The following is a 45,943-nucleotide window of genomic DNA, read 5'->3' on the forward strand; positions in this document are numbered from 1 at the left end:
CGGCGGGAGGCGTCGGCGTAGGGGGAGCCGTCGGTGGTCAGGAGCCGGCTGACGTACGTGCCGAGTGCGCTGCGGAGCGTGGCCGGGCCGGTCGTGCTGAGGTCGGTGCAGCCGTTGTGGGCCTGGGCGAGGTCGATCAGTGCGCGGAACCGCGGGTCGTCGCGGGTGCCGACCAGCAGTCGCAGCCGGTTCCCCGGCGTCCGTGCGTGCTGCGCGAGGGGGATCAGGACGGTGGTGGTGAGGTCTTCGGGCAGGATCGCTTCGTCGAGGGCGTCGACGATCACGGTGACCGGAGGTCCGTCGGCCGGCAGCAAGTGCAGCAGGAAGTCGGCGGGTTCCTTGATCGGGTCCGGCGGCTCCGCGTCCGGCTCGGCGGGGTGGCCACCGGATACCCGCGGTGGATCGGCCGGGCCGCGGATGTGGCGCAACTGGCGGGCGAGGGAGTCCACGATCTGCTCGCGCGCGAGCCGGCGGGCGTGGACCACCGCGATCCGCTCGTTCCTCCCCGGTGCCCGCTCGCCGAGCGCCCGCCAGAGCAGCTCGGTGTGTTCGCGCAGCAACGGGTGGGCGGCACAGACGAGGATGCCCAGCAGCGCGGACTTGCCCGCACCGGGTTTGCCGGTGACGACGCGCAGGCCGGGTGCGGGCGTGGTCCCGTCGAGCCAGGGGGTGAGTTCGCCGAGTTCCTCCTCGCGGCCCGCGAAGTAGCCCTTCTCCCAGCCCCGGCCGACGGGCTCGGCGCCCCCGGCGCGGCGCATGAAGTGCCCGGGGTCCATCCCCGCCCAGTCCGTGAGCCGGGCGATCTCCGGTGGCAGACCGGCGACGGGGTTTCCGTCCTCCCGGTAGGCGGGGTTGGGGAAGAACGGCAGATGGGAGAGGTCCGCGTGGGAGGGTACGAGGCTCGTGCCGATCCGCTGTTCCAGGCCGTCGGCCCGCTGCCACAGGCCGTCCACCGCGTGGCCGATCTCCCGCCAGACGGCGGGCGCCGGGATGTACCGGACGGACGGATCGAAGCGGATCTCGCCCGATCGGTACTTGGCCAGTACGCTCACCAGCGCCCGGCTGAGCCGGAAGTCGTACGCCCGGTCCGTGGGGCCGGTGGCGGCCAGGACCCAGGCCCGGCGCGCGGCCGGGTCCATCTGTCCGTGCCACGACAGGACGGCCGGCTGCCCCGCGTGGCAGACGTCCAGGATGAACAGTGTCATCGGCCGGTGGTCCGGTCGGTCGTCCTCGATCAGCTCGATCCACCGGCTCACCGGCGGCTTCATGGGTCTGCCCGCACCGTCCAGGAGGTACAGCTGCCCGCTGCCGTGGCGGGCGAGTTCGCCGTGCCCGGCGAAATGCACGACCAGCACGTCGGCGTGCGCGCTTTCCAGCGCTGCCTCGACCAGCGCCGCGAAGTTCCGGCCCGGGGCGGTCACCTCGACCACTGTGTAGCCGAGACCGGTGAAGGCCCGCGCGACCTGCGAGGCGTGTTCGGGGGCGTTCTCGAGTGGGTCCAGCTCGGGCCTCGGCGAGTCACCGTCCTCGGTGCGCTCGAGGGGCTGGCCGAACGACAGCACCAGATGCCGCGGCCGCAGCGCGTCCCCCGAGCCGTCCGCCGCTTCGTCCGCCACGTCTCCCGCCCTGCCCACGCTCTCCCCGGCACCACCGAAGATAGAGACTCCGTGACCTCTGTGTCAGGGCAACGGGGAGATCACCTGGCCGGGGTCGTACCGCGCAAGTCGCGTACGCCGGATGCCTGGCGGGGGGGGCACCGCGACATCGCTTGAGGCGTCGCTGCCGTCGGGGAAGGCGAACCCGCCGCCGACGGCGGTGGCCTGGTGGAGAATGCGGACGGGAGCCCGGCCCAACGACAGCCCCGCGTGCGAGGCTTTCGTGCGTCACAGGATCATCACAGACCACCCAGAGCAACCCCAGCACGGCGAAGCTGACCCGATGCGCACACACCACGCCATCACCGTCCTCGCCGCCGCCGGGATCCTCACCCTCACCGGCTGCTCCAGCGACACCAAGGCACCGGCCGCCGCAAGTCCGGCGCCAAACGCCACGAAAGCCGCGCCGTCCGCAGACCCGAACGCGCCCGCCTCGGCCGCCGCTGCCGCCGGCACCCCGCCCAGCCCTGCGCCTGCCCAGCGCGCCACGTACCTCGCGGCGCTCAACGCGATCGACCCCGAGATCGTCGACGGCAAGGACGACAAAGCCGTCTCACGCGGGCTCAGCCAGTGTCAGGCTATGAAGGACGAGAAGGACATCACCAAGCGCGTCAGCCAGGTCGAACAGCGGTTCATCGGGCCGACTCACCCCAACGGGTTCGGGACCACCAAGAGCGCGGGCATCCTCGTGGCCGTGGAAGCGAACCTCTGCCCCACCTACTGACCACCGGGACCACCCGGGGCAGGCTCCCAGGCGGCCCGCGGAGGAGAGCGGATCACCGGGGATCTCACACGTCGGAGAGCCGATCCGTCCAGTCGACGCCTAGCGTATGCGCGAGCCGCTCCATCGCCTCGGCGGTGCGCCCGTAGGCGACGAGTTCGAAGTCGCCGTAACCGCTGTTGAGCCCGACGATCACGTCAAGGCCACCGAAGTACTCGGTGTGGGCTCCGAGTTCGCGCCACGGCAGGAAGCCCATCGGCCGGAGCGAGGCCCGGACACGGTCCGCCACACCGGGGCCGGCCTGCCCTCCTCGTCCAGCCCGGAGACCAGGACCTGCGGGTCCGCGAGGCCGGCGCGTGCAGCGGCGTAACCCCACTCGTTTCATCCGCAGAAGACGTCCTCGGCCACGGACGCGCCCTTATTCCACCCGTCCGAGAACGCCTTGTTGGCCGAGGCCGGAGCCTTGGCATCGCAGTTGGCGCGTACGGCGTCCCAGCCCGCGATGAGGCCCGCCTTGTAGGTCGTGCCCGGGGTGGTGGTCGGCTTCGTTCCTCCCGTGCACACGGTGGTGCGGCCGCCTTGGGTGACCGCGTACCTGTCGTCGGGCTTGTTCCCGATCTGGAAGGCTCCGGCGTCCGGGACGTTGAAGGAGGTCGTGCCTCCGCGCGGCGAGGACAGTTCGGCCCGCCCCTGCGCGAACCCCTGGCCCGCGACGGTGACCCGGTCCGCCGAGTCGGCGGCGGACACGGTGCAGGTCGCAGCGGGTGCGGCGGAGGGCTGGGCGGCGTACGCCGCCGTCGGCGACGCGGCGAGCGCCGCAACGCCCAGCGCGATCAGGGCAGCGGAGGTGCGTGCGTGTCGGCGCATGGTTGCACTCCTCGGCAGGGGTCCTGGGGGAACGGCTCGTGGCCCGTGGCGTCCGGTACGGCTTCGCGTTGACCGGCAGCAGTCAGTCCATCGTCTCCGACCGGGTCCGGGGTGTCGACCGCACGGACTACGAGGGGCCTGTTTGCAGAGTCCCGAGGGATGGGTCAGCCTGGGAAGACGGAGGCTCGTGCCCGTTGCCTGGTGCCTGGCGCCGGTGGCGCCGCGGCGGGGCGGGGGCGGGGCAGGGCCGGACGAGACCTGCGGGAGGATCCACGGCCGCGCTCGGTGACCTCGTCGGGATCCGACGCGAGGACCGTGCAGGTTCTCGGGCAAGAGCTGGACTGACATACGAGCGCAGCCGCCGCGCCGGAACGATTCTCCTGCCGCCTCAGTCCTCGTCCGTGGCGACGACGACCACGGCACGCCCACTGCCGATTCCCACCATGGCCGCGTCAAAGGTGGCCTCGGTGACCGGTGTCCACGTGACGTTGCCGAGGGCCGCCTCCCGGTAGGCGGCATGGCCGTTGGCACGCCAGTCGGCGTCCGGCCCCAACAACTCCGCCAGCCCAACCGCGATGGCCTCGGCCAGGCGGCGCATCGCCCCGTCGGTGCCACCGCCCCGGTAGGCGAGGGGGCGGACCAGCGTGGCCGCCGTCCAGGACGGCACCTCGTCCGCAGGAATCCGCCTCGCCAGCGCGGCTTCCATCCGGTCCGGGGTGCGCGGGCCGCCGTGCCCGTGGTCGCAATCGCCGCAGTCCGGAGCGAGCAGTCCCGTGGGCGCCAGGACGTCCCAGCACAGCTGTCCGTGGCTGCGGCCGTCGTCGGGACCGAGGTGGACGATCCGGCCCGCGTACTCGCCCCACTCCGCCAGCCACATGCCGAGGTCGGCATCAGACCCCAGATCGTATGCCGGGGGCTTGTCGAACGACAGATTCACGGTTCTCCCTCGGTCAGGTCGTCTCTTCCCGATCTTGCCTGACCCGCGCCGCCCGTGACTTGACCGGCAGGATCTGGAGAGACGACGACCTATCGGCCGGCGGTCGGGTCGGGCAGCGGCCTGCCTTCGCACGAGGCGTCCTCGGCCGGCATCCGGCCCTCGACGAGGAAGCCCTCGACGTACGCGTCCACGCAGGGGTTGTGCGACTGGTAGACGCCGTGGTCGCCGCCGCCGACGGTGATCAGCCGGGAGCCGGCCGTCCCCCGGTGGGCCCGCAGCGCGCCCTCGTGGTAAGTGGCCGGATCGTGGAGCGAGTTGAGCATCATGATCGGCGGCAGCCCCCGCCCGGTGACCTGCACCCGGGGCGCCCGGGAGCGCGGCCAGGCGGCGCAGACCGAGGCGAACGTCAGCTCACGGGCTCCGGCCATCGGGTACGCGGCGCCGTCGGCCGCGCTCCGGCTGACCCAGTACGCGCTGTCGTGGTTCCACGGGGTGTCCTGGCAGATGACGGAGAAGAAGTCCGCCGCGAACTGCGCCCCCAGCGGGTGCTTCAGCTTCTCGGCCAGGGCCTCGCGTGCGGCCGGCGGAGCCGCCTGCGGCTGCTCCAGGACACCGAGCAGCATCGCCAGGTCGGGGAAGCGGTCGCCGCTGTAGATGAGGGAGGTGGCGGCGGCGTCGAGGTGGTTCGGGGTGACCACCGTCCCCTCCAGGTCCAGGGGGTGATCGCCCAGTGTGCTGCGCAGCCGCTCGTACGAGGCCTTGGCCTCCTCGGCGGTCCGGCCCCGGTGGTACGTCGCGTCGTTCTCGGCGAGCCAGGGCAGGAAGTCCTGTTCGAACCGACGCTGGAAGCTCATCGGCTGGCCCGTCAGGAATTGCTGCCAACTGCCCGTGAAGCCGATGTTGCTGTCGAGCACCACCCGGTCGACCCGGCGCGGGAACTCGGTCGCGTAGTAGGCGCCGAGGAAGGTGGCGTACGAGGGGCCGTAGTAGGACACCTTCGACTCGCCGAGCAGCGCCCGGAACAGGTCCATGTCGTGCACGGCCTGGTCGGTGGTGATGTACGGGAGCAGGTCGCCCGACCGCCGCTCGCAGTCCCGTACGAAGTTCCGCGCCCGGTCCACGGTGGCGTCCACGGCCCGGGGAGAGCGGTCACGCAGGTCGCCGCTGGTGAACAGGGCGTCCACCGCGTCCTGGTCGGAGCAGATCACCTGCGTACTGGCCCCGACCCCGCGCTGGTCGAAGCCGACGACGTCGTACGAGGCCGCCAGCTTGGGCGAGTACGCCGCCAGCCCCGCCGGCCGGCCCAGCCCCGAGGCGCCCGGCCCGCCGGCCGCCATCATCAGCACGCCCCGCCGTGCGGCGGGGTCCGCGGCCCGGTGCCGGGACACCGCGACGGTCAGGTCCGCCCCCGTGCCCGGGTGGTACCAGTCGCGCGGCACCGTCATGGAGGCGCACTCCAGCGCGCCGGACTGGCACGGCTGCCAGTCGAGGCGCTGCTGCGCGTACCGCGCGGGCACGGCCGGCGCGCCGCCCTTGGTACCGGCGGCGGTAGCCGGCGACGCGGGCAGGGCGGCGAGCGCGAGCAGCCCGCACGCGGCGGCCGTGGCCCACCGCGCGGGCTTCTTGAAGAGGTGCATGTGGATGGTTCCCCCGGTCGGATCGATTCGGTACGCCCCGATCCTCCGAGAACTCGGCCCGCCGGACGATCCCCCCACTGCCCGCATCCGGGGTGGTGCCAGCACCACCCCCGGCTGCGGTGACCGCCTGGCGGTCGGGCCTGCTCGATGCTCATCAGCACGCCGTCGGGCCCGTCAATCGGGATCTCGGCCGGCGCGACGGCCGACCGCGAAGCACCGCACCGCCGACACCTGAGCAGCCTTTCGACCGGGGGTGGGTGGTACGCGTGCGCCGGAGATGGCAGGCCTGACGACGGTGGATCGCCCCTTCTCGTACCCCCTCACGCTGCGCAATGGGCGATGGCCCGACCGTCGTTGGGGGTGCCGCGGTCATCGTTGGCGGGGTGGTACATCAGAACGTGCCAGGTGTCGTCGGGGGTATTCGTGCCGATCCGGTTCGAGGCGGTGGGGACGAGCCCGTCGCCCAGAAGGTGACCGCCGGAGATCGCCTTCTGGCCGGGAGGACAGACGGCGAAGCTCGAACGACTCTCACCCGGAGGCACCGTGACGATCTCTCCCAAAGCCGGGGTCGTGTCGGCGGTCCCGGCCGGCCCCGTCTCGCCCTGCCGGTCCTGCTCGTTCCAGGTGACGGTGATCTCGCGGGAGCGGCATCGCGCGCCCCCTCGAAGTCGATGACGCGGAGGCCGCCCGTCGTTCCGGCATTGGTTTTGCCCGCTCCCCCGGCTCGGGGGCGCGGCGGGGCTGCGGATGCCCGCCGAGTCGGCGCCGTACGCCACGACCAGTCGCCAACCGCAAGGCGAAGGGCACCGGAAGCGGGCGGCCCGGCGGCCACCGCCGGGCCGCTGTTTCCGGTGCCCGATCGGGCCCCGGGCCGCACGACGCGCCACCTGCCGGCACGCCCGGACGGCCCTACGGGAAGGCGTCGTCGGAATCGTCGTGCCAGGAGGTGTCGTCCTCCCAGCCGTCGTCGTGGCCGTCGTCGTGGCCGTCGTCGTAGCCGTCGTCCTCCGGCCCGTGCAGGCCGTCGTCCCGGTTCTCCCAGTGCGGCTCTTCCTCCCCCGCCTCCGGCAGGAGCGCGAGCGCCGCCCCCGGCACGCTGTCGTGTCCGTCCGCCCCGGCGGCGTCGGTGGGATGGCCGTCGTCGCCGAGGGGGTGGTCGGACGCGTCCCACGGCGTCCGCGTCACCGCCCACACGGCGATGCCCGCGCCGGCCGCCGGGATGGCCCCGGCGGCCACCGTCCGGGCCCAGCCCGTACGGTGTTCCGCCGGGGCCGCCCCGCCGTGACCCGGCCCGGGGTACGGCGGTATGAGACCACGCTCGGCCCCGGCGCGCGGGGCGTGGACCCAGCCGCGCGCCCGGAACCCCTTCCCCGGGACGGTGACCAGCAGGGGCGAGAACTGGTCGGCGGACGGTTCCCCGTACTGCTGGGTGAGCACGTCCCGGTAGAGGTCGTCGGTGACGGCGAGCGCCAGGTCGCTGTCCTGGCGTCCACCGAGGACCTCGCGCAGTTGGCGGGAGTCCAGGACCCGGCAGGCGTGGACCACCGCGTCCCCGACGAAGCCCGTCGCCGCGTCGTGCACCAGCCCCTGGGCCACCGATGCGCGCAGCCGGATCCGGCCACCAGGCCCGGGCCGGCGGTTGAGCTGGTGCAGCGCGCTGCGCAGTGCCCGGATGACGCCGGGGAGGGCATGTCCCTCATCGATACCGGCCGGCATGACGAGGAGTTGGCCGTCGCCCTGGTCCTGTCGGGCGCAGCCGGTGGGGTCCACTCCGGCGGCCCTGCATGCCTGGAAGACCGCCCAGAGCAGCCGGTCCTGCACGTCGAGGGCCGCGGGGTTGGGCCGGCTGCTGTACTTCTCCACGTCCACGACGAGGCACAGCCTGCGCACGGCGGGCGGCGGGCGGCGGGTGCGGGGTGCGGGCCACGGGTCGGCTCCCTTCGGGGATGGGGGAAACGGGCGGGAAGCGGGCGCCGGAACTCCCTCGCCGGAGGGAATCCGCCCGGCCGGCGCCTCCTAACCTCGCGGTACCGCCGACGCGCGGAGGACGGTCGGCCCGCAAAGGGCCGCGCCGTCGGCGGCGCTGTCGGCCGCGTCGTCAGCATCCTCAGCGTCGTCGGCGTCGTCAGCGGGCGATCAGACGTCATCGTGGTCGTCGTCGTAGGAGTCGTAGGAGTCGTGGTCGTCGTGGTCCTCGTGCGTATCGCCGTCGTCGTAGGCGGTGTCGTACTCGTCGTCGTAATCCGGCTCATGGCCGTCCTCGCCGGCCGTGTACGAGGACACCGAGGTGTAGCCGGTGCCGTCGGCGGCCTCGATGACATCGTCCTCGGTCAGCCGCCCGTCGTCCCACGTGTGCGCGTCGCCGGTGCTCATGGGGCCCCTCCCCTGGTCGGTCGCCCACATGATGGCGGCACCCGGCCAGGCCGTCGAGAGGATCGCGAAAACGCTGTGCGGTGGGCCGCGTGATGGGCACAATGGGCGCCTTCCGGGCACCCGGAGCGGGCACCCGGGCAGGGGAACGGGACGTGGAGAACCAGAACGATTTCGACGGGGCGGCCGAGGCGCTGCGCGCCTGCGCCCGGCACGTCGAGCGGGGCGGGGCCGCCGCCGAGACGCTCGCGGAGGAACTGCGGCGGGCCGCGGACCAGTTGGGCGAGCCGATGCGGCTGGCGGTGGCCGGGCAGATCAAACGGGGCAAGTCGACCCTGGTCAACGCCCTGCTCGGCGAGGAGATCACGCTGACGGGCCAGCTCGAACTCACCTACACCGTGGCCGAGTTGTGCTTCGCCGAGCAGCGGGTGGTGACCGTCCACCATCAGGACGGCGGCTCGGAGCAGGTCACCCCGGCCGACTTCCACCGGATGACCAACCGGAGCGAGGACGCGGCGCGGCTGCTGGGGCGGGTGAGCCGGGTCGAATACGGCCTGCCCAACGAACTGCTTCGTTCCTTCCGCCTGGCCGACACCCCCGGGCTGGGCAGTGTGCACGGGCTCGACTCCGAAGGGACCCGCGCCTACCTGAGGATCTCGGCCTTCGACGGGGTCTCCGACCGGGCCGCGCACGAGGAGGCGTTACGGGCGAGCGGCCGGACAGGAGAGAGCGTCCACGAGGACAGCGTGCGGGAGGTGGAGGGGGCCGACGCGGTGCTGTACCTGTTCGACCGGGGCCTGCACGACCGCGACCGGGCAGGGGTCTCGGACTTCCTGGGCGGCGGCGGGCTCGGGCTGACCCCGATGAGCGCCTTCGGCGTACTGAGCCGCTGCGACCAGCAGTGGCCGCCAGGGCCGGACCTGCCCGGCGACAACGACCCGCTGACCTGGGACCCGATGGCCGAGTCGGCCCGCATCGCGGAGGGACTGATGGGCCGGCCCGAGGTGCGGGGGCTGTTCTTCGCAATGGTCCCGGTGGCCGGGCTGCTGGGGTTGGGCGCGCAGACGCTGACCTCCGACGAGCTCGACCACCTGACCGACCTGGCCCGCGTCGAGCCCCGCCGGCTGACCCGCCGGCTCGCGGACGCCGGCCGGTTCGGCTCCGCCGAGCAGGTGCGGGACGTGGACCTGCCGGCCGCCCACCGACTCGCGCTGGTGCAACGGCTCGGCGTCTGGGGCATCCACCTGGCCTGCGGTCTGCTGCGCGACGGGGCGGGCGAGGAGGAACTGCGGGCGCGGCTCGTGGAAGTCAGCGGAGTCCGCGGGCTGCGCGACCTGATCGTCCGCCACTTCGGCAACCGCGCGACCCTGATCAAGCTCGGGCAGGGACTGCAGCGGGCCGGGCGGGAGGTCGCCATCATGCGGCGCGACGCCCTGCGCGGCGGCACACCGCCGCACCGCTCCCTCGGTGAGACCGCCGGCAGGCTGGAGCGGCTGCGGGACCGCACCCCGGGCTTCGCCGAACTGGAAGTACTGGAGGCCCATTACCGGGGCGAGTTGGCCCTCGCGCCGGCCGAGATCGAGCAGTTGCTGCGGATCACCGGGGAGTACGGGACGGACACCGCGGCCCGGCTGGGCCTGCCCGCGGACGCCCCCCGCGAGGCACTGGCCGAGGCCGCCCTGGCCGGTGTGCGGCGGTGGGCGACGCGCGAGGTGGACCCGGGCCTGGACCGGGCCTCGCAACGGGCCGCCGGGTGCGTGCGAAGGGGGTACGAGCACCTGCTCGACCGGGTCGGGGCGGCGTAGCCCCGCACACGGCGACCGGGCGGGGAGTACGCGGACCCACGGGCGGGACCGGCCCGCCGGAGCACCACCGGGCACCGCCTGCACCGTCGGCAGGCCCGGGGTGCGGCCCGGCCGTATGCATCGAGCGGGTGCGTCGAGCAGGTGCACCGAGCGGGGCGGGTCGAGCGATCACGACAAGGGCGCCGCCGAACGCGGCGACACGAGGGGAGGGCATGGCCATGGACACACCCAAGGATCCGCGGGAGCGCACGGAAGGCCGGCTGCCGGGCCGGATCTTCGGGCGGCGGACCGCGTCCCGCCACGAGGAGGGGCTGACGGCCGAGCTGGACCTCCAACGGGCCCGAGCCTCCCTCGCCCGCGAGGAAGCGGACGCGGCCCGGGAGGAACTGGCCGAAGCCACAAGCGAGTTGAGTCGACTGCGGCAACTCGCGACCCAGGCGGCACGGACCGCACGCGAACTGGCCGAACAGCGGGAGGAGTCCCGCAAACTGGCCGTGGACCTGCGCGACCTGCGGGAGGCGGCACTGCGACCGCACCCGGTGCTGGCGGAGCTGATCCGTACCGCCGACCAGCTCGTGGACGTACGGGACGGGACGGAGTCGGGCCGGCTGGAACCGCAGGCGGTCCTGCGCTGGCTGGAGCGCCGGATCCGGACGCTGCTGGCCGAGTCGGAGCTGACCGAGGTACGGGACACCGGACCGGTGGACCCGGCGCGGCACGAGGTCCTGCGCGGCGTGCCCGCCGGACCGGGCGGGCAGTCGGGGTGGATCGTGGCGACGGTCCGGCCGGGCTACCGGTGGCGGGAGCTCATGTTGCGCCCGCAGCAGGTGGTCGCCACCGCTCCGGGCCCCGACGCGGCGGCCGCCCCGGACATCGCCCCCGCTCCCGAGGCGGGCACGGGGGCCGGTAGCCGGGAAGTACAGGTCAGCGAGCCGGGTGACGTCCCGCAAGGGGAACACGCGCGGCGCGACGAACCGCGCGGGGCGACGCAGCGCCCGCAGGGCTGAGCCGTCCCGCGCACCGGCGCGGCACGAAGGGCGGCCGTCGTGGGGGCGGCCGGCGGATCCCCGGGAGACCGGGGCAGGGCAAGGCAAGGGAGAGCACGGCATGTCCGCACTCGTCTACGGAATCGACTTCGGCACGTCCAACTCGTCCATCATGGTGGGCACCGCGGAGGGCGGTCTCGTCCGGGTCACCGACCCCGTCTCCGGGCAGAGCGCCATACCGACCACCGTCGGCCTCGCCCCCGACGGCAGGCTGCTGGTGGGCGCCGCGGCCGACCGCACCAAGGCCCAGCGCCCGGCCGACTACCGCCGGAACTTCAAGCGGGACATCGGCTCGCAGACCGGGCAGCCGCTCGGCGAGCGCGCGTACACCCCCCGCGAGCTGGCGGCCAGGGTCCTCGAGTTCCTCCGCGAGCAGGCCGAGAAGGCGGTGCCCGGCCGCCCCGACCGGGTGGTGATCACGGTCCCGGTGACCTGGGAGCGCTCGCGCCGCGACGAGATCCTGAAGGCAGCCGTCGAGGCGGGCTTCCCCCGCAAGCTGGTCAAGCTGGAGTCCGAACCGGTGGCGGCGGTGCGGGCCACCTTCGCCGACGCCCTCCAAGGGCCGGGCACGGTGCTGGTCTACGACCTCGGCGGTGGCACCTTCGACTGCGCGGTCGCCGAACGGCAGCCCGACGGCAGGTTCGAGGTGCTCGCGAAGGGCGGTACGGAGACCGTGGGCGGGGCCGACTTCACCGACAGCGTGGTGCGGCTGCTGCGCGAACGGTTCACCGGGCCCGTGGCCGAAGTGCTCGACGGCCCTGCGGCTGACGAGGACGTGCTGCGCCGCCGCCACCAGCTCCTCGACACCTGTGAGACGGCCAAGATCCGGCTCTCGCACACCACCCGCCACGAGGCCCTGCTGGCGGAGCTGCGGGAACCGGTGGAACTGACGCTGGAGCGGGCCGATCTGGAGGAACGCGTGCGTCCGGCGCTGCTCGGCACGCTGTCGGTGTGCGAGTCGGTGCTCGCGGAGGCGGGCATGACCTGGGAGGACCTCGACAGGGTGGTACCCGTCGGCGGCGCGAGCCGGATGCCGCTGGTGGGCGCGATGTTGGCCGAACGCTGCGGCGACGTCGCGGCCGTACAGATCGTCGACGAGCCCGAACTGGCGGTCGTGCGCGGGGCCGTGCTCACCGCGCGTCGGCAAATGGAGGCCCGCGAGGCCGCACGGCTGGCGAAGGAGGAGGAGAAGACCCGCAAGGAGGCCGAGGAGCGGGCCAGGGAGGAGGCCGCGGCGGAGCGCAAGCGCCGCGAGCGCAACGAGCGGCTGGAGGCCAAACGCCGCGAGGAGCGGCAGGCCGAGGCCCGCGCCGCGGCCGCGTCCGCCCCGTCCGCCGTGTTCAAGCCACCGACGACATCGTCCTCGTCCTCGATGAGCGAGACCGGGAAGATGGCGCTGATCGGGGCCGGTCTGGGGCTGATCGTCGGAGGCATCGCCGCCGGCATCACCAATGCCCCGTTCCTCATCGTCATCGGCGTGATCGGCGGAGCGATCTACTTCGGCATCAACGCGAACGGCTGAGGGACGGACACCACACCATGTCGAAGACCCTTCTGGACCGGCTGCGCGCCGACGTCCTGGCCTTCCACTCCACCGTCCTCGGCGTGCTCGACGAGGACTCCGCCGCCACCCGCCGCCGCGTGCTCGCCGAGAGCCGCGACCGGCTGGCCTCCGAACAGTTCTTCGTCGTGGTCTGCGGCGAGTTCCGGCGCGGCAAGTCCAGCCTGCTCAACGCCCTGGTCCGGCGCCGCCGGCTCTTCCCCGTCGACGTCGACGTCACCACCTCGGTGGTCGCCACCCTGCGCTGGGGGGAGCGCGAACGTGCGCTGATCTGCCCGCTGCCCGACCCCCACCGCCCCGACGAACGCCCGGATCCCTTCGAGGTCCCGCTGGACGAGGTGCACCGGTACGCCACCGAGCAGGGCAACCCCGGCAACGCCAGGGGTGTGGAGCGGATCGAGATGGAGGCTCCCTTCGCCCCCCTGCGCTCCGGCCTCGTCCTGGTGGACACCCCGGGCGTCGGGAGCCTGAACGCGGCGCACACCGCGGTCACCCACGCCTTCCTGCCCAGGGCCGACGCGGTGCTGTTCGTCGGGGCGGCCATCGAACCGCTGGCCACCGTCGAGCTGGACTTCCTGCGGTACGCGCTGGAGCAGTGCCCGGTCATCGTCACCGCCGTCACGATGATCGACAAGGTGGTCCTGGCGGCCCCGGTGGTCGCCGAGGCCCGCGAACGGATCGCCGCCGTCTCCGGGGCGGCGCCGCAGGAACTGGTCGTCGTCCCGGTCTCCGCGTACCGGCTGTGGGAGGCCGAGGAGGACGAGGACCCGGACCTGCTGGCCGAGTCCGGCTTCCCCGAACTGGAGGCAGCCCTGTGGAACGGGCTCGCCGACACCTGCGGCACCTCCGCCCTGCACCGGGCGCTGGACCGCCTCGACGATGCCCTCGGGGAAGCCTGTGCCCCCCTCGCGAACGAGGAGGCCGCATTGGAGAGCGGCGAGCGGCTGGCCGCGGTGGAGGGGCAGATGAAGGAGGCCCAGGAGAAGGTGGCCCAACTGCGCTCCGGGCAGGGCCGGTGGCGGCGCGACCTCCAGGACGAGCTGGAGCGCGAGACCCGGCCGGTGAGGGCGCGACTCACCTCCGACATCGACGCGGCACGGGACGCCTTCCGTCGGGCGTGCGAACAGCCACGGGCCCTCGGCGACCCGGACGCGCTGCTCCAGGAGGCCACGACCGCACTCGTCGACGCCGCCGACCGGGCCCACCGGGACCTCGAACGGGTCGCCTCGAAGGTGGCCGACCACTACGCCGCACTGACGTCGGTGTCGCTGACGGCGCAGGCGGCCGATTCCGCGTACCGCCCGGACCGGATGGACCTCGGCGACCTGAAGGAAGGTGTCGACGGGCCGAAGGAGGGCGACGGCTGGCGCCGGTTCCGGGCGATCTGGTCGGGCGGCAGGGCAGCGGGCGGGCTCGGTTCCACCTCCGGGGCGGTGATCGGGACGATGGTGGCGCCGGTGATCGGCACCATCGTCGGATCGATCGTCGGGGGCCTGCTCGGCCAGATCGCCGGCTGGTTCGGTGGTGGCAGGCAGGCCCAGGCGGATCTGGAGGCCCGCCGGAACAAGGAGTACGCGACCCGGCTCAAGGAGCGTGTGCTCCCGATGCTGGAGTCGAGCCGCCGTCGGGTCGAGCAGGACTTCTCGCACCAGGTGAAGGACTGCTCACGAGCGCTCGCCGCGGCACTCGAGGACCAGCTCGGCGCCCGGTCCGAGGCGCTCCGGGCCACGCTCCAACGGCTCGAGAAGACCCGGGCGGCCACGGCCAGGGAGCGTGCGGAGCGTCTACCGCTGGTACGCCGCCGGCTGGCCGAGCTGGAACGGATCGGCGGGGAGTGCCGGGAGCTGCGCGAGCGGGTGGAGCGGCTGCGGGGTCCCGCACCCTCCGCCGGCGTGGCGGCCGCGGGGGCCGACGGGGCGAAGGGGGGCGCGTGAGCCCCGGCCGGTCCCGGACGTCCCGCGGCGCCCCCTCGGCGGGGGCGCCGCGGGGCGCGCCCGCTTCGGCGGGGCGCGGCAGGAGCGGGGGCAGCGGCGGCGAGCAGCCCCGCTGGGCGGCGGGCAGCCTGCTGGACACCCTGGACGGCGAGGACCGGGACGTCCTGCTGCGGCTCGGCACCCGGCGCACGTACGAGGACCAGGAGACGCTGATCCTGGAAGGCGCGCCGGGAGACTCGGTGTTCGTCCTCCTCGACGGGGTGGTCGTCGTCACCGGGGTCACGGACCGGCTCGCGACGGCCCTGTTGGCGATCCGCCCGGCCGGCGAACTCGTCGGGGAGATGGCCGTCTTGGACGGCAGCGCCCGGACCGCGACGGTCACCGCGGCCGGACCGGTCACGGCCCTGCGGATCTCGCCGACCTCCTTCATCGGCGTCCTGCACGGCCACCCCGCCGCGCAGTTGCAAGTCCTGCGCAGCGTGGTGCGCAAGCTGCGGACCGCGACCCGGCGACGGGTGGAGACCAAGGGCTGCGACGCCCGCCGCCGCCTCGCCCGCATCCTCGACGAGCTGGCGAAGGAGTACGGGGTGCGGCGGCCGGACGGCACGGTGCTGCTGGAACTCACGCTCAGCCAGCGGTCCCTGGGGGGTCTGGCCACCGTCGGCGCCTCCACCGTGGAGCGCCTGCTGGCCTCGCTGCGCCGGGAGGGGGTCCTGGAGACGGGCTACCGCCGCCTCCTCGTCCTCGACCCGGCCCGACTGAGCGCACTGTGCGCCTACGACCCGCCGGACGACTCCGCCCGTGAATGAGCGGCACGAGAACGCGAGTGTGATCAGAGAGTGGGTTCCATCGAGCGCAGCCGGTCGGCGACGTCGTACACGCTCAGGCGCAGCGCACGGATGTCGTTGATCAGGTCGCGCCACGGTTCGAAGGCGGTGTCCACGTCCTTGGCGGAGGCCCGGATGTAGGCGACGGCAACGCCGTAGCCGAAGTACTCGTTCCTCGCGGGCAGCGGCCGGGTGAGCACGATCTGCTCCAGCAGAGCTGCTGCACGCCAGTACGCGTCCGGTTCCCCGGATCCCCAGGCCGGTGTGTTCACTCGGTGACGGGCGACCGCCGCGACGAGCCCGGAGTAGTCCAGGACTCCGAGCTCTTTGCCGAGGAGTTCCTCCTGGCGGTCCAGGAGCCAGCGGATGTCGATGTGCAGTTCCAAGGGTCACGCCGCCCGGCGAGCGGTCGTGGTTGAGGGCAGGCCGCCGAATTCGCGGTCGAACTGCTCCGCGATGCCCGGCCGGCCAACGGCTTCACGGAATGCGGCGGTCGCGCGGCCCAAGGCAAGCTGGTTCTCCTGCTCCACGGCCAGATCGGCCAGGTACGCGCGCACGCTCTTGCCGTGAGCCGCGGCCACGGCGGCGAAGCGGTCGCGGGTCTCTGTGTCGATCTTCACGGTTGTGTCTGCCATGCCCCGAGTATGCATCGGCGCATACCTTCTTGAATACCGTTTCGGAGGTCGGATCGCGTGCAGACGCACGGCCGACGGTGACCGGCGAGTCCGTGCCGGCAGCTTCGTCGGGAAGCAGGAACGGATGACACCGGTGACCAGCGCGCCTGGCCCGACCTCACCTGGAAACGGGCACCAGATCGCGGCCCCTCCCCTCAGGCGGACGTCGGGGATGCGGAGGCGCTCCGGGGGGCGGACATGCGGTCCACCATCCGTACGACCATGCGGCGGCTTGCGAGCCGTCCACCGAAGGCCATGACCCGGTTCATGGCTCCGGAGATCACGCTCGGCGGCGGGTTCTTGCGGTCCAGCGCCTTCAGAGCGGTGCGCACGACGTCCTCGGAGGTCTGCATCCGCGTTCCGCCGGCGGCGTCCTCCGTGCCGATCACGTCGAAGAACTCCGTCTTCGTCGCTCCGGGCGACAGCGCCAGGACGCGCAGCCCGGTGCCGTGGGACTCCTGCCAGAGGGCCTCGGTGAAACTGAGTACGAAGGCCTTGCAGGCTCCGTAGACCGCCATGTTCGGGACGGGCTGGTAACCGGCCATGCTGGCGACGTTGACCAGTACGCCCTCGCCACGGGTGCGCAGCGGGCCGATGAAGGCGCGGCTGATGTCGACGACGGCCATGACGTCGAGGCCCACCTCCCGGCGGAGCCGCTGCGGGTCCTCCTCGTGGAAGCGGCCGTAGGTGCCGAAGCCGGCGTTGTTGATGACGCTGGATACCGTGATCCCGCGCCGGTCGACTTCGGCGGCCAGCAGATCACCGGCCCCGTCGACGGACAGGTCCATCGCGATCGACTCCACCGCGACGCCGTGCGCTGCGGACAGCTGCCCGGCGAGCGCCTTCAGGCGGTCCTCTCGTCGGGCGACGAGCACGAGGTCGGATCCTCGCACGGCGAGCTGGCGCGCGAACTCGGCGCCCAGGCCCGAGCTGGCACCGGTGATGAGGGTGGTCCGGCCTCGGTAATCGACCGCGTTCACAGTGGCTCCTGCCCGTGGGGTGACATCGTCGGCCATCACTGTATGACCATCTGGCAGTCACTGCCAATGGGGCAGTCGAGGCCACAAGGGCAGCCCGCCTATATGCTGACCGGATGGGGACCATCGCAACGCAGCCGAGCCTGTGGGACCGCTCCCGGCAGGCCGTGGTCACGAGCATCTTCGAAACGGCCATGCGTCTCTTCGCCGAGCAGGGTTACGACGCCACGACGATCGCGCAGATCGCCAAGGAGGCGGGCATCTCCCAGCGGTCGCTCTTCCGGTACTTCGGCACCAAGGAGGACATCGTTTGCGGAGAACAGGAGGAGCTCGGCGAACTGCTGCGCGCGACGGTGGAGGCCCAGCCCGCCACGGCCACCCCGTGGGAGGCCCTACGAGCCGGTTTCGAGGCGCTCATGGACGCCCACGGAGACGCCGGGCAACTGCTGGAGATCACCACGCTGATCTTCGACACTCCGTCACTGCGCGCCCGCTACACCCAAAAACGGCTGCGCTGGCAGGAAATGGTTCTGCCGGCCGTCTCGGCGCGCATGGCCTCAGGAGAGGGCCTGATCCCCGAGGTCCGCGCGGCAGCAGTCGTCGCGACCGTCTTCGCCTGTGTGGACGCGGCTACCGAAGCCTGGGTCCGTAACGGCGGCAACGCCGACCTGGCCACCCTCTACGACGAGGCACTGGCCGCCGTCCGGGGCTGACCGTACGCGAACGAACGCCAGGCCCTCCTCGGGATCGCCGAGGACGGCGCGACGACCACCGCCGCCTACGAGCCCACCCCGTAACCGCACGACGGCCGCCCCCGACGAGTGCGTCGCGGGCGCCCGGGAACTTGAGCCTGACGCCCAGCTTCCACGTCGAAGTGATGCAGAAACGATGCGACTTTCGTCGGGATGTCGAACCGGTTCAAGCTCGAAGGGACGGGTCGCACGTGCTGGAGTGCAGCGGGAATCCTTGACCCGGCTCCGGACCCGCCAACCCTTCCCATGGTTGGAGGCGTCATGTCCATCCATCACATCCAGCCGGGCGAGACACCCCCGGGTGAGGGGTCCATCGCGGAAGCCCACCAGGAACGCGCTGATGGTGGTCTGTGGGAGCATCCCCGCCTGATGCTCGTCCCCATCGTGATCGGGGCGCTCATGGTGGCCGCGTTCTTCATCGCCCGGATCGCCGGCTGGTGACCTCCTTTTCGCAATTGGGGTTCTGGCCTTGACCGTTGCGCCATCGACCACCAGGGCCCGTTCGTCGGGCTGCGCGACGAACGAGGCCGCCGCCCGCGGGCTCGTGCCGGCAGTCCGTGGTACGGGGTGGCCGCGGTGACCACCACGCACTGGCTGTTCGGCGACCAGCTCGGCCCCCGTTTCCTGCGCCCGGCGCCGTGCCAATCGCGAACCACCAGCCAAGGCAACCTGGGCCTGCTCGACCCCGCCGAGTGCGTGGCCGCGGCCGTGGCCGCTCGGCGCGAAGGCCGGGCACCGATCAACAGCGTCGAGGGCTTCGTCCAACGAATCGCCGGCCGGCGCGAGTACGTGTGGCAGCTGTACTGGTACTTCGGCGACGGCTGGCGCCACGGCAACGTTCTGGGCCATCACAGGCCACTGCCCGACTGGAGCCTGGCCCTGCAACGGGGTTGGGACCCGCAGGAGGTGACCGACTGGTTCCACCGCTGCGGTGGCCCAGGCCGACAACGGCAGAGGCGCGCGAGGGGCCGGACGGGCGGCGGTCGCGCCGCAGGGGTGTCGCACCCGTTTCCGGGCGAGAAGCGGAACACAGTGAACGAGCGGGCCGGGCCGCGTCAACGCGACGCTTCAGAAAGGTGATCGCATGTCTTCCTCAAGTCTGGACACGACGGACGTGCTGGTCGTCGGCGCCGGAGTCGCCGGGCTGGCGTGCGCCCGGGATCTGGCCGCGGCCGGGATGAGCGTACGGGTGGTGGAGGCGGGCGACGCGGTCGGCGGCCGGATGCGTTCGGACCGGATCGAAGGTTTCGTCGTGGACCGCGGGTTCCAGGTGTTCAACACCGCCTACCCCCAGGTCCGGCGCAGGTTCGATTTGAAGGCACTCCGACTGCGTCCTTTCACACCGGGCTTCCTCGTCCACACACCGGCCGGCAGGCTCGGCTTCAGTGATCCCACGCGCCGGCCGCGCACGATGCCCGAACTGCTGTCGGGTCGCCTCGCCAGGCCGCGTGACCTTGCCGCACTCGCCCTGCTGTCCGGCCGTGACATGCTGCTGCCTCCCGGCCGGCTCAAACGGCGCCCGGACACAACCGTCCGCACCGCGCTCACCGACGCGGGGATCTCCGAAGAGTTCGTCGAACGGTTCTTCCGACCCTTCGTCTCGGGCGTCTTCCTGGAGGACGAGCTGGAAACATCCGCCCGGGTGTTCCACCTGGTCTGGCGGAGCATGCTGCGCGGAACCATCTGCCTGCCGGCCGAGGGCATCGGGGCGGTCTCGCAGGCCCTCGCGGATGGCCTGCCCGAGGGCGCCGTGCGCCTGGAGACCCCGGTGGCAGAACTCACGGACGCCGGCGTGCTGACCACCGCGGGAGTGGAGATCCCCACCCGGGCCGTCGTGGTCGCCACCAACCCGGGGCCCGCCTCGGCACTACTGCCCGAGGTCACCCTGCCCGACTACCGGACCCTGACGACCTACTACCACGTCGCCCCGCGGTCACCCCTGGGACAGCCCACGCTGCTCGTGGACACCCACCGCCGCTTCCTGAACACCTGCGTCCTCAGCGACGTCGCGCCCTCCTACACCCCGGACGGCCAAGTCCTCGTCGCCACATCGGTCCTCGGCCGGGACCGGCAAGCCCGCGAGCGCGAGCTCCGGAAGGCGCTCGAAGAGGCGTACGGCACGGACACGGACGGCTGGGACCTCCTCACCGTCCACACCGTCGAGGACGCGTTGCCCGCGATGACACCTCCGCATCCGCTGACCCGCACCACGCGGGTGGCGCCGGGCCGGTACGTCTGCGGCGACCACCGTGCCACCGGTTCCGTCCAGGGTGCGCTGGCCTCGGGCGCGCGGGCCGCCCGTGAAGTACTGGGCGACCTTCGACGCTGAGGCCGGCCGCAGCCCGGCTGCAGGGCATCGGGAACCGGCGGAACCCGGTCCGGGCCGACACGTCCGATCGGCTCGATGCCGAGCCACGGCAGAAGCCCGGCGCGGGGCGACTCAGAGCCGGCACTACCGCCGCCGACGCACCGCGGAGCGGTGCCCGAGCCTTGTCGGGGGCTTTCGCGCATGCGCGCCCGCGGCCACCCGAGTAGATTCGGGACGGGACGTAATCAAGCAGGGAGATCTCCCGCATGGTTGCCACGATGCACGCCGTACGAGCCCACGAGCGCGGCGGCCCCGAGCAGTTCGTCTACGAATCGGCCCCGCGCCCCGAACCTGCGGCCGGTGAGGTCCTCGTCGCCGTGTGCGCCGCCTCGATCACCGCCGGCGAACTCGACTGGGACGCGACCTGGACCGACCGGCTCGACGGAACGGGGCACAACCGTACGCCGACCGTTCCCTCGCACGAGTTCTCGGGCATCGTGGCCGCGCTCGGCAGCGACGTCACCGATCTCGAAGCCGGCGACGAGGTCTTCGGACTGATCCCGTTCACGCGCGACGGTGCGGCCGCCGAGTACGTCACCGTGCCCGCGCACGTGCTCGCCGCGAAACCGGACACCCTGGACCACGACAGGGCCGCGGCCGTCCCGCTCGCCGCGCTCACCGCCTGGCAGGCCCTCGTCGCCCATGCCGCGCTGCAGCCGGGGCAGCACGTACTGATCCACGGTGGCGCGGGGGGCGTCGGCACCTTCGCGGTGCAGATCGCCAGGGCGCTCGGCGCACGAGTGACGGCCACCGCCTCTGCGCATGACAGGGGCCTGGTGAACGGCCTCGGTGCCCAGCGGGTCATCGACTACCGCGGCGAACGCTTCGAGGACCTGGTGCGCGACGCCGACGTGGTGCTCGACCTCGTCGGCGGCGAGACACTGCGCCGCTCGTGGGCGTCGGTGCTGCGCGGCGGCATCGTAGTCAGCATCGTCGAGCCGCCGGATCCGGATCAAGCCGCCGCCCACGGCGCACGAGCGGCGTTCTTCATCGTCGAGCCCGACCGGCCGGGCCTTGTGGCCATCGCGGAACTCATCGACAGCGGCAAGCTGAGACCGATCGTGGACCGGGTCGTACCCTTCACCGAGACCCGAGCCGCGTACGAGGCGCTCGTGACGGAGCACCCTCGCGGCAAGGTCGTCCTGCACGTCGACCACGGGGCGGCGGAACACGAGAGCCGACCCGCCACCACGTCGTCAGGAACCCGCCGTCGATTGTGACGTCGGAGCCTGCGCGCACCTTCCAGCCGATCTCGTCGACGTGCTCGTCTCACCTGAGGCGCTTGCCCTCGACCTGCTTGAGGGTCTTAGCGTCGGCGCCCATGGCATCCCTCGAAACCGCCCGGCCCGCCTCGGCACGCCCGGCCCTTCCTCGGAAGTACCTCCTCTGGCTCGTCGGCACCCGTGCCTCGCTGCTCGGTGACGCAGTCCTGTACTTCGCGCTCGGCTGGGCGGCCAGTGCCCACGGCGGCGGAACGGCCGCCCTGGTCCTCACCGCCATCACCCTTCCGCGCACCTTGCTGCTCTTGCTGGGTGGTGCCGTCTGTGACCGGTACGGCGCCCGCCCGGTGATGATCGCCGGAGATGCCGTGATGCTCACGCTCACGCTCACGCTCGTACTGGCCCTGGTACGCCCAGGCCCAGCAGCATCACCCTGGCTCCTGGTCACGGTCGCCGTCGTCATCGGCACGGTCGACGCGTGCTATCTGCCGGCCACCGGGGCCATGCCGCGCCAACTCGTGGGGAAGGAACAGCTCCCCCGTGCGCTGGCCATGCAACAGGCCGGTGGTCAGATCGCCTCGTTGCTCGGAGCTCCGATGGGATCCGTGCTCGTCGCGGCCGCCGGACTGACCGGCGCGGCCGTGGCCGACGCGGGCACCTTCGCGATCGTCCTCCTGGTGCTCATCCGTCTGCGGCCTGACTTCGACGTTGAACGGTCCCCTCGCGGGGAGGGTCTCGTGGCGGGAACGGTCGGCGGGGTGCGGATCGCCGCGGGACATCCGGTCTTGCGGCCCGCGTTGCTGCTGACGGCGGCTGCCGCGTGCTTCCTTCTGCCGGTGGTGTCCCTGCTGAGCCCGCTCCTGGCGCGGGAGCACGGCTGGAGTTCGGAAGTGACCGGTCTGATCGCCGGTGGCCAGAGCCTGGGAATGCTCGCTGTGGCGCTGGTGGTCTCGCGGCGCGGCACCATGAGCCGGATCGGCAGGGGTGCGGCGTTGGGGTTGTGCGTGTCGGTGCCGGGAATCACCGCAATGGCCCTGGCAGGGACGACTGCCGTGGTCGTGGCCGGAGGAATCGTCGTCGGTGCGGGTTCCGGGTTGTTCGCCTGCCACATCGGTCCGCTGGTGCTGCCCTGTATCCCGGACACCCACCTGGCCAGGATGCAGGCGTTGCTGGTGCTTGTGCAGAGTCTGGCGCTGGTGGTGGGCAACAACGTGCTCGGCGCGCTCGCGGACGCCCGGGGCGCCACGGTCGCTGTGGCGGTGTGCGCGGCAGGCGCCTTCGTGGCGGGGATCGCGGGGCTCCTTTCGAAGCCGATGCGTCGCCTGCATCGGAAGAGCAGTGGGGTTGTTCCTCTGGTCGCGGACTCCACCGTCAGCCGCCGCTCTTGATGACCGCCCGGTGCACCGCCCCGGCCACCGGTCGAGACACCCCGGGACGGTGCCCGCGCCTGCCGTGAGGGCGGCGGGCAGGGGGCGGGTGTTGCCCACCCATGGACGGCATGTGGCGGCGGCGCCCTGCTTGGTCAGGGCGGGTCCAGTCCCGGGTAGTAGCCCTGCTGGTACGGCGACAGACTGCCGGCGTGCAGCTCGCCTTCGCCCCGGCAGATGGGGCAAACCCTCCTCGTGCCGCATTCGCTGCACCGGCTCCTGTGGTGAGACCGGCCGAGCACCCAGCCGCGGCCACCGCATTCGGGACACCAGCCGAGGCCGTCGCATTCGTAGCAGAGGACGTACCCAGGGGTGATGGCCTCCGGCGTTCGCACCGGCTCCGGCCACTGGACCGGTTGTGGCGGATCCAGCGCCAGTGCCAGTGCCAGTGCCGGCGTCTGCCCGCTGAACGCCACGGCGGGTGTGTCCTCGCTCGTGAGAATGCGGATGCGGTTGCCATCCCGGTGGGCGACGACCACCGTCCAGCGGATCCCGTCGTCCTGCTCTTGTGACGTGGTGACATCCCAACCGGCGGTGCGAAGAAGGGACATGGCACGTGAAGCCGTCTCAGCGGCCGTTGCGTTCTCGGGACGATTGCCTTGATACACCGTCGCATAGTGGTAGCGCAGCGGCTCGCGCGGGTCGGCGACCTCGGGTTCGTCCAGGGTCAACCGACGGAGATGGACCCGAACCGTCAAGTCCGTAATCAACGAGACCAGTTGCCGGCGCAGCGACCGGCCCAGCCTGTCCAGCTCGTCGTGCGCTTGAGAAGTCATATCCGTGTCCGGCCCCTTGGCCCCGGAACGTATCACAGGGCCGCCTTTGTGACCGGGGTCGTGCTCGTGGTCGTCTCCAACCGGCGGCTGTCGGAGGATCCGCCGCACAGGGCCTTCCGGTCTCCCCACCACACGTCCGTCTGCCCCGCCACCCACCGTCCGATTGAGCCCGCCAGACGGCGCCCGCAAGCACGCGCTGCCCGAAACGTCCGCACACGGCGGCGGCCGACACCCGGGCCGCCGTCACCGGTTCGCCACCGGGTGGCCGAAGCCGGACCCATCCGCCTCCGCGGCAACGTCTGGCAGCGGCGTGTGCGTCAGGTGCACGGGCAGCAGGCTCGTCGAGGAGGTCCCTTCCGGCCGGTCAGTCCTTCGTGGCGGCTTGCCAGGTCATCCCCCAGCCGTATTCGAGATCCGCGGCCTGCTGATTGAAGACACCGGGCGCCGGTACGAGATATTTCGCCTCCCGCCGCACGATGAGCTCCCCGCCCACGTTCTCGATCAGCGCGATCGCGGCGACCGGCGAAGGGACGGTGCACTCGTCCAGGCGCACCTCGATCGGCGGCCCGGCGGGTGGGTACAGCGTGGCGACCCCGTGCAGGCCCGCGAAGCTGGTCGCCCCCTGGTAGACGACCACGAACACCAGGATGCGCTTGATCTCGGACGCGTGATCAAGATTGATCAAGAGGTTCTCGCCGGCCTCACTCGCGCCGGTCCGGTCGTCGTGGTCCAGTTGGACGTACGGCGGCATGTCGAACGCGCCGAACTGGTTGTTGATCGGGTGAACGGTCCCCTTCTCCCCGTTCTGCAGCTCCCACAGACAGGAGAGGTCGAGATCGACGTCCTCCAGCCGGACGGCGTCCCGTCCTTTGTTCATCCAGCCACGCGGCGGCTTGGCGACGGCCCACGAGAGGTTGATCCGCATGCCTCCTGAGGTCGCTCCCTGCTTGGTGAGCGAAACCGCGGGGGCCGCCTTCGTCAACGTGATCTTCGACAGCCGCACCGGCTGGGCCGGCACGGACGGCGGATGTTGCGGCCCGGTGGGCAGCGGCGGATTCGGCGACTGCGGGACCGGCGGAGGCGAGGCGGGCTCGTCGACGGTGATGCCGAAATCGGTGGCCAGACCTGCCAGGCCGGAAGCGTATCCCTGGCCCACCGCCCGGAACTTCCAACCGCCGTTGCGCCGGTACAGCTCCCCCAGCATGAACGCGGCCTCCGACGTCGCGTCGGTGGGGTCGAAGCGAGCCCTCTCGGCGCCACTCTCCACATCAAGCACGCGCACGAACAGGCCGGACACCTGACCGAACGTCCCGTCGCAGGAAGCCGCGATCAACACCCGCTCAATCCCCTGCTCCACTGCGGACAGGGCCACTCCGATCGTCTCGAACACGGCGCCGCCGTCCTGGCGCCGGCCCTCGTGCCGAACCGCGCCACTGGGATGCACGGGCTGGTTGTAGAACACGAAGTCGTCGTCCGACCGGACCTTGCCGGCCGCCGTCAACAACAGCACCGACACGTCGACATCAGGGGCTCCGGGACCGGCTCGCCAGCCCAGCTCCACCCGTACTCCGGTACTTGCCACCGGTACATTGGCACCCTTTTGCAAGGACATGCGGCCACCCTTCCGCAGCTGCCTTCACTCCCGTTCCGCAGCGTACGAGGTTTTCGCCTGCTCCCCGGCCGAAGCCTTGGATTGCTCGCCTTCGACGAGGAGTTGGAGGAGGGATCCGGCCCCCGGTACGGGGCCGTGGCGAAGCATCCCCCCGGTCGGCTCAGCAGTCGTAGCGGTGGGTGTATGGGATACCCGGGCAGGTGCGGCAGACGAAGAAGTACATGCCGCCGCAGTCGCCCAGGTCCATACCGTGCCCGAAGGAATGGAGAACGGCAGGGTCCGCCTCGGCCTGCCAGGACGGAACCGTGCTCCAGTCGCGGCGGGGGTCACGGTCGTCCTGCGGGAGCCAACGGCCCATGACCGGTTCCGTCGCGGTGATGCTGAGCAGGTGTTCCATGTGGGTGTCGCAGCCCCCGCAGACGGGCCAGTCGGGTCTCTGGGTCCAGCCCGGGTAGCCGCCGACTTTGCTCTGCTGCGTGGTGGCAAGGGCGAAGTAGTCGAAGCCCCGTTCGTCCTCCAGGGCCTCGAACCGCTCCCCCAGCAGTTCGGCCGGCCCCTCCGGAAGATCCCAGTTCGGGTACTCCGTGGCAGGTGTGGGCGACACCGTGCACGGTCGGGGCAGGTAGTCCTCCTCCGCTGTGTGCGGGCGGGGCGGTTCCCCCGCGACGGCCGCGGCGGACGTCAGTGTCGTGCTGCGCCAGTGGAGGCGGGGCCCGGCCCCGCACTGGTCGTCTTCGTGCACGAGCGGACACCAAAGGATCTGGAGCAGGTCGGTGCCGGCGGGGAAGACGAGGCCTGGCACGTCGCGTGCGTATAGCTGGGCCACCGCTACCATCGCGACCGGCTCGGGCTCGACGGGTGCGCTGAGCGGCTTGTAGTGGTCCGGTTCGGTGCACACGGGCCAGGGCTCATCGGCCGGCCACAGCAGCGGCCCGCCGATGGAGCTGTCGCCGCTTCCCGGCTGCCCGGCCCGGGGGTAAAGGAGGGTGACCTCGCGGGCCGTACCGGTCAGTTCGGGAAAGACCGCCTCGATGTCGAAGGGGAGCGGCGACAGCGTCCTGGGCGCCGCCGCACGGGCCCGGCCGACGGCGCCCTGCGGCGTGGGCCCTGATGGCACGGCATCTCCCCCTGCTGGTCGTCGTATGCCGCTGACCATAGCCCTCGCCCCTGACGGCCGGCACGTCACATCCCCACCCCCACTGCCCCGCATCAGTCCAGTCGGCGACGGCCATGCCTCGCGACTTCCCGTCGCGCCACCCGCGGGCACAACCTGCCACGCAGGATTCGGCCCGCCGCACACCGAGACCGCGCCGCGGAGTCCGGGCCCGCCGTATCCTCACCCACCCGGTACTCGTACGACCCATCCGAGAAAGTCATCACGTCATGGTTCCGAAGTCCTGCGGATGAAGGCCCGCGGGATTGCGTCAGGCGCAGTTCAGCGCCTCGGACAGTCAGCACTGCCAGTCGTCCCACCTGTCACTGAGGACGTTGGCGCCGGCCGGCGGTCCGTCGTACGGCAGTGCGCCGCGGACGGGATTACCAGATGGTGGAGAAGCCGAGGCGCAGACGCTCCTGGTCGTTCGCGACGTTGAGCGCGCCGTTGCGGACGCTGGTGGCTTCCTCGGCCGTCAGCCCGCGGCCGAAGACGCGGATGTCGTCGAGACCGCCCTGGAAGAGTTCGGCGACCCCGACCGGCTGGTTGGGGAAGTCGGGGCGGGCGCCGACGTGGACGGAGAACTCGTTGGAGGGCGAGATGTCACCGGCTGGGGCGGCCGCGGTGAACTCCTGACCACCGTCGACGGACAGCACCAGCCGGCCGTTCTGCCGCTTGAAGACGGCGTGGTGCCAGTTGTTGTCGTTGTACGAAGACGTGGTCTTCACCTCCGCGTACGAAGTGCCGGTGCTGATGGCCGCACGCAGCTGGTTCTTGCCCGGCTCGGCCTTGAGCCAGAACTGCTGGACCTTGTCACCCATGCCATAGCCCCAGATGATGGGCAGCCCGCCCGCCGTGGCCGAGTGCTTGAACCACGCCGTGACCGTGAAGTCGTCCCGGCCCAGGCGCAGCGAAGGCGAGCAGTTGACGATGCGCAGGTAGTCGTCCTGGCCGTCGAAGCCCATGGCTTTGCCCGCGCCGCGGTCGGTCAGCTGCGCCCCGCCGTGGATGACGGCGTCGTTGCCGTAGTTGTTGGGACCGGTGTCCTTCGTGCGCGGCAGGCGCAGTTCCTTCTGCGACGCGTCCATCTGCGTCTCGGTGAAGGAGGTGAAGCTCACGTTGCCGTGCGGGATGTTGTCGGCGTTCTCGTACAGGATGCCGATGGTGCCGCCGGCCGACAGCGTCATGTCGGAGTAACCGGCCCGGCCGGGTGCGACCACCGTTCCGACGGTCTGCCAGGTCTTGCCCTCGTCGTACGACGAACGCACGGCCAGTTCCCGCCGGTCTTCCAGGGTGTTCGGACCCAGGCGGGCGGGTGCCGAGAACAGGAGCCGGTCGCGGGCGCCTCCCATGTCCTTGGCGCTCATGCGCAGCAGCGAACCGAAGACGGGCGGAGCGTCGACATTGGCGACGGGCGCGAAGGGCGCGGCGAAAGTGGCGCCGCCGTCCGCGCTGGTGGCCGCCAGGCGGTGCTCGTTGGTGCCGCACCTGGCCGAACTCCGCGCGTTCACGTACAGGCCGCCGTCAGTGGTCTCCGCGACCGACAGCTCGCCGGGGTACGCCTCACTGGTGGCGACGTCGGAACGCGCGCCCAGTGCCCAGGTCGCGCCGCCGTCATCGCTGTAGTAGAGCTGGCCGCCGGCCTTCCCGTCCGTCGTCGTGTGGTCACCCGGCACGACGAGCCGACCGTGGTGGGGGCCACGGCTGAGCTGGATGCCGTGGCCGGGCCCGGTGGACACCCACACCCAGTCCGCGGGCTTCAACTGCGTGAGCTCGCCGCTGTTCTGCCAACTGCCCCCCTCGTCGAGACTCTGCGCCACGCGCAGGCTCCGCCGGCCGCGGTCGAGAGTGCCGTCGGCGTTCTGGCTCCAGTCGCTGGTCGAGTACATCAGGGAGACGCGGCCGGTCACCGCGTCGACGACGGGTGATGCGTTGCCGTGCGCGTCGTTGTCGTTCGCACCGGCGACGACCTTCAGCGGTCCCCAGGTCCGTCCGCCGTCCGTCGACTTCTTCATCACGATGTCGTTGTGCCCGATGTCGCTGCACGTGTCGACCCGGCCTTCAGCGAAGGCGAGGAGCGCACCGGAGCGCGTGGTGACGAGCGAGGGAATCCTGAAGCAGTAGTAGCCCTCGCCACGGGCCGCGAATGGCGTGGAGGTCTCCGACCCCGGAACAGGGGACGACAACGCCGAGGCCGGGGTGGACGGAATCACGGCTGTGGCACACACAACGGCCAGCCCCAGGGAAGCGGCCGTCCAGGCCGCCGGAACCAGACGACGAGATCTGAGGCGTGGCTGACGGGCAAATGACATGAAACGTTTCTCCTACGTATGCGGAAGCCGACGCGCAGCGGTTCCCGCCGGACCGACTTCACCGTGGCTCCCGTCCGTGACGGGGGCGGGTGACGCGGCGCGGGTGACGCGGCACGGCACGCCGAAGGTGGGCGTGTTCGGCTGAGTGGGGAAGTCCGGGCGGGCACGGCCGCTGGTGGCGGGTCAGGCCTGCTGGTCACCGTGGCTCGCGCCGGAGGTGACCGTGGGGGGACACCGGGTGCAGACCGGGAGACCAGCGCCTCGGCGCGGTCCCGGCGGGGACCCGCCGGCCGTCCAGGAGGCGGCGGGTGCACGGACGCAGAGTCCTGCGGCCGCTGGGAACGATAACCCCCGCGACCGGAAGTCCGCACCATTCGTTTTTCGCCATATGGATTCCGGCCGTGCGGTGGCATGAATCCGGCGCATCCGGGGTGCGTGAAATGCATGGCCTCTGTGCACGCTTCGCACACTGGAGGCCGGACCCCGCGTGATGTAATCAAACGCCGCCATGGCACCCCCCATGACTTGTTCATGCAGGGGGCCGGCTCGGGAATTCGAAAGGGTGTCGACCGGCTTGTCCCGGATCGACTTCGTCAACTGTCATGGAGGGTGTCCTGCATGTCGCGCGTATGGGGGTCTGGTTCATCGGCTTCGCCATGGATGTTCTGGCATGGGCCGCCCGGTTCGCGAGGCCGCGACACGGGGCCGCGGCCCAGGCCGCACCTTGGCGGCGCAAACTCGCGGCAAGCGCCTGCCGGCGGTACTCGGTGGGCGTGATGCCGTAGGTCTGCCGGAACAATCGGCCGAAGGCGGCAGCGTGGCCGAAGCCCCAACGGGCGGCAACAGCCCCGACGGCATGATGACGAAGATCGGGGTTGGCGAGGTCCGCGCAACACCGCTCGAGACGACGGCGTCGGATGGATGCCGCGACGCTCTCCTCCTGCCCTTGAAACAGTGTGTACAGGCTGCGCAGCGAGAGATTGTGATGGGTGGCGATCGCGCGTGGCGTCAACTCCGCGTCACCGAGGTTCCGCCCGATGAACGAGTTGATCTGTGCCAACAGGGTCTGTGTTCGCGTCTCTTCGGGGAGGTCCTCCGGGGCATTGGCATGTTGTGCGAGACATGCTGCCGCCAGGCTCAGCGCCGATTCTCCAAGACCGTGCAGGTCTTGCGTCCGGCATTGAGGACCGTGGGCCACCAGGGTGGTGAGGAGTTGGGCCAGGATCGCCCCCGCCCCCGTACTGGCGGAGATGCGGTGTGCGAGGAGAGGCTCCACGTGGTCGGCCCGCAAGGGCAGTGCGGCCTTGGGTACTTGCAAAACGATCGCTTGAACCAGGTCGCCATCGCTCAGACCGCCCGCCTCGAAGGGGCGCGAGGTGTCCCACAGCACCATGTCTCCGGCTATCGGCCCTGAGTCGTTCCCGTTCTGCGAGAGCCACATCCGTTCTCCGGCGATCAGCCCCAGCTGGTACTGCTCCGGATCCCTCTGCCTGATGAGCGCATGCGTGCGCCGCGACCGATGAGCCGAGAAAGTGAACTGGGATACCTGCACGGTGCCGAGGTCCAGCCCCATGGCGTTTCCCCTGAAGACTGCCCCGTGGTCAAAGCTGAGGGACGTGGGCATCAACGAGCTCGAGATCAGGTCCGTGTACCACTCAAGCCTGTCGGCCACTGACAGCCCGTCAGTCGAAGCACTCCACATCACGAACGGATCCTCCTCTTCTCAGCACCAAATGATCTGCATGGGCCGACGGTGGGTGGGATGTGGCCACCAGGAGGACCCCGGGCGGCCAACGGCAGGAGCACGGCTTTCAGCTGGGAACGAGCACGTACCAGTCGGCCGGCTCGCGCACGCCAAGGCCTTGTACGACCACCCCGACGAAAGGTGGTGGACCCCGTCCAACCACTGGGCCCAGGACCGTTCCCGGGCCGAGTGCGCGGACTACGACCTGTGGGCCACCAAGCTCGCCGGCCCGGCCCCCGCGGAGGCCGGCAGCCGCTCGAAGTCCACAAGCCTGGAGGCAGAAGGGGCCGACCGGCCGAATCCACTCACGAAATTACACTCCTGGTTGAGCCCGCCAGGGCATTGCCACTGTCGGACGAAACATTGCAGGGTGGGCTCCTCGAGAGATATCCACTTTCGGCGGGGCAGCGAGCGCGTTATCGGATAGCGCAAGCGCGACGAGATGGGTTCATCCGGAGACGCGGGCGTTCCTCAGTGTTTGCGAGGGTGTCTCACCGTAGGTTGCCCGGTAATAGCCGGTGAACCTGCCCAGATGCGTGAAACCCCACCTCAAGGCCACATCGGTGACGTTGCCCGGTGCCCGACCTTCGGCCACGGCCACCAGGTCGCGGCGTACAAAGGTCAGTCGAACACTGCGCAGATATGCCAGTGGAGTGGTGTTCAGATGGCGCCGGAACCCCTCGCGCAGGCTCTGCACGCTGACATCGGCCGCTCGCGCCATGTCGGCCGGCGATATCGGCTCGTGGGCGTGCTCGGCGCAGAAGTCCCTGGCGCGGCGTACGGCGCGGGGCATGGCAACGACACCGCGGCCGCATCCGACGTCGCTGAACGCGTGGGACTGCGCGTCCAGCAGCCCGTCCACCAGCAGTCTCTCGAAGTGCCCCAGAGCCAGCGGCGAACGGGCCGCCAGTCCGGAATCGACGAACTCCGCGAACTGTCTCACCAGCCCCAACCACCCCCGTACCGCATCCGCCCGCTTGTCCAAGGCGGGATCGAACGACAGCGGCTTGTCCGGCAGCTCGCCGAGTCTGACGGAGACGGCCTGGTCCGCCACCTCCCGCGGGATGAGCAGGATGCGGTTGAGGCTCTCCTGGCTCAACCGCATCGACACCGCCTGGCCCGGTCCCGCGATACTGAGAGGAGAGGGAAGCCTCTTTCCGTCCAGGGTGACGACACCGGCCCCGGCGAGCGGGATGTTGACGGTGTAGAAGTCCAGAGGTTCGGCGGGCGTGACATCGAGCTCAGTGCCGTACCCGAGCTCGTACAGCGCCACCGACCCCTCGTGTACACACTCGAAACGGCCCTCAAGGCAGGAGTCGTTGCGAACGTCCATCCGGTGCGGCGCGAACCGCGTGGTGATCAGCTCGTGCAACTCCTCGACATCGCTGCCCCGGAAGAGAACCTCCCGCCCCCCTCCACACCCACCCGCCTCATGGTCCGCACTCGTACCGAGGTTGAACACGCGCATCTCCACACGTCAGCCCGCTTTCCCGAGTCGATCCTGGCATGCCCCCGGCGAGCCCGTGAAACCCGCACGGGGCCGCACCGAACGTGGCGAGCCGGGTCTGGGGTTCCTCGTCGAGCTGGTTCCAGACCCGCCGCCGGGTCCGGTCCGGGCCGGCGGCAGCGCCTAGGATCTGCGCATGGCGACAAGGCTTGTGCAGATCAACATGAAGGCCCATGACGACTCCGTGCTCGGTCGGTTCTGGGCGGAGGCCCTCGGTTGGGGTGTCGACAGCGAGGCACCCGGGGTGACCAACCTCGAACCCGTGGACTTCGCCTACCCCGACCCCGCGGCCGTCTGCATCGACATCGTCGCCGGCCCGGAACCCAAAACGGTCAAGAACCGGGTGCACCTTGATCTGGCCACCACCTCGTCCGCCCATCAGGCGGAGTTGGTCGCGCGCCTGAAGGGCCTCGGCGCGACGCTCGCCGACGTGGGCCAGGGCGACGTCCCCTGGACGGTGATGGCCGACCCGGCGGGAAACGAGTTCTGCGTCCTGGAGCCCCGCTCCGTCTACCGGGACACCGGACCGATCGCCGCGATCGTGGTCGACTGCACCGACCCACGAGAGATGGCCCGGTTCTGGGGCGAGGCCATGGACTGGACGCTGCACGAGGTCACCGACGACCACGCGACCATGCGCTCCGCCAAGGGCGTCGGCCCCTACCTGGAGTTCCTCCGCACCCCCGACACCAAGAGCGTCTGGAATCGCGTCCACCTCGACGTCTGCCCCTATCCCGGCGACGACTTGGCCGCAGAGGCGGACCGACTGCGCGCCCTGGGCGCCACCGACCCTGGTATCGACCAGTCCGCGATCTCCTGGACGGTTCTGGCCGACCCGGAAGGCAACGAGTTCTGCCTCCTCACCCCTCGCTGAACCTTGAGTCACGGCTCCAGCCGTTTGCGGGTCAGCGGCGAATGCCTCGTGGCGTCAGTGCATCCCCGTCTGCGCGGAGTGGGAGAACCTGGCGGGGAAAGTGCCGTTGGCCGTGAGCTGACGTACTGGGTGATGCTGCGATTGTGATCGAACGGAATGACCTGGTACCCATCGTCAGCTCGTCAGCTTGCGGCACCCTGCCGAACTCGCGACCGGGCAGTCCGGCCCCGGCAGCTCCCACGGCACAGGCCGGAGGGGGCGGGGCCGGCCTCAGGCCCCCTTCACGAACTCCACGATGTCCTGGTTCAACTGCTCGGCATGAGTGAGGAAGCCGCCTCTACGGCAAAGCGACAGACCGGGCTGGGGACCGGCTGCACCCGCGGCTGACCGGTGGACCTGGCTGTTGATCGCTGCCACTGCCCAGCTGAAGCTCGCTCGCCCACTGGTCACCGACCTCCGCAGGCCCTGGGAGAAGTTCGACGGGGGTTCAGAAACCTGTGGCCGAATACCACCTCGCCGGCACGTGCTCCAAAACCTCCCCGGCCAGGACCCGGACGACCGCTCGGTTCGAAGAACCAACACCCAGCCACCCGTAACGACATGGGACGGGTCCTCGCTACCGGCGAGGGATACAGTCGACCCGCCCACCGCAAGAAGAGAACAAAACCCCCGCCGCACTGGCTGAACGACAAGAACGGCAGACTGGGGCCCATGGACTCAGGACTTGCCGCACTGCTGGGCGCCGCCGTCGGCTCCGCCACCACCCTCGGGGCCGCGATCGTGAACAGCCGTGCGCAAGCACGGTCCCAGCACGCCCAATGGAGCCGCCAGCACCGCCGCGACGCATACGCCGCCTACCTCAGCGCGCTCCATGACCGCGACATAGCCATGGATGCCATCCTCGACGCACTGCGTTCAGACCAACCCCATCTGCCCAGCCTTGACGAGAAGATAGACCGCTTCATCACCCTGGCCCGCGAGGTTCACCGCGCCGGCGAAATCGTCATCCTTGAAGGGCCGGCATCCGTCGCGGAAGTCGCGGAACGGGTCACCCGTGCCTCCAGCGATCTCTCACACGTCATGCGGCGGATGGCCGAGCACGCCCACGCGGAAGACACCACCCGGAAAGCGGAAGACACCGCCCTCGCCACCGAACGAGAGCGCATCCTCTACCAAGCCGTCAAGGACTTCCGCCTCGCGGCCCGGAGCACTCTTGGCAAGACCAACTGACCCAGGGACGCTCCGCCCAGACCACCCTGACCGCAGAAGACCGAGGCGTTTGTTCATCCTGAAACGTTGAACGTCAAGATGAGCGCCTGTTCCACATCCCGATCGCCGAAAACGGCCCGCCAGGCGAACCGGCGGACCGTCACGAAAGATCGAGGTTACTTGTAGAGGGCGGTCAGGCGGCTGGTGAGTGTGTAATCCCCGGAGCCGGGAATCGCGTAGATCACGGACGCCAGCCAGGCCGTGTCTCCGGAGCTGGGCCTGAGGCTGCAGAAGTTCTGGTAGCCGTTTTCAGCCGGGTTGGTTATCTCGCAGCTCCAGTGGTAATTCCCTGCGGCGAGATAGATGGTTCTCGTTGCGGTTCCATAGTTCGATCCGGACGAATCGCGGGTGGTCGTCACCTGCCATTCGTACGTGTCACCGTTGAGCACGATGTCTCGGTCGATGCCGGCTGAAGCCATCCCGCCCGAATTCCACTTGAGGAGCCAGATGGTCCGGGACATCGTGGCTGTTCCTGCGTGAGCCGGCCCGCCGGCGAGGAACACCATGGCGATTCCTGCTGCGATCATCCCCACAATGCGTGTGGTCGCCGTCCGCTTGGACACCTCATCCTCCTAAGAGTGTCGACGATCGAGCGGACTTTATGATCTTGTTTCGTTTCGGTCAAGTCCCTGTCATGATGCGGTCAACCTCGCTTCGGTGGATATGGTTTCGAGGTGATTCGTCCGCACTTTGTGCGTGGCAAGCGCGGTGACGTCCGCCCGGACCGGCTTGAAGTGCCAGGGCTGAGCTTGTCGTTTATGGCCCGGTGTCGAACGAGGGCCGAACGTGTTCGGAGTTTCCCGATTCACCTGCTGTGTGAGGGGTCGCGGGCCGATCCTGTGCTGAGTGACGACGCGGTACGGAGGCCGGGATCGTGGGACTGGTTGAGCACGACGAGGGCGACCCGGAGGTATTGGTCGCGCTGGACGCGGGCTACGACGCTCCCCGCATCGCCCACCTCCTGAACGATCTGCCGATCGAGGTGCTGGGCCGACTCCGCTCGGACCGACTGATGCACAAGCCCGTCCCGGTTCCGTGGATCTGCCCACCGCAGGCTTGGGACCGGCTCCACCCGCGCCTGACCCGGTGAGCAGCTTGGATCGGCCACGAGGGGCCGTTGCCGAAGCAAACCCTCGGCTGGACGCGGCCGAAGCTGCGGGACTCCCGCGACGCCGACCGCTGGACCTGGCTCGTACTGGCCGCACACGCTCAACTCCGCCTTGCCCGCCCTCTCGCACGGGATCCGCACCGCCCGTGGGCGAGGGCGGCGGAACCGAACAGACTCACCCCTGCGCGGGTCCCGCCGCGGGTTCAGGAACCTGCGCACGAAGTCCGGCACGCCGGCCGGTGCACCGAAACCCACCCGCCCCGGTCCCGGCCGCCCGCTCGGCTCGAAGAACCAGCGACCCGCCACCCGCTGCGACGTCGGACGCGTCCTCGCCATTGATCCCGGCCACACGGACCAGAACACGAGGGACGTACTGTGATGCCGTGAAGAGACTGCGTTGGTGGCCCTTGATCAGCTTGTGGGTTGCGTGGTGGGCGGCCATTACCGCCGCCTTTTGGCTCTTGGGAAAGGTTTTCGACCAACCGGCGGGCCTCGCAGGGTGTGCGGCGAGTGCTGTGCTGGTGATCGTCGTAGGCGAAGCCGGTGACCGACTGCGGCGGCGCTTCTTTCCCCGCCGGGAGATGGGCTGACGGTTCTGCTGGTCAGCGCCCGCCGTGCCTGCCGTGCCCGCCCCGCCCGCGCGTCCAGCGCCGGAGGCTAGACGGATTCCGTCGCAGCCCCGGCGGGCCGGGCTTGCGTGCGCCGGGGTGGGGCGTTGCGGGGCAGCGGTTCCCGGCCGGTGAACCCCTTCACCGCGCCCGGAGCCTTCACCAGCCGGCCGACCTCCCACTGCGCGGCGGTCGGCCTGTGCCTGCTGCGCCGTTTTCGACTGTTCCCGTGCTGGGTCACGTGTAGTAGGTGTCCAACGAGGCGATCCATTGAGCCGACAACGGCAGGACGGTCAGCTGGACGACCGTGGTGGTCCAGCACCGCCCGAGGATCGCGGCGGAGGCGCTCCACCAGGCCGTCGTACGTAGCAGATCCACCGCCCCGGCCTGGTAGCCCTGTCCGCCGGGATCCATCATTCCGGGGTATCCCATCCACTCCTCGGTGAAGATTCCATCCGCGCCGAACACCACGACCCCCGACACCAACCACACGTCGGCCAGTAGTGCCGTCACAGCGATTGTCCTGTCGAAGCGGAGGTACGCGGGGGCTGGGAGCAACAGCCGGACGAGCGGATGCCCGTGTACCCGTGCCCACTCCTGCCCACGACTTCGCCACAGCACCGAGCAGGCGTACCCAAGCCCGGCAAGAGCCGTGGCCCAGCCAATCATGAAGAACAGCCCGAAGAACAAGATCACAATGCCCATGCCCCACGAGATGCCCCCAGCCCCTGGGCGGTTCCCTCCGCCCAGGCCCGGCGCGAACAGGACCGAAGCTCGTCGACACCGTCCTGCATGGGCGATCCGGTTCCGGCTGGTCCGCTGCGGCTCTTGCACCAGTCCTGCCGGGAGACCGTGGTGCCATCGTCGCCCTTCTTCGTGCAGACGGTCGCGATGGCCGGCGCGTATGTGCGGTCGCCGAGGAACATGGACGGTGTAACAGGACTTGCCGCTCAGGCTGTCAGGGACAGGGCAAGCGAGCTGGCCCTCACCGTCGGTCCTCGCCGTGCACAGCACGTCCGGGCGGCCGGCGAACTCGTGCCGGCGTCGACCACGGACACGCTGCCGTTGCCGGAGCTGGTGGGGTAAACCCAGGCGCAATGGGGGTGACCGCCACGCCTCCGGGGTTCTGCCCCATCGAGACGGCGCCGACGGTGCCGTTGGCGACATGGGCGAAGGTGCCTGCCGCAGCGGTGGGCGGCAGAGGCGGGGTCGGGTTCGCGGCGACGATCGCGGCGGCCGCGTCCGCCATCATGGCCAGACCCGCCAGCCGGCACCGGGCCGGTGTCCACCGCGAAGCCCCGCCGGTCAGGCGTGTTCCGGACCGCGCTTCCCACCCTTTCGACGGCCTCCTGCTTCGCACGACACCGACGCGGCACCCCGTCACGGCGGCCGTCGCCGCGTCAGGGCCCTGCCCCGTCGTCCATGCCCCGGGGATCGCCGCGGCCGACGCCGGGCGTGCCGACGGGCCGCACCCGTCCGGCTCTCCGGGGACGAGAACCATCCGGACGAGCCGAACACCCCGTACGGCCCCGTCACAGCCGGTTCCCGAACTGCCACCTCGACGTCCGGGTCGGCAGCGAAGCCGGCCAGTCAGATCAAACCTCCTGCCGGGGGGCCTCCGCGCGCGCCCGGAGCGAAGTCGATGTCGGTGTAGAAGTCTCAGGCTTCGAGCAGGGGCAAGTCGTCCTCGACGCCGGTCAGAAGGTGCAGGGCCCGGTGTTCGGCGCCGGCCTGGGAGGCGCCCGCGCCCAGCAGGCCCTGCTCCTGTGCGCGGCCCAGCGCGGCAGCGAGTTCCGCGCAGCGCTCGCACCCGGGGACCCAGCCCGGAATGAGGTGCGGGTGGCGGTTGGCCAGGTGCCGGGCGAGGCCGGTCGCCGTCCGGGCGCCGCCGCCCGGGCCCGTGTGTGATGCGTCCGATCGCGTCGTATCGCGCTGGGTCCGCAGCAGACGCGAACACTCCGGGCAGGAATCCAGGACGAGGTTCATGGCAGGCACGGTAACCGCCACAGGTGACCCGTACCCGTTGAGCGGGGCGGATGCCGTACCGGCTTGGGCCACTGGGGCGACGGCAGGAGCCGCCGCCCCTCACCATGCCACGGCAGTTGCGACACCTGCCCACGCCTGTCAGGTACTCCCCCGGCACACCGAGGGATCGACCCAGGGCCCTCGCGGACGGCGGCGTAGCCGAACGCGGCCTTCCAGACCGATGCACATCGCCTGGTGCGCTACCCGCCGGAGGCCGCACTGCCCGCGATGTCATGCCTCCGGGGCCGGATGGAGCCAGCCGCGGGTCGCCGCCTGCACACCGGCCTGGAACCGGGTGTCCGCGTCCAGGTCGCCGAGCAGCCGGGTGATGCGGCGGCGGGCGGTGTGCACGTGGACGCCCAGCCGCCGCGCGATCGACTCGTCCTTCAGGCCGGAAGCGAGCATCCCCAGCAGCTCCCGCTGGGCCTGGGTCAGCGGGCTGTCCGCATTGCCGACCGGGGTTGCGCGCCCCCACAGGGATTCGAACAGCGGCAGGACGGCCTGGCGCAGCAGGGAGTCGCCGAACACCAGGGCCGGTTCGATCGCGCCGGCGGAGCGGGGCACCGACAGGAGGCAGGTCTGCCGGTCGACCAGGAGCAGACTCGTGGGAAGCCGCCGCCCGATCCTGGCCTGGAGGCCGAGTCCGGTGAGGAGGGCAAGCGCCTGCGCTTTGCCGGGGAAGTCCATGGCGCTGCGGTCCGTGATGGTCTGTACGGTGACGCCGCGCGTCAGGAGTGAGCGGATGTGGCGGCAGCCGGCCGCACCGAACTCCCGCAGGCCCGGCTTCTCCTGGCCTGACGGGATCCGGTCCAGGATGAGCACCTCGTACTTCGCCGCGCCGAGCAGGGTGTCCACCCTGGCGGCGACCGCCTCGGTGCCGGCGAGGGTCTCGATCTCCGGCGGGGTCTGCGCGCCCGCGTCCGTCGGGGTCTGCGCGCCCGCGTCCGGTGGGCCGGGGCGCGGTTCGTCCGGGTAGCGGTCGACGTACGCGCGCAGTGAGGTCAGTACGGCGGATTCCCGGCGCAGGAGTGCCTCGCGGTGGCGGATCAGCCTGCCCAGTTCGGTGGCGGGGTCCGCTGCGCCGACGGGCGCGGACCCCGTGCGTAAGGGGTACACGGCCGGGTCCTGCCGTGCGGGGTGAGCGCCGGGCAGCTCGTCCGGGCCGGATCGCGGGGGACGGGCGGGGCCCGGGTCGTACGGGTCGGTGTCGATCATCCGGGGATTGTCATGTCCTTCACAGAGCGCACACAAGTGGGCATGACCACTTCTGGGCGGGCCCCGGCTCTGGCGCGGAGCGGTCAGCAGCGTTTGCATGGCGGCTGCTTACCGCACGTTCCGAGCATCCACCGATGAGGAGACCCGTTGCGCGAGTTCAATGCACCCCCGACGGCGTCGGCTGCGGCCGCGAAAAGGATATGGCGCAAACACCTCGGCTCCGGCGGCGCCCTCGCCGTCGTGCTGGCCACCGCGATGGCACTGCAGGCCTCCCCGGCCTGGGCAGTCGACCCCGGCGGGCCGGCGAACGCCTTACCGGGCCGCGACACGGCCACCCCGGTCCTCGTCGAGGGCATACGCGAGCCCGTCGACGCCAAGGCCGCCCCGGCCGACGCGGCACGGCAGCACCTGACCGCGAACAAGAGCCGCTACAAGATCCCCCGGGCAGCCACCGACCTCGCCCCCGTCGCGACCACCACCGCCGGCGCTTCGGGCGAGACGGTCCGGCTCCAGCAGAAGCACCGGGGCGTCGACGTGCTGGGCGGCCAGTACGTCGTACGCATGGAGAAGAAGAACGACGAGCGGGTGGTCACCGGGACCTCGGGGCACTACTTCACCGCCCTCACCACCGACGTCACCCCGAGCGTCGGCGAGGACCTCGCCGTCCGGCGCGCGGTCGCGGCCACGGCCCGCCGGCTCGGCGAGGGCCTCGACAAGAGTCAGGCACCGCGCTCCGAGGCCGCCCCCTCCCCCGCCTCCGGGTTGACCGGCGAGGCCAAGGGCCTGGTCGTGCTGCCCAAGGGTTCCGGCGTCCTCGCCTACCGCGTCACCGTGCGCGGCACCGCACCCGACGGCAAGGAACCGGTCCTGTACGAGGTGTACGTCGACGCGCACTCGGGCTACCCGGCCCTGCAGTACAGCGCGCTGAAGACGATGGCGGCTCCGGGCGCCCCGCAGGCGGGGCAAACGCCCGACGGGGCGACGACGGCCGCACCGCCGGAGACCGCCCCGGGCCTGTTCCCCGAGACCGGGTCCGGTGTCCGCCTGGGCGGCGCCCAGACCAGGCTGGACATCGCCTACGACCAGGCCGCCGGGCTCTTCGTGCTGGCGGACGCGGGCCGGATGCAGGCGTCCAGCAAGGGTCTGCTGACGACCTGGGACGCCCGCGGCCGGTCGGTATCGGAGGCCGCGGGCCGGTGGCCCGCGGGACTGAAGATGTTCTCCTCGCCGAAGGCCGAGTTCGGCAGCGCCGCCACGGAATCCGGTGCCGTGGACGCGCACTGGAACGCGGGCCAGGTCTACGACTACTACAAGAAGAACCACGGGCGCGACAGCCTCGACGGCAGCGGCACGGCGGTCAACTCGCTGGTCGGCGTGACCTATTACGGTCTGCCGTACGCCAACGCCTTCTGGGACGGCACCAAGATGGTGTACGGAAGCGGGAACTCGGTGTACAAGCCGATGTCCGCCGACACCGACGTGGTCGGCCACGAGATGACGCACGGCGTCATCGAGCACTCGGCCGGACTCGTCTACGCGGGCCAGTCCGGCGCCCTGAACGAGGCACTGGCCGACTACTTCGGCAACGCGATCGACGTCACGGCAAGCGGAACGGCGATGAGCGACCCCACCGCGGGCCTCATCGGCGAGGACCTGTGCCGCAGCAAGGCGCCCGCCGACTGCGCCTTGCGCAACCTCAACGACGGTGCCACCACGTCCAAGAACTTCCTGGGCGTGTCCTTCGCCACCGACAACGGCGGCGTGCACCTGAACTCGACGATCTTCTCGGGCGCCCTGTGGGACATCCGCGAGGACCTCGGCGGCGCGCTGGCCGACAGGATCGTCTACAAGGCCGTGACCGAGTACATGACGCCGATCGACGGGTTCACCGAGGCCCGCGACGCGGTCCTCGCCGCGGCCAGGGCGCTTGGCGTGAGCTCCGCCCAGCAGAACACCGTCAAGCGGTCCTTCAACGCCCACGGCATCGTCCCCGGCTGGGAGCAGGCCCTGGGCGTGGACACCGACACCCTGTTCGGCGGACTCAACACCACCGATTCGGGCGTCGGGGCCGGCGGTGGCTGGTGGGCGGCCTCGAAGTCCAACGAAGACGGCTCCGAGCCCTACACCGTCTACGCCGGTCGGCTGGACGGCGAAGGCTCCGCCAAGGTGGTCAGCCCCAACGACGGCAGGTACCACACCGCCCCGGCGACGGACGGCAAGACGGTGGTCTGGACGGCCTACGGGCCCACGTCGGTCGACATCCTCTCCCGCCCGGTCGCGGGCGGCCCGGTCAAGACCCTGTACAGCTCCGCGACGGGGATCGCGGGCCTGCGCGTGGAGAAGAACGTGGTCGTGTTCGAGGAGTACGGCTTCTTCGGCGACCGGCACGTCGCCTACCTGCGCCCCGGTGACAAGGCTCCGGTCTTCGTCGACGGACGCACGTGGGACACCCTCACCGGTCTGCCCTCCATCAGCGGCGACAGGATCGCCTACGCCAAGCTCTACCCGCAGGGCGGCACCTACCGGCTCGGCGTGGAGATCGTGGACCTCGCCACCGGCAAGCGGACCATGACCGAGCAGATCGGCGACCCGACGAGCCTGGGCCAGACCGGCGTCAACGGCAAGAACGTGTTCTGGCTGAGCGACACCGACGGGGGCGACGACGGCCAGATGACGATCGTGAGCGCCGCCCTGGACGGCACCGGCGCGTACGCCGTCAGCAGCGAGCGGAAGCCGGGCGCGCTCATCGCCTCCGACCTCACGGTCTCGCAGGACGCGCTGACGGTCGTGGGCAGCACGCCCGACTCCCAGTACCGCAACGAGTCGCTGCCCAAGCTGTGGCAGCTGTCCACCGACGGCTCCCGCCGGGAGCGGGTCTCCTGCAACCGCGGTGAGCAGAGCCACCCGGCCGCGGGCAGCGGCCGCCAGGTCGCCTGGCTCGACGCGACCACCGGCTCGACCGACCTGGTCACCCGGGAACGGCCGGCCGGCACCTGCTGACCGACCACGCTGACGGGCGGGGCCGGCTACACACTGTCGCCGGCCTCGCACCGCCGCGCAGGGCGCGGACCGCCCTTCGCAGCCGGAGCGGCAAGTCCGTCAAAGCCACGGGCGCGGCCTCACATGACTTCGTGTCGCTCCCAGCGCGCCAGTATCTCGGCCACTCGCGGGTACCGCTCGAGGAGCTCGGCATCGTTCAGGTCCATGTCGGCCACCCCCACGACTGTGGCGGAGCCGGTCAGCGGCGTGAGCTCTCTGGTGCGGTGCTCATCGGTCACGGGACCTCCAGCGTTCGTTCGGCTGAGGCGCCCACGATCCGCGTGGCAAGTGCCTGCGTCAACCCTGGGGAGGGAATCGTTCCAGGAGCGACGCAGAACCTTCACGCGCCCGGTGACCAGATCCGCACCGTGCCGAAGCGCGAGCACACGCGCACCGTCGGCCGCGGGCGGCTCCCCGTCGTACCCGGGGCGGCCGGCAGGCGCGCTCGGCACGGGTTTCACTGGAAGGTGGCGTAGGAGACGCTGAAGCAGGACCGCGCGCCCCGGGAGGCCCCGTGAACACGTACGTGCCACCCCGCTTCGACCCCACCCGCGTTCCCCACCTCCTCGGGACCTTCGCGCCCGTGTCCCAGGAGGTCGACGTCGTGGACCTGGAGGTGACGGGCGAGCTCCCGGACGCCCTGGACGGCCTCTACCTGCGCAACGGACCCAATCCACGCTTCACCCCGATCGGCTCCTACCTGTACCCGATCGACGGCGACGGAATGCTGCACGGCGTGTGGATCTCGGGCGGCCGGGCCCGCTACCGGAACCGGTTCGTACGCACCCCCGCGCTGGAGGCCGAGGAACGCGCCGGGCGCGCGCTGTGGGGCGGGCTGGAGTCGATGATCATGCCGACCGCCGACGAGGTCGGACCGGAGCTCGCCGCGACCTTTCGGGACATGCCCGACATCAACGTGGTCAGACACGCCGGCCGGCTGCTGGCCCTCGCCGAGTCGGCCTGTCCCTTCCGCGTCGACAGCGGACTGGCGACACTCGGCCGCGAGGACTTCGGTGGCGTTCTGCCCGCGGGGATCACCGCCCACCCCAAGATCGATCCCGTCACGGGCGAGATGGTCGTCTTCTGCTACGGCCTGGAGCCGCCCTACCTGACCTGGTCGGTCATCGACCGCGGCGGCGCGGTCAGCCGCGGGCCCACCCCCGTCGACGGGGTGGACCGTCCGATGATGATCCACGACATGGCGCTGACAGGCCGCTACGCCGTGCTCGTCCTCGCCCCGGCGTTCTTCGACCTGGACGCGGCCATGTCCGGCGGTTCCGTCCTCGCCTGGCGCCCCGAACAGGGCACCCGTGTCGTGCTGATCCCGCGCGACGGCGGGCCGCCGCGCTGGGCGCACGACGAGGCGTTCTGGGTGTGGCACACCGTGAACGCGTACGACGACGGACCCGGCGCGGACGCCCAGGTGGTCCTCGACTACGTGCAGTGGAGCCGGCTGACGGTGGGCGGACCCGCCGAAGACGACGATCCGATCAGCTGTGGCCTGGTACGGGCCCGCATCGACCCGGTCGCGGGCACCATGACCCGCACCCTCCTGGACGACGCCCGGGTGGAGTTCCCGCGCGTCGACGACCGCCGCATCGGCCGACGCCACCGGCACACCGCACTGGCCACCGAGACGGGTCGGTCGGACCTGCTGCCGGGCGAGTACGACGCCATCCGCTGGTTCGACGTCGAGCAGGGCACCTCCCGCGTCTGGGTGGCCGGGAACCTCTCGGTCGGCGAACCGGTATTCGCCCCCGAACCCGGTTCGGCGGGCTCCTCCGGTTCCGAGGAGGGCGGGTACTGGCTGACCTTCGCCACCGATCGCACCGACGGGGCGAGCTGGTTCCTGGTCATCCCCGCCGAGGATCCCGCCTCGGGCCCGGTGGCCCGGGTCCGCATCCCCGTCCGTGTGCCGCTCGGACTGCACGGCTGCTGGCTGCCCACCGAGGAGTGAAGCCTGCCCCACGCACCGCCACGTCCGCACCGGCACGGTCGTGGGCATGTCCTGCCATCGCGGCAGCCGGGACTGCCCGTCGGACACGGGATCCCTTCACCGTGTACCGCCGGCACCTCGGCCAAGGGCCCGCCGACGCCGCAGGATTGATCGACGTGGGCGCCCGGCACTGCGCCCGCCAGATCGTGATCAGCGCCAGAGTGGAGCTCGACGAGGGTGCGAAAGAGAACGCGCCGACGCGCACGGGACGACGGCGAGTCGACCGACGGCTGACCCCACACCCGCCCCACCTCGGAGGAAGCGCGATGGCCGAGACGGGGTCCTGCGCTTTCCCTCGGGCGTGCTCGTGCGTGGCCGGGGTTTGCGCTACCCCTTGCCCTCAGGAACAGCCTTGGCATGCATGGCTGTCCTTGATGGAGTTCCGCCGGAACAAGCCGTCGCGTTCGTCCGTCAGCACTACCACCCCCGTGCTGTGGAGACCCCCTGGCAGCGACCACAAGAGGCCGCGCAGACAGGCGGCGTTGAGGGCGTGCACTCCAATAGGCTCAGAAGATCACTCTTACCGACCGCTGTGAGGGAGCCATGGCCGTCACCTACTTGATGCTCGCGCGGCTACCCGAAGGGGGCCTCGGCGCCTTCGACGCTTATGAAAGCGTGGTCCTGCCGCTCCTTGCCGAGTACGGAGGGCGTCTTGAGCGTCGGCTTCGCACCTTGGACGATCAGGTCGAGGCGCACCTCATCACCTTTCCCAACAGTGAGGATCTCGCTGCCTACCGGGCGGATCCCCGGCGTTCTGCCGCTGCGCCACTGCTGGAGTCGTCTGGGGCAGCGGTCGAACTGCTCGCGGTGCGCGACGTGTAGAGGTGGCACCGGAGCGCGGTATGGAGGCCCCAGCCCGGATGCCGGGCGCCCCCACAGCCCGTGAATGGAGCCACGCCTGGGTCACCGGGCTTCGATGAGCATCTCCTGGACATCGCGCAGCCGGTGCCCGTGGGTGTCGCTGGTGTGCCGCGTCCAGTTCCCGTCCGGCTCCAGGTGCCAAGAGGCGGTGGCGTCGGACATCCCGGTCTCCAGCAAGCCGTTGAGCATCGTGCGGTGGGCCGGGTCGGTGACCCTGACCAGTGCCTCGATGCGGCGGTCGAGGTTGCGGCGCATCATGTCGGCGCTGCCGATCCACACCTCGGGCTCGCCGCCGTTGCCGAAGGCGAAGATTCGGGAGTGCTCCAGGAAGCGGCCGAGGACCGAGCGGACCCGGATGTTCTCGGAGAGCCCGGCGACGCCGGGGCGGAGCACGCAGATGTCCCGGACCCAGATGTCCACGGCCACGCCGGCCCGCGAGGCCCGGTACAGGGCGTCGATGATCGCCTTGTCGACGATCGAGTTGACCTTGATCCGAATGTAGGCCGGGGCGCCCGACCGCTGGTTCTCGATCTCCCTCGCGATCCGCGCGATCAGCCCGCCGCGCAGGTCGTTCGGGGCCACCAGCAACCGGTCGTACGCCTCCTTGCGGGGGTAGCCCGCCAGCCGGTTGAACAGGCAGGTGAGATCGGCGCCGACCTGCGGGTCGGCGGTGAGCAGCCCCAGGTCCTCGTGGAGCCTGGCCGTCTCGGGGTGGTAGTCGCCGGTGCCGACGTGGCTGTAGCGGCGCAGGATGTCGCGCTCCTGGCGCACCACGAGCAAGAGCTTGCAGTGCGCCTTCAGGCCGACCAGGCCGTACACCACGTGGCAGCCCGCCCTCTCCAGCTCGCGCGCCCATTTGTTGTTGGCCTGTTCGTCGAAGCGCGCCTCGCTCTCGACCAGGACCAGGACCTGCTTGCCGGATTCGGCGGCGGCGATCAGAGCCTTGACGATCGGCGAGTCGCCGGCGGTGCGGATCAGTGTCTGCTTGATCGCGAGGACGTCCGGGTCGGCGGCGGCCTGCTCCAGGAAGGCCTGCACCGAGGTGGAGAACGAGTCGTACGGGTGG

The 45,943-nt window shown here is 71.1% G+C and carries 39 protein-coding genes and 4 pseudogenes (1 of these 43 running past the window's edge); 20 read left to right on the forward strand and 23 right to left on the reverse strand.

The features are described from left to right. On the reverse strand, positions 1-1,616 hold the beginning of the coding sequence (locus ACIQ5Y_RS15460) for a caspase family protein (RefSeq protein WP_403879927.1). It extends 2,902 nt beyond the left edge of the window; only the first 1,616 of its 4,518 coding nucleotides appear in the window; the start codon lies at positions 1,614-1,616; the stop codon falls past the left edge of the window. A gap of 322 nt (positions 1,617-1,938) precedes the next feature. Between ACIQ5Y_RS15460 and ACIQ5Y_RS15465 the strand changes: the two genes are divergently transcribed. Continuing rightward, complete coding sequence (locus ACIQ5Y_RS15465) at positions 1,939-2,379, forward strand: hypothetical protein (protein ID WP_403879928.1); 441 nt, start codon at positions 1,939-1,941, stop codon at positions 2,377-2,379. A gap of 64 nt (positions 2,380-2,443) precedes the next feature. Here ACIQ5Y_RS15465 and ACIQ5Y_RS15470 read toward each other — a convergent pair whose 3' ends face one another. From ACIQ5Y_RS15470 to ACIQ5Y_RS15500, 7 genes are all read right to left on the reverse strand, one after another. Beyond that, positions 2,444-2,665, reverse strand: a complete 222-nt coding sequence (locus tag ACIQ5Y_RS15470; RefSeq protein ID WP_403879930.1) for a hypothetical protein — start codon at positions 2,663-2,665, stop codon at positions 2,444-2,446. 92 nt (positions 2,666-2,757) lie between these two features. Beyond that, positions 2,758-3,243, reverse strand: coding sequence for a hypothetical protein (locus ACIQ5Y_RS15475; RefSeq protein ID WP_403879932.1), 486 nt, complete (start codon positions 3,241-3,243; stop codon positions 2,758-2,760). Between the two features lie 388 nt (positions 3,244-3,631). After that, the gene (locus tag ACIQ5Y_RS15480) at positions 3,632-4,180 is read right to left on the reverse strand and encodes a hypothetical protein (RefSeq protein ID WP_403879933.1); all 549 of its coding nucleotides are present in this window, start codon (positions 4,178-4,180) and stop codon (positions 3,632-3,634) included. An 89-nt stretch (positions 4,181-4,269) separates the two neighbouring features. Then, entirely contained in the window at positions 4,270-5,817 is a 1,548-nt protein-coding gene (locus ACIQ5Y_RS15485; RefSeq protein WP_403879935.1) for an alpha/beta hydrolase, read from the reverse strand. Positions 5,818-6,137: 320 nt separating this feature from the next. After that, positions 6,138-6,377 carry a hypothetical protein gene (locus ACIQ5Y_RS15490; protein ID WP_403879937.1) on the reverse strand — a complete coding sequence of 80 codons (240 nt, stop codon included), beginning with the start codon at positions 6,375-6,377 and terminating at the stop codon, positions 6,138-6,140. A 349-nt stretch (positions 6,378-6,726) separates the two neighbouring features. Then, a complete protein-coding gene (locus ACIQ5Y_RS15495) occupies positions 6,727-7,707 on the reverse strand; it encodes a hypothetical protein (protein WP_403879939.1) in 981 nt (326 codons plus the stop codon). Between the two features lie 246 nt (positions 7,708-7,953). Then, a complete protein-coding gene (locus ACIQ5Y_RS15500) occupies positions 7,954-8,190 on the reverse strand; it encodes a hypothetical protein (RefSeq protein ID WP_403879941.1) in 237 nt (78 codons plus the stop codon). Between the two features lie 152 nt (positions 8,191-8,342). Here ACIQ5Y_RS15500 and ACIQ5Y_RS15505 point away from each other — a divergent pair, with 152 nt between their 5' ends. The 5 genes from ACIQ5Y_RS15505 to ACIQ5Y_RS15525 all read left to right on the forward strand — a co-directional run bounded on the left by ACIQ5Y_RS15505 (position 8,343) and on the right by ACIQ5Y_RS15525 (position 15,342). After that, complete coding sequence (locus ACIQ5Y_RS15505; protein ID WP_403879943.1) at positions 8,343-9,992, forward strand: dynamin family protein; 1,650 nt, start codon at positions 8,343-8,345, stop codon at positions 9,990-9,992. A gap of 218 nt (positions 9,993-10,210) precedes the next feature. Continuing rightward, the gene (locus ACIQ5Y_RS15510) at positions 10,211-10,999 is read left to right on the forward strand and encodes a hypothetical protein (RefSeq protein WP_403879945.1); all 789 of its coding nucleotides are present in this window, start codon (positions 10,211-10,213) and stop codon (positions 10,997-10,999) included. 100 nt (positions 11,000-11,099) lie between these two features. Beyond that, positions 11,100-12,560, forward strand: coding sequence for an Hsp70 family protein (locus ACIQ5Y_RS15515; protein WP_403879947.1), 1,461 nt, complete (start codon positions 11,100-11,102; stop codon positions 12,558-12,560). A gap of 17 nt (positions 12,561-12,577) precedes the next feature. Beyond that, positions 12,578-14,533: a dynamin family protein gene (locus ACIQ5Y_RS15520; RefSeq protein ID WP_403879949.1), complete on the forward strand. Its 1,956-nt coding sequence runs from the start codon at positions 12,578-12,580 to the stop codon at positions 14,531-14,533. Further along, positions 14,530-15,342, forward strand: coding sequence for a Crp/Fnr family transcriptional regulator (locus ACIQ5Y_RS15525; RefSeq protein ID WP_403879951.1), 813 nt, complete (start codon positions 14,530-14,532; stop codon positions 15,340-15,342). Before ACIQ5Y_RS15520 ends, ACIQ5Y_RS15525 begins: the two co-directional genes overlap by 4 nt. Positions 15,343-15,365: 23 nt before the next feature. Here the strand turns inward: ACIQ5Y_RS15525 and ACIQ5Y_RS15530 are convergent, their stop codons facing one another. The 3 genes from ACIQ5Y_RS15530 to ACIQ5Y_RS15540 all read right to left on the reverse strand — a co-directional run bounded on the left by ACIQ5Y_RS15530 (position 15,366) and on the right by ACIQ5Y_RS15540 (position 17,014). Further along, entirely contained in the window at positions 15,366-15,746 is a 381-nt protein-coding gene (locus ACIQ5Y_RS15530; RefSeq protein WP_403879953.1) for a toxin Doc, read from the reverse strand. Positions 15,747-15,749: 3 nt separating this feature from the next. Continuing rightward, positions 15,750-15,995: an antitoxin MazE7 gene (locus ACIQ5Y_RS15535; RefSeq protein ID WP_403879955.1), complete on the reverse strand. Its 246-nt coding sequence runs from the start codon at positions 15,993-15,995 to the stop codon at positions 15,750-15,752. Positions 15,996-16,189: 194 nt separating this feature from the next. Next, positions 16,190-17,014, reverse strand: coding sequence for an SDR family NAD(P)-dependent oxidoreductase (locus ACIQ5Y_RS15540; RefSeq protein WP_403879957.1), 825 nt, complete (start codon positions 17,012-17,014; stop codon positions 16,190-16,192). 113 nt (positions 17,015-17,127) lie between these two features. Between ACIQ5Y_RS15540 and ACIQ5Y_RS15545 the strand changes: the two genes are divergently transcribed. The 6 genes and pseudogenes from ACIQ5Y_RS15545 to ACIQ5Y_RS15570 all read left to right on the forward strand — a co-directional run bounded on the left by ACIQ5Y_RS15545 (position 17,128) and on the right by ACIQ5Y_RS15570 (position 22,739). Beyond that, the gene (locus ACIQ5Y_RS15545; protein ID WP_403879959.1) at positions 17,128-17,724 is read left to right on the forward strand and encodes a TetR/AcrR family transcriptional regulator; all 597 of its coding nucleotides are present in this window, start codon (positions 17,128-17,130) and stop codon (positions 17,722-17,724) included. A gap of 192 nt (positions 17,725-17,916) precedes the next feature. Continuing rightward, positions 17,917-18,204 (forward strand): DUF6480 family protein, encoded by a 288-nt coding sequence (locus ACIQ5Y_RS15550; protein ID WP_403879961.1) that lies wholly within the window; start codon positions 17,917-17,919, stop codon positions 18,202-18,204. 189 nt (positions 18,205-18,393) lie between these two features. Then, a pseudogene (locus ACIQ5Y_RS15555) lies at positions 18,394-18,693 on the forward strand (cryptochrome/photolyase family protein); the annotation flags it as partial. Between the two features lie 154 nt (positions 18,694-18,847). Continuing rightward, positions 18,848-20,092 carry an NAD(P)/FAD-dependent oxidoreductase gene (locus tag ACIQ5Y_RS15560; RefSeq protein ID WP_403879963.1) on the forward strand — a complete coding sequence of 415 codons (1,245 nt, stop codon included), beginning with the start codon at positions 18,848-18,850 and terminating at the stop codon, positions 20,090-20,092. 245 nt (positions 20,093-20,337) lie between these two features. After that, on the forward strand, positions 20,338-21,351 hold the full coding sequence (locus tag ACIQ5Y_RS15565) for an NADP-dependent oxidoreductase (protein ID WP_403879965.1): 1,014 nt from the start codon (positions 20,338-20,340) through the stop codon (positions 21,349-21,351). A gap of 101 nt (positions 21,352-21,452) precedes the next feature. Continuing rightward, positions 21,453-22,739, forward strand: coding sequence for an MFS transporter (locus ACIQ5Y_RS15570; protein WP_403879967.1), 1,287 nt, complete (start codon positions 21,453-21,455; stop codon positions 22,737-22,739). Between the two features lie 134 nt (positions 22,740-22,873). Here ACIQ5Y_RS15570 and ACIQ5Y_RS15575 read toward each other — a convergent pair whose 3' ends face one another. From ACIQ5Y_RS15575 to ACIQ5Y_RS15600, 6 genes are all read right to left on the reverse strand, one after another. Next, on the reverse strand, positions 22,874-23,554 hold the full coding sequence (locus tag ACIQ5Y_RS15575; protein ID WP_403879969.1) for a hypothetical protein: 681 nt from the start codon (positions 23,552-23,554) through the stop codon (positions 22,874-22,876). A gap of 364 nt (positions 23,555-23,918) precedes the next feature. Then, positions 23,919-25,166: a TerD family protein gene (locus tag ACIQ5Y_RS15580; protein ID WP_403879971.1), complete on the reverse strand. Its 1,248-nt coding sequence runs from the start codon at positions 25,164-25,166 to the stop codon at positions 23,919-23,921. A 160-nt stretch (positions 25,167-25,326) separates the two neighbouring features. Beyond that, positions 25,327-26,283, reverse strand: coding sequence for a hypothetical protein (locus ACIQ5Y_RS15585; RefSeq protein WP_403879973.1), 957 nt, complete (start codon positions 26,281-26,283; stop codon positions 25,327-25,329). 419 nt (positions 26,284-26,702) lie between these two features. Further along, positions 26,703-28,505 (reverse strand): exo-alpha-sialidase, encoded by a 1,803-nt coding sequence (locus ACIQ5Y_RS15590; RefSeq protein WP_403879975.1) that lies wholly within the window; start codon positions 28,503-28,505, stop codon positions 26,703-26,705. Positions 28,506-29,160: 655 nt separating this feature from the next. Beyond that, positions 29,161-30,333: a helix-turn-helix domain-containing protein gene (locus ACIQ5Y_RS15595; RefSeq protein WP_403880000.1), complete on the reverse strand. Its 1,173-nt coding sequence runs from the start codon at positions 30,331-30,333 to the stop codon at positions 29,161-29,163. A gap of 490 nt (positions 30,334-30,823) precedes the next feature. After that, the gene (locus ACIQ5Y_RS15600) at positions 30,824-31,837 is read right to left on the reverse strand and encodes an AraC family transcriptional regulator (RefSeq protein ID WP_403879977.1); all 1,014 of its coding nucleotides are present in this window, start codon (positions 31,835-31,837) and stop codon (positions 30,824-30,826) included. A 181-nt stretch (positions 31,838-32,018) separates the two neighbouring features. Here ACIQ5Y_RS15600 and ACIQ5Y_RS15605 point away from each other — a divergent pair, with 181 nt between their 5' ends. The 3 genes and pseudogenes from ACIQ5Y_RS15605 (at position 32,019) to ACIQ5Y_RS15615 (ending at position 33,986) form a co-directional block, all read left to right on the forward strand. Beyond that, entirely contained in the window at positions 32,019-32,756 is a 738-nt protein-coding gene (locus tag ACIQ5Y_RS15605) for a VOC family protein (protein WP_403879979.1), read from the forward strand. Positions 32,757-33,135: 379 nt separating this feature from the next. After that, a pseudogene (locus ACIQ5Y_RS15610) lies at positions 33,136-33,422 on the forward strand (transposase); the annotation flags it as partial. Positions 33,423-33,467: 45 nt separating this feature from the next. Then, positions 33,468-33,986, forward strand: coding sequence for a proline dehydrogenase (locus ACIQ5Y_RS15615; RefSeq protein ID WP_403880002.1), 519 nt, complete (start codon positions 33,468-33,470; stop codon positions 33,984-33,986). Between the two features lie 155 nt (positions 33,987-34,141). On the opposite strand, the gene ACIQ5Y_RS15620 is transcribed toward ACIQ5Y_RS15615, so the two are convergent. Beyond that, positions 34,142-34,588, reverse strand: a complete 447-nt coding sequence (locus ACIQ5Y_RS15620; protein WP_403879981.1) for a hypothetical protein — start codon at positions 34,586-34,588, stop codon at positions 34,142-34,144. A gap of 335 nt (positions 34,589-34,923) precedes the next feature. Here ACIQ5Y_RS15620 and ACIQ5Y_RS15625 point away from each other — a divergent pair. Beyond that, positions 34,924-35,512, forward strand: a pseudogene (locus ACIQ5Y_RS15625) (transposase); the annotation flags it as partial. A gap of 466 nt (positions 35,513-35,978) precedes the next feature. On the opposite strand, the gene ACIQ5Y_RS15630 reads toward ACIQ5Y_RS15625, so the two are convergent. From ACIQ5Y_RS15630 to ACIQ5Y_RS15640, 3 genes are all read right to left on the reverse strand, one after another. Beyond that, positions 35,979-36,254, reverse strand: a complete 276-nt coding sequence (locus ACIQ5Y_RS15630) for a hypothetical protein (protein WP_403879983.1) — start codon at positions 36,252-36,254, stop codon at positions 35,979-35,981. A gap of 1,146 nt (positions 36,255-37,400) precedes the next feature. Continuing rightward, positions 37,401-37,727 (reverse strand): hypothetical protein, encoded by a 327-nt coding sequence (locus tag ACIQ5Y_RS15635; RefSeq protein ID WP_403879985.1) that lies wholly within the window; start codon positions 37,725-37,727, stop codon positions 37,401-37,403. A 270-nt stretch (positions 37,728-37,997) separates the two neighbouring features. Then, complete coding sequence (locus ACIQ5Y_RS15640; RefSeq protein WP_403879987.1) at positions 37,998-38,981, reverse strand: hypothetical protein; 984 nt, start codon at positions 38,979-38,981, stop codon at positions 37,998-38,000. 255 nt (positions 38,982-39,236) lie between these two features. Here ACIQ5Y_RS15640 and ACIQ5Y_RS15645 point away from each other — a divergent pair, with 255 nt between their 5' ends. Then, positions 39,237-41,981: a M4 family metallopeptidase gene (locus ACIQ5Y_RS15645; RefSeq protein ID WP_403880004.1), complete on the forward strand. Its 2,745-nt coding sequence runs from the start codon at positions 39,237-39,239 to the stop codon at positions 41,979-41,981. A 119-nt stretch (positions 41,982-42,100) separates the two neighbouring features. On the opposite strand, the gene ACIQ5Y_RS15650 is transcribed toward ACIQ5Y_RS15645, so the two are convergent. After that, positions 42,101-42,259, reverse strand: coding sequence for a hypothetical protein (locus ACIQ5Y_RS15650; protein ID WP_403879988.1), 159 nt, complete (start codon positions 42,257-42,259; stop codon positions 42,101-42,103). A 275-nt stretch (positions 42,260-42,534) separates the two neighbouring features. Here ACIQ5Y_RS15650 and ACIQ5Y_RS15655 point away from each other — a divergent pair, with 275 nt between their 5' ends. The 3 genes from ACIQ5Y_RS15655 to ACIQ5Y_RS15665 all read left to right on the forward strand — a co-directional run bounded on the left by ACIQ5Y_RS15655 (position 42,535) and on the right by ACIQ5Y_RS15665 (position 44,838). Beyond that, positions 42,535-43,977: a carotenoid oxygenase family protein gene (locus tag ACIQ5Y_RS15655; protein WP_403879990.1), complete on the forward strand. Its 1,443-nt coding sequence runs from the start codon at positions 42,535-42,537 to the stop codon at positions 43,975-43,977. A gap of 322 nt (positions 43,978-44,299) precedes the next feature. After that, a complete protein-coding gene (locus tag ACIQ5Y_RS15660; RefSeq protein WP_403880006.1) occupies positions 44,300-44,578 on the forward strand; it encodes a hypothetical protein in 279 nt (92 codons plus the stop codon). After that, positions 44,560-44,838 carry a hypothetical protein gene (locus ACIQ5Y_RS15665; protein WP_403879992.1) on the forward strand — a complete coding sequence of 93 codons (279 nt, stop codon included), beginning with the start codon at positions 44,560-44,562 and terminating at the stop codon, positions 44,836-44,838. Before ACIQ5Y_RS15660 ends, ACIQ5Y_RS15665 begins: the two co-directional genes overlap by 19 nt. An 81-nt stretch (positions 44,839-44,919) precedes the next feature. Here ACIQ5Y_RS15665 and ACIQ5Y_RS15670 read toward each other — a convergent pair. Further along, positions 44,920-45,943: pseudogene (locus tag ACIQ5Y_RS15670) on the reverse strand (RNA degradosome polyphosphate kinase); the annotation flags it as partial.

The sequence above is a fragment of the Streptomyces sp. NPDC096339 genome, assembly GCF_044762985.1.
Lineage (GTDB): Bacteria > Actinomycetota > Actinomycetes > Streptomycetales > Streptomycetaceae > Streptomyces.

What these genes read in the sequence shown, in the direction of transcription:
- ACIQ5Y_RS15565 (WP_403879965.1), top strand. Translation starts at nt 20,338, where the DNA reads ATGGTTGCCACGATGCACGCCGTACGAGCCCACGAGCGCGGCGGCCCC.
- ACIQ5Y_RS15515 (WP_403879947.1), top strand. Translation starts at nt 11,100, where the DNA reads ATGTCCGCACTCGTCTACGGAATCGACTTCGGCACGTCCAACTCGTCC.
- ACIQ5Y_RS15570 (WP_403879967.1), top strand. Translation starts at nt 21,453, where the DNA reads ATGGCATCCCTCGAAACCGCCCGGCCCGCCTCGGCACGCCCGGCCCTT.
- ACIQ5Y_RS15500 (WP_403879941.1), bottom strand. Translation starts at nt 8,190, where the DNA reads ATGAGCACCGGCGACGCGCACACGTGGGACGACGGGCGGCTGACCGAG.
- ACIQ5Y_RS15595 (WP_403880000.1), bottom strand. Translation starts at nt 30,333, where the DNA reads ATGTGGAGTGCTTCGACTGACGGGCTGTCAGTGGCCGACAGGCTTGAG.
- ACIQ5Y_RS15615 (WP_403880002.1), top strand. Translation starts at nt 33,468, where the DNA reads ATGGACTCAGGACTTGCCGCACTGCTGGGCGCCGCCGTCGGCTCCGCC.
- ACIQ5Y_RS15465 (WP_403879928.1), top strand. Translation starts at nt 1,939, where the DNA reads ATGCGCACACACCACGCCATCACCGTCCTCGCCGCCGCCGGGATCCTC.
- ACIQ5Y_RS15485 (WP_403879935.1), bottom strand. Translation starts at nt 5,817, where the DNA reads ATGCACCTCTTCAAGAAGCCCGCGCGGTGGGCCACGGCCGCCGCGTGC.
- ACIQ5Y_RS15545 (WP_403879959.1), top strand. Translation starts at nt 17,128, where the DNA reads ATGGGGACCATCGCAACGCAGCCGAGCCTGTGGGACCGCTCCCGGCAG.
- ACIQ5Y_RS15645 (WP_403880004.1), top strand. Translation starts at nt 39,237, where the DNA reads ATGGCACTGCAGGCCTCCCCGGCCTGGGCAGTCGACCCCGGCGGGCCG.
- ACIQ5Y_RS15665 (WP_403879992.1), top strand. Translation starts at nt 44,560, where the DNA reads ATGGCCGTCACCTACTTGATGCTCGCGCGGCTACCCGAAGGGGGCCTC.
- ACIQ5Y_RS15640 (WP_403879987.1), bottom strand. Translation starts at nt 38,981, where the DNA reads ATGATCGACACCGACCCGTACGACCCGGGCCCCGCCCGTCCCCCGCGA.
- ACIQ5Y_RS15635 (WP_403879985.1), bottom strand. Translation starts at nt 37,727, where the DNA reads ATGAACCTCGTCCTGGATTCCTGCCCGGAGTGTTCGCGTCTGCTGCGG.
- ACIQ5Y_RS15575 (WP_403879969.1), bottom strand. Translation starts at nt 23,554, where the DNA reads ATGACTTCTCAAGCGCACGACGAGCTGGACAGGCTGGGCCGGTCGCTG.
- ACIQ5Y_RS15560 (WP_403879963.1), top strand. Translation starts at nt 18,848, where the DNA reads ATGTCTTCCTCAAGTCTGGACACGACGGACGTGCTGGTCGTCGGCGCC.
- ACIQ5Y_RS15605 (WP_403879979.1), top strand. Translation starts at nt 32,019, where the DNA reads ATGGCGACAAGGCTTGTGCAGATCAACATGAAGGCCCATGACGACTCC.
- ACIQ5Y_RS15535 (WP_403879955.1), bottom strand. Translation starts at nt 15,995, where the DNA reads ATGGCAGACACAACCGTGAAGATCGACACAGAGACCCGCGACCGCTTC.
- ACIQ5Y_RS15475 (WP_403879932.1), bottom strand. Translation starts at nt 3,243, where the DNA reads ATGCGCCGACACGCACGCACCTCCGCTGCCCTGATCGCGCTGGGCGTT.
- ACIQ5Y_RS15510 (WP_403879945.1), top strand. Translation starts at nt 10,211, where the DNA reads ATGGACACACCCAAGGATCCGCGGGAGCGCACGGAAGGCCGGCTGCCG.
- ACIQ5Y_RS15580 (WP_403879971.1), bottom strand. Translation starts at nt 25,166, where the DNA reads ATGTCCTTGCAAAAGGGTGCCAATGTACCGGTGGCAAGTACCGGAGTA.
- ACIQ5Y_RS15550 (WP_403879961.1), top strand. Translation starts at nt 17,917, where the DNA reads ATGTCGAACCGGTTCAAGCTCGAAGGGACGGGTCGCACGTGCTGGAGT.
- ACIQ5Y_RS15520 (WP_403879949.1), top strand. Translation starts at nt 12,578, where the DNA reads ATGTCGAAGACCCTTCTGGACCGGCTGCGCGCCGACGTCCTGGCCTTC.